General features: G+C 55.5%; 34 protein-coding genes and 1 riboswitch (1 of these 35 running past the window's edge). Of the genes, 12 read left to right on the top strand and 22 right to left on the bottom strand.

Annotated elements, in window-relative coordinates; translation table 11 throughout:
• The 6 genes in view from G6L28_RS17785 to G6L28_RS17810 are tightly spaced (at most 12 nt apart) and all read right to left on the bottom strand, a layout consistent with a single transcriptional unit that may run on beyond the window.
• Window positions 1-693: the 5' portion of a carbohydrate ABC transporter permease gene (locus tag G6L28_RS17785; protein WP_174065151.1), read on the bottom strand. It extends 366 nt beyond the left edge of the window; only the first 693 of its 1059 coding nucleotides appear in the window; its start codon is at window positions 691-693; its stop codon lies beyond the left edge, outside the window.
• 2 nt (window positions 694-695) lie between these two features.
• Window positions 696-1691 carry a carbohydrate ABC transporter permease gene (locus G6L28_RS17790; protein ID WP_174065152.1) on the bottom strand — a complete coding sequence of 332 codons (996 nt, stop codon included), beginning with the start codon at window positions 1689-1691 and terminating at the stop codon, window positions 696-698.
• A gap of 2 nt (window positions 1692-1693) precedes the next feature.
• Window positions 1694-2800, bottom strand: coding sequence for an ABC transporter ATP-binding protein (locus tag G6L28_RS17795; protein WP_174065153.1), 1107 nt, complete (start codon window positions 2798-2800; stop codon window positions 1694-1696).
• Window positions 2800-4152, bottom strand: a complete 1353-nt coding sequence (locus tag G6L28_RS17800) for a glycoside hydrolase family 28 protein (RefSeq protein WP_174065154.1) — start codon at window positions 4150-4152, stop codon at window positions 2800-2802. The genes G6L28_RS17795 and G6L28_RS17800 overlap by 1 nt, the downstream gene beginning before the upstream one ends.
• On the bottom strand, window positions 4149-5243 hold the full coding sequence (locus tag G6L28_RS17805) for a glycoside hydrolase family 88/105 protein (RefSeq protein WP_174065155.1): 1095 nt from the start codon (window positions 5241-5243) through the stop codon (window positions 4149-4151). The genes G6L28_RS17800 and G6L28_RS17805 overlap by 4 nt, the downstream gene beginning before the upstream one ends.
• Before the next feature lie 12 nt (window positions 5244-5255).
• On the bottom strand, window positions 5256-7781 hold the full coding sequence (locus G6L28_RS17810; protein ID WP_174065156.1) for a hypothetical protein: 2526 nt from the start codon (window positions 7779-7781) through the stop codon (window positions 5256-5258).
• Between the two features lie 190 nt (window positions 7782-7971).
• On the opposite strand from G6L28_RS17810, the gene G6L28_RS17815 reads away from it, so the two are divergent.
• From G6L28_RS17815 to G6L28_RS17840, 6 genes are all read left to right on the top strand, one after another.
• The gene (locus tag G6L28_RS17815; RefSeq protein WP_174065157.1) at window positions 7972-9252 is read left to right on the top strand and encodes an ABC transporter substrate-binding protein; all 1281 of its coding nucleotides are present in this window, start codon (window positions 7972-7974) and stop codon (window positions 9250-9252) included.
• 175 nt (window positions 9253-9427) lie between these two features.
• Window positions 9428-11404, top strand: a complete 1977-nt coding sequence (locus G6L28_RS17820) for an acid phosphatase (RefSeq protein WP_174065158.1) — start codon at window positions 9428-9430, stop codon at window positions 11402-11404.
• Between the two features lie 578 nt (window positions 11405-11982).
• Window positions 11983-13485 carry an ABC transporter substrate-binding protein gene (locus tag G6L28_RS17825; protein ID WP_202033700.1) on the top strand — a complete coding sequence of 501 codons (1503 nt, stop codon included), beginning with the start codon at window positions 11983-11985 and terminating at the stop codon, window positions 13483-13485.
• Window positions 13486-13564: 79 nt separating this feature from the next.
• The gene (locus G6L28_RS17830; RefSeq protein WP_174065195.1) at window positions 13565-14479 is read left to right on the top strand and encodes an ABC transporter permease; all 915 of its coding nucleotides are present in this window, start codon (window positions 13565-13567) and stop codon (window positions 14477-14479) included.
• A 4-nt stretch (window positions 14480-14483) separates the two neighbouring features.
• Window positions 14484-15407: an ABC transporter permease gene (locus G6L28_RS17835; protein WP_425292685.1), complete on the top strand. Its 924-nt coding sequence runs from the start codon at window positions 14484-14486 to the stop codon at window positions 15405-15407.
• A complete protein-coding gene (locus G6L28_RS17840; RefSeq protein ID WP_174065161.1) occupies window positions 15404-17038 on the top strand; it encodes an ABC transporter ATP-binding protein in 1635 nt (544 codons plus the stop codon). Before G6L28_RS17835 ends, G6L28_RS17840 begins: the two co-directional genes overlap by 4 nt.
• 51 nt (window positions 17039-17089) lie before the next feature.
• Here the strand turns inward: G6L28_RS17840 and G6L28_RS17845 are convergent, their stop codons facing one another.
• From G6L28_RS17845 to G6L28_RS17865, 5 genes are all read right to left on the bottom strand, one after another.
• Window positions 17090-19093: an acetyl-CoA carboxylase biotin carboxylase subunit gene (locus tag G6L28_RS17845; RefSeq protein WP_174065162.1), complete on the bottom strand. Its 2004-nt coding sequence runs from the start codon at window positions 19091-19093 to the stop codon at window positions 17090-17092.
• Between the two features lie 11 nt (window positions 19094-19104).
• On the bottom strand, window positions 19105-20637 hold the full coding sequence (locus G6L28_RS17850) for an acyl-CoA carboxylase subunit beta (protein WP_174065163.1): 1533 nt from the start codon (window positions 20635-20637) through the stop codon (window positions 19105-19107).
• Between the two features lie 84 nt (window positions 20638-20721).
• Entirely contained in the window at window positions 20722-22365 is a 1644-nt protein-coding gene (locus G6L28_RS17855) for a GNAT family N-acetyltransferase (protein WP_174065164.1), read from the bottom strand.
• A 109-nt stretch (window positions 22366-22474) separates the two neighbouring features.
• Window positions 22475-22912, bottom strand: a complete 438-nt coding sequence (locus G6L28_RS17860) for an EamA family transporter (protein WP_174065165.1) — start codon at window positions 22910-22912, stop codon at window positions 22475-22477.
• A 145-nt stretch (window positions 22913-23057) separates the two neighbouring features.
• A complete protein-coding gene (locus G6L28_RS17865; RefSeq protein ID WP_174065166.1) occupies window positions 23058-24398 on the bottom strand; it encodes a dicarboxylate/amino acid:cation symporter in 1341 nt (446 codons plus the stop codon).
• 261 nt (window positions 24399-24659) lie between these two features.
• On the opposite strand from G6L28_RS17865, the gene G6L28_RS17870 reads away from it, so the two are divergent.
• A complete protein-coding gene (locus G6L28_RS17870) occupies window positions 24660-26480 on the top strand; it encodes a sensor histidine kinase (RefSeq protein ID WP_174065167.1) in 1821 nt (606 codons plus the stop codon).
• Window positions 26477-27838, top strand: coding sequence for a sigma-54-dependent transcriptional regulator (locus G6L28_RS17875; protein WP_174065168.1), 1362 nt, complete (start codon window positions 26477-26479; stop codon window positions 27836-27838). Before G6L28_RS17870 ends, G6L28_RS17875 begins: the two co-directional genes overlap by 4 nt.
• Before the next feature lie 21 nt (window positions 27839-27859).
• Here the strand turns inward: G6L28_RS17875 and G6L28_RS17880 are convergent, their stop codons facing one another.
• From G6L28_RS17880 to G6L28_RS17905, 6 genes are all read right to left on the bottom strand, one after another.
• Window positions 27860-28336, bottom strand: coding sequence for a BA14K family protein (locus G6L28_RS17880; protein WP_174065169.1), 477 nt, complete (start codon window positions 28334-28336; stop codon window positions 27860-27862).
• 110 nt (window positions 28337-28446) lie between these two features.
• Window positions 28447-29193, bottom strand: coding sequence for an aspartate/glutamate racemase family protein (locus tag G6L28_RS17885; protein WP_174065170.1), 747 nt, complete (start codon window positions 29191-29193; stop codon window positions 28447-28449).
• Between the two features lie 8 nt (window positions 29194-29201).
• Complete coding sequence (locus G6L28_RS17890; RefSeq protein ID WP_174065171.1) at window positions 29202-30020, bottom strand: ABC transporter permease; 819 nt, start codon at window positions 30018-30020, stop codon at window positions 29202-29204.
• Window positions 30021-30023: 3 nt separating this feature from the next.
• A complete protein-coding gene (locus tag G6L28_RS17895) occupies window positions 30024-30935 on the bottom strand; it encodes an ABC transporter permease (RefSeq protein ID WP_174065196.1) in 912 nt (303 codons plus the stop codon).
• Window positions 30936-31151: 216 nt separating this feature from the next.
• Window positions 31152-32441: an ABC transporter substrate-binding protein gene (locus G6L28_RS17900; RefSeq protein ID WP_174065172.1), complete on the bottom strand. Its 1290-nt coding sequence runs from the start codon at window positions 32439-32441 to the stop codon at window positions 31152-31154.
• Window positions 32442-32471: 30 nt separating this feature from the next.
• The gene (locus tag G6L28_RS17905; RefSeq protein WP_174065173.1) at window positions 32472-33557 is read right to left on the bottom strand and encodes an ABC transporter ATP-binding protein; all 1086 of its coding nucleotides are present in this window, start codon (window positions 33555-33557) and stop codon (window positions 32472-32474) included.
• A 260-nt stretch (window positions 33558-33817) separates the two neighbouring features.
• Between G6L28_RS17905 and G6L28_RS17910 the strand changes: the two genes are divergently transcribed.
• Entirely contained in the window at window positions 33818-34525 is a 708-nt protein-coding gene (locus G6L28_RS17910) for a GntR family transcriptional regulator (RefSeq protein WP_174065174.1), read from the top strand.
• Window positions 34526-34555: 30 nt separating this feature from the next.
• Here the strand turns inward: G6L28_RS17910 and G6L28_RS17915 are convergent, their stop codons facing one another.
• Window positions 34556-35812, bottom strand: coding sequence for a D-amino acid dehydrogenase (locus G6L28_RS17915; protein WP_174065175.1), 1257 nt, complete (start codon window positions 35810-35812; stop codon window positions 34556-34558).
• A 7-nt stretch (window positions 35813-35819) separates the two neighbouring features.
• A complete protein-coding gene (gene alr, locus G6L28_RS17920; protein ID WP_174065176.1) occupies window positions 35820-36971 on the bottom strand; it encodes an alanine racemase in 1152 nt (383 codons plus the stop codon).
• Between the two features lie 126 nt (window positions 36972-37097).
• On the opposite strand from alr, the gene G6L28_RS17925 reads away from it, so the two are divergent.
• Entirely contained in the window at window positions 37098-37559 is a 462-nt protein-coding gene (locus G6L28_RS17925) for an Lrp/AsnC family transcriptional regulator (protein WP_174065177.1), read from the top strand.
• 4 nt (window positions 37560-37563) lie between these two features.
• Here G6L28_RS17925 and thiD read toward each other — a convergent pair whose 3' ends face one another.
• The 3 genes from thiD to G6L28_RS17940 are packed head-to-tail and all read right to left on the bottom strand — an operon-like array spanning window position 37564 to window position 39744.
• Window positions 37564-38364, bottom strand: a complete 801-nt coding sequence (thiD, locus tag G6L28_RS17930; protein ID WP_174065178.1) for a bifunctional hydroxymethylpyrimidine kinase/phosphomethylpyrimidine kinase — start codon at window positions 38362-38364, stop codon at window positions 37564-37566.
• The gene (gene thiE, locus G6L28_RS17935; RefSeq protein WP_174065179.1) at window positions 38361-39020 is read right to left on the bottom strand and encodes a thiamine phosphate synthase; all 660 of its coding nucleotides are present in this window, start codon (window positions 39018-39020) and stop codon (window positions 38361-38363) included. The genes thiD and thiE overlap by 4 nt, the downstream gene beginning before the upstream one ends.
• The gene (locus G6L28_RS17940) at window positions 39007-39744 is read right to left on the bottom strand and encodes a hydroxyethylthiazole kinase (protein ID WP_174065180.1); all 738 of its coding nucleotides are present in this window, start codon (window positions 39742-39744) and stop codon (window positions 39007-39009) included. The genes thiE and G6L28_RS17940 overlap by 14 nt, the downstream gene beginning before the upstream one ends.
• A 68-nt stretch (window positions 39745-39812) precedes the next feature.
• A riboswitch (TPP riboswitch) is annotated at window positions 39813-39915 on the bottom strand.
• Between the two features lie 315 nt (window positions 39916-40230).
• Between G6L28_RS17940 and G6L28_RS17945 the strand changes: the two genes are divergently transcribed.
• Together G6L28_RS17945 and G6L28_RS17950 are read left to right on the top strand one after the other, a co-directional pair.
• On the top strand, window positions 40231-41547 hold the full coding sequence (locus tag G6L28_RS17945; RefSeq protein WP_174065181.1) for a DUF6538 domain-containing protein: 1317 nt from the start codon (window positions 40231-40233) through the stop codon (window positions 41545-41547).
• Between the two features lie 94 nt (window positions 41548-41641).
• Window positions 41642-41818, top strand: a complete 177-nt coding sequence (locus G6L28_RS17950; protein ID WP_174065182.1) for a hypothetical protein — start codon at window positions 41642-41644, stop codon at window positions 41816-41818.
• The last annotated feature ends 234 nt before the right edge of the window (window positions 41819-42052 follow it).

Genomic DNA, 42052 nt, shown 5'->3' on the forward strand with positions numbered 1-42052 from the left:
TACGCCGGTCGGCGTTGCGACCGTGGGAATAATGACGCCCCAGAGATTGTCGACAAGACCGACGCCGACGATAACGAGATATGCCGGAACCATCACAACTGTCAGAGGGATCATCAGGGTGGAAATGATAAGCACGAAAATCGCCTTGTCGCCCCTGAAACGATATTTCGACAACGCAAATGCCGCCATCGCATTAACGATCAAGGTCAGGATTGTGGCGACGAACGTCACGAATACGGAATTCTTCAAAAAGGTGAAGAAGCTGAACTGGGTCAATGGATCGGTGAAGTTTTGTGTCGCCACGGTCAGTTTCTGAACGGGTGCCATCTCCCTCGTATCGACATTGATCGGAGGACCCGGATTGACGGGATCGACCATCTGCGCACGCAGGCCGACCCTGCGGACCATCGCCATTTCGCGAGTAGAGCCGTCGACGTTTACCGTCCACAAGCTCAAGGGCCGTTCGTATCCGGGAACCACGGTCTGAACGGCGGCACGCGGCAGGAGGCTTGGCGGAAAGCGTGTGATTTCGGCCTCCGGTTTCAGTGATGACATCGCGGCCCAGACCACGGGGATCAGCACGGCAAGCGTTCCGCCGATCAGCCAGACCCATGACAGTATATCTGTCAGCCCGATGCGTCCGGGTCGGCGAGTGCGGGTTAGAAATGCGACTGCATTGATGCTGCTGGACATGATCAGGACTCCATCTTCTTGCCGAGACGCAATTGCAGCAGTGTAAGAACCAGAAGGACCAGTCCCATCAGGACGGAAGCTGCCGATGCCAGTCCGAATAGCCTCAGGTCGCTGCCGAATGCCATCTGGTAGATGTATTGGACGACGAAAGTATTGGCGGTGCCTGGACCGCCACCATTGGTAAGAACCCAGGCTTCATCGAAGATTTGTACCGAGCGGATCATCAATAGGATCAGCACGACGAGCAGGTTTGGCCCAAGCAGGGGCAATGTTATACGAAACAGGACGCGCCTAGGCGATGCGGCATCGATGGCGGCTGCTTCATATAGGTCTTTCGGGATTGCCTGAAGGCCCGCAAGCAGAATGAGGGTGTAAAAGCCCATATGAAACCAGATTGACACCACAACGACGAAGAAGCGTGACCAGCCGACATCGAGCAGGAATATTTCCGGCGGCACACCGAGCATCTGTAGGAAAGCGTTCAGGAGGCCGTTCCGGTCCAGAAACCATTTCCAGATAAGCCCGATGACGACGGGTGAAAGCAGGACTGGATAAAAGAACATGGCGCGGAAAAAACCGCGCGCCGCCATCGCCCGGTTCAGGATCAGCGCTGTGATGAGGGCCACCAGCAGCGTTGCTATAACGTTGAAAGCCACGAACCAAAGTGTATTCCAGATCGCCGTCCAGAAAAGCGATTCCTGACAACTGCCGGGCTCCATGTAGCTTCGGCAATCCAGAAGCTTCGTGAAATTTTCAAACCCGACGAAAGGCCGGTTGGTTATGAGAAGTTCGGTGCCTCCGGTGAAGGCGTAACCCACGGCAATTGCAATAGGAAGGAACGTAAAAATGCCGAATAAAACGAGGTTCGGCGCGAGAAAAACATAGGGCATGCCCCTGTTCCCGATCAGGCTCTCGATGAAATTGATCGGACGCTCGACCACGGCCATAAGGCCGTCGAGCAGTCGATCTGAAAGCTGGCTAAGTTTCGGATCGGCCATCGCTACTGTCTCCCCGCATCGCTCATGCGTGGAATCGCCAGCTCAGTCGCAGGATCGAACATATGTACGCGTCCGTGGGCCGGCGTTATTTTCAGAATTGACCCGGGATGCGGAGCGAAATGACCTGCCTGATGCACGATGATCGGCTCTTTTTGCCCTTCGAGATTTCCATAAATATACGTCTCCGTTCCTAGGCTTTCATGATACTGGACTTCGAATGGCAAACCCCGATCGGTCGAAATTTCGAAGTGGGACGGTCGCACGCCCGCAAGAACCTGCTGTCCCGCTTTTACGGCAGCAGGATCCGCATCGCAGGCGATAGGGATGCCGTAGCCTGCATCTATCGTCAGGCTTCCATCGCCAGCGGTTGCTATTGTGCCTTTCAGGATATTCATGCGTGGGGAACCAAGGAACCCGGCGACAAAGAGATTGCGGGGATTGTCGAACAGCTCGAGCGGCGTGCCGACCTGCTCCACCCGACCGGCCCGCAATACGACGATCTTGTCAGCCATCGTCATGGCCTCCACCTGATCATGCGTGACATAGATCATCGTCGTCTTGATGTCGCGGTGAAGCCGGGTGATTTCCGCGCGGGTCTGGACACGCAGCGCAGCATCGAGGTTGGAGAGTGGTTCGTCGAACAGGAAGATATCGGGTTCACGCACGATGGCGCGGCCAATCGCAACCCGCTGACGCTGGCCACCGGATAGCTGTTTTGGCTTTCGGTCCAGATAGGGTTCCAAGGCAAGCATCCTTGCTGCCTCGTTGATACGGCTTTCAATCTCCGCCCGTTTGAACCGCAGGTTCTCAAGGCCGAACGCAAGGTTCTTCCTCACGCTCATGTGCGGATAAAGAGCATAGGATTGGAAAACCATAGCGATCTTGCGCTCGGCGGGCGATAATGCGCTTACGTCCTTGTCGCCAATGGCTATGATGCCGGATGAAACATCCTCCAGCCCTGCGATAATTCGTAGAAGTGTCGACTTTCCACATCCGGAAGGGCCGACAAAAACGACGAATTCCCCGTCTTTGATATCGAGGTCGATCTCGTGCAATACATGAACGGCACCGAACGCCTTGTTGACGTTCTCTAGTTTAAGGCTTCCCATTACCTGCTCCCTTCAGGCAAGGTCGTCATCGCGACGATCTCCTGCTCATTCCATCCCTTCGCCAGGGGGTTAATTCTTTCGATGATGACATCGCGAGCCGAAAAGCCATCGACACCGGCCAGAAAAATTGCAGGCATTCCGCCGGGATAGTCATGCAGACCCACGATTTTGCCCGCACTGTCACAGGTCCAAGCATTGGCTCTACCAGCACTCGTCGAACTCGGAGCGATGTCGGCATTGGTTGGCCGCATGTCGAATTGCTGGCCCGTGCCGAGTTGGCCCTCACGTTGCTCCAGTGAAATACGCTCGAGTGCGATATTGTGAATGCCAGCTTGAGAGGCGGAGATAAGGTTGATCGCGCCCTCCATAGAGCCGGTCAGGCCTTCAACGATGAGATTCTCAATTCGCTGAGCCGGTCGCTCGGGCCGCCGGTCCACTTGCGTCACCGTCAAGGCCTCACCTGATCCCCAAAAGCCGCCAGGAGTTTCGCGGCAACGGACGTCGATGCGGGAAAATCGGATATTCCGCATTACCCCTCCGTCTCGCGAAAAGAGGCCAAGTCCGCGGTTGGATTCGTAAATGGTACAATCTTCGAAAGCGATATTGGTGAAATCTCCAAAAGATTCAGTGCCAAGTTTTAGCGCGCAGCTCAAGCTAGAGACATGGCAGCCGCGAACCATGATGTCCTGGCACGCCCCGACCGCTTGCTGATCTGGTCCCGCGCTCGTCTTCAGGCAAATCCCGTCATCCGCCGTCGATATGTGGCATTCTTCGATACGTGCACGGCGACAAGCGTCGAGGACGATGCCGTCGGTATTGGGCAGAAGCCTGTCGTTGGATATGCGAACCCTGCTGACGATCACGTCTTCACAGTTCACAAGGTGAAGTGTCCACATTGGGGAATCGTCTACGGTGAAGTCCTCGAGCTTCACATTTTGGCAAGCTTCCAGCACCACGACGCGCGGACGCCGCGCTGCGGGAACGTATGTGCCCATGACCTCATCATTTCCGTCGATGAAATATTTTCCGCCAGCCTCGATTTTGCCTGTACCGGTAATGGCGATCTGGTCGGCATTTCGGGCGATAATCATGGCGCGATCAGAGTTCTCGGCGATCACCGAAACGCGATTATCGTCATAGGCCATGTAGTCGGGAACAGGGGCAATCGTTGAGCCCTGCGCGAGATGAAGTTCGACGTGACTCGCAAGCCGCAATCCCCTGCAAAGATGGCGACCGTTCCGTAACGACACCCTGCCGCCACCCATAGCGGTAAGACTGTCTATCGCTGCCTGTATCTCAAGCGTCGCGTCTCTTCCCGTTGCAGAAATTTGGATATCATGAGCCTGCCTCATGCCGTTTTCTGTCCTTCAAGCAGAAGGTCTGTAAGGAGCAACATCGTCAATGCTTGGCCGTATGGGGTCGGGAGATTTGGTATTTTCCTGTAAAAATCAAGGTCATGACCCATCGGTGTGCCGTCTGAAACACCATGGACGACGCCCTCGGCATCGATGTTGGACATAACCGCCCTAAACGCGCTCTCGGCATGGTTTCGGTCATCAGGAGCAAGCACTCCAGCCTTGATGCCACGCAAGATGCCATAGGCTATGCCCGATGTTGCTGACGTTTCGACAGGGGACGCGGGGTCATCCAGCAGCGTATGAAACATGCCGTCATCTCGCTGGTAGCGCTTGAGTGAACTGACCTGGCTCGCAAGAACATTCGCGAGGAAACGCTTGTCCTTGACCTCGATATCTGGAACCAGTTCGAATAGCTCGGGGATAGCAACCGTGATCCAGGAATTTCCACGCGCCCAAAAAGCGTTGGCAAAGTTGTGCCGTCCATTGAATGTCCAGCCATGATACCAAAGACCAGTCACCGGATCCGAAAGGTAGCGGGCGTGAACCATGAACTGATAGACAGCTTCATCGATCCAGTCCTTCCGGTCGCAAACCACCCCCGCACGCGCAAGAAACAGGCAGGCCATAAAAAGGGTATCATCCCACAACTCGCCGTCATTCAGTCTCTCTTTAACGACATGTTGAAAGCCGCCATCTTCCGTCTTCGGTAATTTGTGAACGAGCCAGTCCGCCCAGTCCTCGACGAGAGCCCGAAAATCGGGCCGGCCGACATGCTCCGTCAAGATCACAAGCGGCAGCATCGGCGCAGAGCTGTTGATCTGGCGAGGCGGCAGGCCGCGCTCGATTTGCCAGGCATACCAGTCCACCAGACTGTTCAGCGCTTTTTTGTCGTTTGCCGCCAGTGCACGGCGCAGGAAGCCGTAAAGACCGACACCGACTTCCCAGTCCCATTCATCGAACTGAATTTGTCCCTCAAGATTTTCGTGCGCAAGCCCTTCCTGTATGCCTTTGAGGCGACTGAAGGCGGCCGCAACGCGATCTATCGTCTCGCGGAGGGCGTCGTGGTCTACAGCTATCTGGTTCATGCGATATTCCATTCACGAGTAAAAGAGTTGAAAAGCTGCGCTCTCGCCAGAGGCAGCGCCGCTATTGAATGTGATTTCAGGAGCCGGTTGGTCGTGGTCGAAAACCAGAAGCTCTCCGCCTACGAGAAAATCGCCGTCCCACGAGAGGCTGAGGGTCGGACGTGATGGCGGCTTGACTGTCAGAACCAGATTTTCTGCATCGAAGGATATTTCGGTCGCGACGATTTTCTTACGAAAACGCTGGAATGCATCCTCGTCGCCACAGCTCACAGCGCTAATCCAGCCGCATCTTTGCCCAGGCGATCTGATTTCCCGTCCTGCCGTTGGACCCGCCAAGACCGGCTGAAGACCGTTCGTCGCATAAAGGGCAGCAAATCCTGCGCCGGAACGGGTGATTACCCAATTCTGGTCGATGGTGACTTCGTCCAGTCCGTCGCGCCCGAGATAGGCATGGGTCCAGTCGTTGCGATGGTTTTGCGTGTCGAAGATCAACATTGCCAGATCGCGATGTTGGGCCACGCGGGGAAGAATTCCACTTCCAGCCCAATAGGAGGGACGCTGGGTGCCCCATGGATCGTCTTCACCGGGGTGGTTGATCCAAAGTCGAGCCATGGGATGACCTGCCAGTTTGACGTCGAGCACATGCTGCTGATGACCCTTGCGCCCCGTCTTATGATCGACAACGGTCGAGAGTTGAGCAGCTTCGTTCTTGAAGAGGATCAGCTTTCCCGGCTCCAGACCTTGGCCGTATCGGGCCTCGATTGCCCTTCCCGGCCCAAGCTGGGAGAAGCCCGTCAAGCGGGTTGGCGGCACGTAATCGCTGCAGCAGAACATGGGTAGGGAAGCGACACCATTATTGAGCCAGCCTGTACCAAAAGCGACCTGCGCAAAGGGAGCGAGTTCGGTAAGCGGTCCTGCGCGTAGTTCCTTATCGTAAGCTCTGCCTTGCGAGCCTGATGGCACACCGCCCAGACTGTGAAGCGCGATCATTTCGAAAATCAGGTCAAGCTGATGGCGTGCGCGCGATGCCAATGACGGCTGGGCAAAATGTTCAATCGCCAGCAGGCCTATGAAATCGACTGGATAATAAGCAGCGGAGTTCCATTCCGCCAGTCCATGGGCCTCAACACTGTCGAACCATTTTTCGAGCCGCTTCTCGGCCAGTTCAGCTTGCTGTCTTCCAGTGCGGCCAGACGCGGTGAAAATCGTGTCTGGTAGATAGGCACCAGCCAGCAACTGGCTAGTATGAAAGCACAGGACATGGTTTTCGCTCCAGAACCACATTACGTCATTTCCGGGTTCGTCCACCCAGTAGCGATAGTTGACGATGGAGTTCTTTATGCGGTCCACCAGCTCTTCCGGGAGCCGATGCTCGTAACTGCTTACGAGCCAAAGCAGCGGAACGAGAACGAAGTCGGAGCAATCTTCCCGCCGGTCTATGGATTGCAGTGTTGTTTCGATGATCGCCTTTATCGTTTGCGCGTCATCGCTATTGGTGGCAACCAGAGCAAGTGCGCGTCCTATCCGCCAGGCACCGAAACGCGCGCTGAACGAGAGGGCTGCTTTTTTCCTTTCGAGAATATTCTCCGAAATTTGGGACGGTTGCAGGTTGCGCATGAAAGCGGCATCTACAACCCCGGTTACGGTTGTGTTTCCTGACCCTATGGCGACGCTGATGCCGTGATATCCGTCAGGGATTTCCTCTGTTTCTGGCACGCTCAACGAAATCTCGCCGGTATGCAGAACGCAGGACACGTCTGTCAGGACAGTGTGGTCATGTCCGTGGCTTTTTACGGTGACACGGACCGGCAAATCTTCTTCGGGGGGCGTATCGAAAAGAAGCTCTAGGCGCTCACCGACGAATACATCCCGGGCTGGCCTGATATCTCTAACAAGTGCGGCAAGCCGTTGCGTTTCCTCCTGATCCAGCGGGACAGGCAGGACAATCGTCAACGGTTGGTCATCAACAACTTCAAGTTCGAAGAACCAGATGATGTCTCGCTCGGCAAGGTCTTCGCACAAAAGCACGATGTCGTTGTCGCCAGCCTGAAGAGAAATCGTGATGTCTGCGCTGCTCTCAACGTTGCGGATGAAGGGTTCGAACCTGCATTGTTCAACTCCGTTCACCCAGATCCTGACGCCGCCGCATGTGCTTAATCGTAGTTGAAGCTGACGCGGTGCTTCGCACCAGAACGTGCTTTTCAGCCAACGCTGCACATGCGTCGGGATATGCCAAAATCCGGTGAACTCCACGCGGCGGTTCGAACCTGGCAGATTGAGATGCGTTGTGCTCCACTGCCGCAGCGGTTCGATTTTCCGCCCGACCATCTCGTTTTGAAACGCCTTGCGGCAGGGCAAGTCGCCGACATCGACGAAGCCGTTGATAAACCTGTAATTCACTCTGTCTTCCGCTGGGGACGGAATTCCTGGAAAATGTGAAGAGACAAGTTCCGAAACGAACCAGGCCGTTACAGTCTGCCCCTTGGCCACGCTATAAGTCGGACGTGCCGCAATCGGCGTGGTTAGCACATCTGTCATACTGCCCGCCTCCCGTCGGGTTTATGAAAATATTTGCATAAATCGTAAGCCTGCAAATCAGGCTCAATGTGATCTCTGCCGCGAACAAACAGCTTGACCTTTGCTGTGTCAAGTCGCAAAACAATGAAAGTCGGATTAAGACGAGGAGCTTCAATCCGGTTTATGAAAATAATTTCATTTGGAGGACATTATGCTGAAATTGTTTTCGGGCGTTGGCGCCCTGATGTTCGCTTCCGTGGCCGGTCTGACCATCGCTCATGCTGAAACACGGACCATTACTTTTCTTTTCACGGATGATGATCAGGGATATGTTCAGCGAATGGCTGAACTCAGCAAGGAATTCGAGGCAGCCAATCCCGGGGTTAAAATCAATTTTGTCTCGTCGGGTTACGACGCCGTTTCCAAGCAATTGCCCGTTCAACTTGCTGTAGGCGAAGGTCCAGACGTCGCCAAGATAACGGACTGGCAGCTCGCGCCCTATTTTCTTGATATGCGGCCGCTGATGAAAGACCCGGATGCTTTTGCCAAGCTTCACGGAACGAGCCTCGGACAGCTTCGCTTGCCCGGCGTCAATGATCCGAACTCTATAAACGGCTATATGGCTTCGCAGACGCTGAACCTGCCTTTCGTCAATAAAACGCTGTTCGAACAGGCGGGTGAACCTTTGCCTGGCCCGACGGCAAAATTCGGTGAGATCGTCGAGGCTTCAGCCAGGGTTGCGAAAGCGACCGGCGTTCAAATTCCCTTCACAATGGACCGTTCCGGCCACAGGTTTTCCGGTGGTGCGTTTTCCTATGGTTCGACCTATGTAAAAGATGGAAAGTTCAACTTCCCTGACGATGCGGCCCAGAAGTACATCGCAGATGTTTATGCGTGGACGCAGAACGGTAGCTTCCCCAAAGAAATGTGGGGCGCAGCTGGTGGTTCGCAATACAAGAACATGGGCGATGAGTTCGTCAACGGAAACGTCGTCACCTATCTTGCCGGCAATTGGATGGTTAATCCCTTCCAGAACAAGATCGGCGACGCTTTTGACTGGACCGCGATCAATGCGCCATGCGGCGACGCAGGTTGTTACGCGATGCCGGGCGGTACAGCTGTGGTGGGCTTCAAGCGCACGAAGCATCCAGAGGATGTGGCGCACTTCATCGAGTTTCTAGGATCGGAAAAAGTTCAGCGCGAAATCGCTGAAACCTACGTCGTTTTGACGGGCGCCGAAATCCAGAACCCGCAATACAAGCTGAAGAGCGAAAACGCCAAGGCTGCAATGCAGGTCTTTCTCGACAACAGGAAAAATGTGCCCGAAGCTGCGAGAGAGTTCGAGCACTCGAAGGGCGGTACGGCAATGTACCAGCAAATCGTCCAGCGCATGAGCCAGTTGATCGTTGGAGAATTGACCCTGGAGCAGACCTATAAGGTTCTGGCGGACGATGTTGCCAAGATCAATGAAGCTGTGGCTGTGAAGAAGTAGTTCTCGCTTCGCTATGGGGTTGGTCATGCTTCTGGTATCGGGAGTGGCCAACCCTCCCTCGATTTTGTCCTTCAAAAAACAAAACATAAAAAGTGTAGATCCGCACTGTGAGCAGGGGGCGGCGCAACTGTCTCCCGCCATGCGCGCATGCGCTTTAAAATGACGGGAATTTATCATGACCCATTTCAACGCTTCCTCTCGTTTGTTCATCAGGGTCGTCTTGCTCGGCTCCGCTGCGCTTTCGATTGCGATTCCTCAACTTCATGCATCCGAACCATATGCGCCTCATGGTGTCGGTTATTCCGTCGATGTGCCTGCGCCCAAAGTTCGTTTCCCGCTTCCTGTTGTAGAGAACTACCGGAACCAGACGGGCAAGAATGCCAAGGGAGAAAATGTCCGCGCCTATGACGCTCGGGATAATCCTGTCATTCAAATCCTGTCCGGCTTCAATCGCATCTGGACAGTTGGTGACGAGGTATGGGCCAATGGGGGCGCCAATGGCGATGGGCCGACGAATTTTGATCACGTAAAGATCGTTGACCCGCAGATATGGCGTGAAAACATGCGTTATGTTCTGTCAGTAACGGGGCCTAACCGCACGAAGGAGGCTGCTTTTCAAGCCTACCTGAATGATCGCCGTTCGCAGGGATACAGCGTTATTGACGGGATGGGACCGCTTGCGCCGTGGTATCGGCAAGGTGCTGGTGCAACGACAACGATTAACCACACCCTTGCGGATTTCGATCCAAACGCAGTCATCGAGCGAAAGGAGGACGACAAGGGAACCGAAGCGGGGTCACCGGATTCGGAACTCAAGAATTTCGTGGCTTTCATGAAGATCATGCGCGGACCCGAAGGTACGACATCACCCTCGAAGTATTTTTATTCCTCGCCCCGACCCTGGCGCATAAACGATCAGGGCGAGGTTATCGAAACCGGCAAGGAAACCATCGCAGACAAGACTTTCGAAACCTATGAATCTAATCCCGGCGTCATCGTTCCGGCTCTGAAATACGTCCGTGAAACGCGTGGCCGACAAAAGGATGGCGGATTTCCCAGCGGCCACACCAATGCGGCCTATCTGGCCGCCATCGCCTACGCCTATGCGGTTCCGGAACGCTTTTCTGAACTGCTGACGAGTGCGTCAGAGCTTGGTGAGAGCCGCATCGTTGCCGGTATGCATTCCCCGCTTGACGTCATCGGTGGTCGTATCAGCGCAACTGCCATGGCAGCGTCGATCCTGAGCGACCGCAAGAACCAGGATGCTAAAAAGGCAGCCTATGTCGAGCTTCAGGACTACTTCACAAAGCGATTGCCGCAGGGGCAGACACTGCAGGAATTTGCGCATGGCGAGGACAAGGACGTTGATCGTTTCGCGGATGACGCTGCCAACAAAGCAAATTACCGAAAGCGAATGACTTATTCATTTGCCCGTAAATCCATCAGCGATGCGCCGATGGTCGTACCGGTCGGCGCCGAGGTTCTGCTCGAAACCAGGCTGCCTTACCTCGATGCAGCACAGCGACGCGCTGTACTGTTTTCCACGGGCATCCAGTCCGGTTACCCACTTCTCGATGACAGCAATGGCTGGGGGCGGATCAACCTTGTGGCAGCCGCTGCGGGATATGCTTCGTTCGACGGCGATGTCGCGGTGACGATGGATGCTTCGGCTGGCGGGTTTAGTGTGGCTGATCGCTGGACGAACGATATTTCCGGGGCCGGCCGGCTGGCGAAATCCGGAACGGGCGCGCTCACTTTGAGCGGTAGCAATAGCTACAGCGGCGGCACACTCCTAACGCAAGGCAACTTGAAGGCTGCCAGCTCGAAAGCGCTGGGGACAGGCGATGTGCTGGTCTCCGGAGGCGTGCTGGATATTGAGGCCTCTGGCGGCTTGTTACTCAATGGTAGTTTTCGCCAATCTGGCGGTGAGCTTGCGATAAGACCTGAAGTCGGCGGGGTTCAGGTGGGCAAGGATGTGACGTTGGAAGGCGGTGTCCTAAGGCTTGTTTTTGAGACAGCACCTGTCGAGGGCAGTCGGTTTGATATTGTATCAGGCAGTTCCCTGACTGGTGAGTTCTCCAGAATAGATGCGGGGAGCGTGAAGGTGAAACCTCTTTACACAGGCACGACTCTCACAGTTGTTGTTCAATAATCTAAAAAATGCTCGCAGAAGCACGGCGCGACAGCAATCGCGCCGTGCTTGCGCTTGTTGTGTCCGTGAAAAATTTCACGGACGGAAAAATGCAACTCAAGTTATTCATTCTGCAACATATTATAAGTTTTAAAATCTGTTGTGATGACCGTGTAATGGCATCACATCTTCACTTGTGAATAACGCCTTTACGGACAATTCGAGACAGTTTCCGAACGCGGTAACTCGCTGCGTTTGTCGTGTTCATGGAAAATTTGGCGCAACAATTGACTTGTAATACGAGTCATCATATGAATTCTTCACCATAAGTTTGGAGGGGGACTTGATATCGCGGTCGGATAGCCGTGTTTCGGGTCTTCCTCAAATTCATGTTTCGCAAAAGCGAGCCAGATCTCGAACAGCAACGACGGTATCGGTCCGGCGGTTAATCCCGCTGTGGAGCGAACATGTTTGGAATTTAGTCTTGAGTGCCTCGCATTGGGTACTCAGTCTTCAGAGAAATATCTGGGTTGGTCGAATTTGGAAGTATTTCCAAATCACCAGACCAAGAGCGGCAAATTCACTTGGGAGGAGTGTCAATGAAATCGATATCTTTAATTGCGGGCGCTTTGGCTATGCTGGGATCGACAAGTCATGTAGCTGCGCAGAACACATCCGAAATTCGGATCGTCCTGCCAGAGCAACCCGCAAACCTTGAGCCTTGCGGAACCATCATCACCAATGTCGGGCAGATTTTGAGCCGCAATGTGGTAGAGCCGTTGACCGTCATCGATGCCGCAACGGGTCAGCCGACGCCTGTGCTTGCAACCGAATGGACACAGAAAGATCCGAATACCTGGCAGCTGAAAATCCGTGAAGGCGTGAAGTTTCAGGATGGTGAAGCGTTGAACGCCGAGGCTGTGAAATACTCCATCGAACGCATGACGGGCGGCAAGGTCACATGCAGCAACATCGCCAAGTTCGGTAGCGCGAAGCTGACCGTTTCTGTGGTTGATGATCACACGGTAGAGATCAAATCCGATACCCCGCAGCCGATCTTACCGACACTCTTGAGCGTCGTGATGGTTGTCTCTCCAAAAACGCCTGCTGATAAGGCGGTCAATGATCCTGTCGGTACCGGTCCTTTCAAGTTGAACACCTTCAACCAGCAGACAGTCGTTCTGGACGCTTTCGACGGATATTGGGGCGACAAGCCAGCCTTCACCAAAGCCACCTATGTCTGGCGTCCAGAATCCTCGATCCGTGCAGCGATGGTCGAAACGGGCGAGGCCGATCTGACGCCGTCCATTGCCATCCAGGATGCTACCAATCAGGACACCGATTTTGCCTATTTGAATTCGGAAACTACAGCTATCCGTATCGATACGGGCTTTGCGCCACTGGATGATGTTCGCGTTCGCAAGGCGCTCAATCTTGCCATCGATTGGGATGGTTTGGCCCAACTCTTTGGGGATGACATCAAGCGTGCGTCGCAGATGGTGGTCACGGGTATCAACGGGCACGACGATCAACTTGCGCCGTGGTCTTACGATGCCGAGCAAGCGAAGGTACTCGTTGAAGAAGCAAAGGCTGCGGGCGTGCGGGTCGATACGGAAATCGAGATGATCGGTCGTAACGGCATCTATCCGAACGGCTCCGAGGCAATGGAGGCCATGACTGCCATGTGGCAGGAAGCAGGTCTCAACGTAAAGCTGACCATGCTCGATGTGAACGACTGGCTCCGTTACCTGCAAAAGCCATTTCCGGAAGGCCGTGGTCCGAACATGCTGCAGATGATGCATGACAACAATAAGGGCGACGCCGCTTTCACGATCCCGATTTTCTACACCTCCGCGGGTAGCTATTCGACAGTGAACGATCCTGCGCTCGACAAGGAAATCGCAGACGCTCTTGCAGCGACTGGCGAAGACCGCACGGCGAAATTCAAGGCGATTTTCGGTAAGGCTCGCAACGAAAAAGTTCTGGATATCCCGATGTTCCACATGATCGGCTACACCCGTGTCGGCCCGCGTCTCGACTGGAAGCCGGACATCACAACAAATAGCGAGATTCCGCTCGCCAATATCAGCCTGAAGAACTGACGTTTCATTTCAGGAAGCTGCAGGTGCCGGGGCTTTGTCCAGGCACCTGCCTGCCACTCAAGACCAGAGGTTCTGCATGATGTTCGGCTATATCGGCCGGCGGGCCTATCACAGTATCATTTCGGTGCTAGGCCTGCTGACGCTCGTCTTCTTTCTCACGCGCATGACGGGCGATCCGTCGGCGCTCTATCTGCCTCTCGACTCCAGCCTCGAAGCCCGTCAGGATTTTGCGCGGCTGAATGGTTTGGATCAGCCGATCTATGTGCAGTTTGTCCAATATCTGCAAAGCCTCATGTCGCTGGATTTCGGCCAGTCGCTACGCCAGAATCGCTCCGCAATCGAGGTTGCACTGGAGGCATTTCCGGCAACGCTGAAGCTCGCGTTCGTCGCTATGTCGCTTGCGATTACGCTTGCGATCATCGTCGGCGCGCTGGCTGCTGCCCGTCCCGGCAGTCTGTTCGATCGTATCGCAGGCGTCGTTTCGCTTGCAGGCGCAAGTACGCCGGATTTCTGGATTGCAATCGTCGGCATTCTCGTTTTTGCCGTGGGCTTCGGAATGCTGCCAACATCGGGAACCGGGACTGCGCTGCATTGGATCATGCCGATAACCGTCCTGATGCTACGCCCTTTCGGATTGCTGGTGCAGGTGGTACGTGGCACGATGATTTCGGCGCTCGCCTCACCCTATATCAAGACCGCTCATGCCAAGGGTATGAAGCGGCGCAAGATCATCTTCGGTCATGCGTTGCGCAACTCACTCCTGCCAGTCATCACGGTCGCGGGCGATCTGATGACGGGTCTTATCAACGGTGCCGTAGTGGTTGAAACCATCTTTGGCTGGCCGGGCATCGGTAAACTGATGATCGACAGTATCATCCAGCGAGACTTTGCCGTGGTGCAATCCACCATCCTCGTAACGGCAATCGCCATTTTCATCGTCAACATCGCAATCGACCTGCTCTACGTAGCGCTCGATCCGCGTATCCGGTATTGAGGAGATGACAATGGCCGTCGTAACATCGCCATCCGTAAAATCTCCCGGCAACGTCAAACAGTTGTTGATCTATCTCACCCGCGACAAGCTTGCGCTTTGTGCGGCGATCTTCCTGCTTATCCTCATCGGCTGTGTGCTTCTCGGGCCGTTGCTGGTGGGAGATCTGGCGGGAAAGCTCGGTCTTCGACAGCGCAATCTGGCACCATTCTCGTTTGACAACGGGTTTATCTATTTCCTCGGGGCCGACACCTTGGGTCGTCCCATTCTGGCTCGTTTGATAGTTGGCGCGCAGACTACGCTTGGCATCGCTGCGGCAGCCGTCTGCACGTCCATGATCGTCGGCGGAACGCTGGGTTTGGTGGCGGGATATTCCGAGCGCTGGTATAGCCATGCGATCCTGCGCTTTGCAGACATTATCATGAGCTTTCCGTCACTGCTTCTGGCGCTGATCGTGCTCTACACGCTTGGTCCCAGCGTCATGAATCTCGTGATCGTTCTCGCAATCACGCGCCTGCCGGTGTTCATCCGTACTGCACGTGCAGAAGTGCTGGAACTGCGCGAACGCATGTTCGTCAGCGCCGCTCTTTCCATGGGAGCGAGCACGGGGCGTATTCTGTTCAAGCACATCGCACCGCTCGTTGTCCCGACGCTCGTTACCATTGCAGCCATCGATTTCGCGACGGTCATTCTGGCGGAGTCTGCGCTCAGCTTCCTTGGTCTCGGCATCCAGCCCCCGGACTTTACGTGGGGGGCAATGGTCGCCAATGGCAGAGGCTACCTCGCATCCGCATGGTGGATCGCGTTCTGGCCGGGCTTGGCGATCCTCCTCACCACCCTGTCGCTTAATATCATTGCGAGCTGGGCGCGAACGGTTGCCGATCCGTTGCAGCGCTGGCGTTTGCAGTCTCTCAGAAAGGCGGCTCGATGACCCAGTCGAACACTCCTATCCTGTCGATCAATAACCTGACAGTGGACTTTCTGTCCGAAGGCGATCCTGTGCGTGCGGTGGACAATGTCTCCTTCAACGTTTGCCCCGGTGAAACGCTGGTTATTCTGGGCGAAAGCGGTTCCGGCAAAAGCGTCAGCACCGGCACGGTGATGAGCCTGATCGATTGCCCGCCAGGCGATATTGTTTCCGGTTCACTCGTCTTCGATGGCTCGGATCTTCTCGGGCTGGATGCCGAGCGCCGACGCGAGCTGAACGGTCGGCGCATTGCGATGATCTTTCAGGACCCGCTTGCCTATCTAAACCCCGTGTACACAGTCGGGCGGCAGATCGCCGAGGTGTTCGAAAGTCACGGCGATACCACCGATGGGCCGGTCAAGGACAAGGTCATCAAGCTTTTGGAGCGCGTGGGCATTCCCGAAGCTGCAAGCCGCGTCGACTATTACCCGCATCAGTTCTCTGGCGGACAGCGCCAGCGCGTTATGATCGCCATGGCGATTGCCTTGAAGCCCGATATCCTGATTGCGGATGAACCGACGACGGCGCTCGACGTCAGTGTGCAGGCGCAAATCCTTGAGCTTCTCAGCGACTTGCAGCGGGAAACCGGCATGGCGCTGATCATGATCACCCACGATCTGGAAGTGGCTGCGGCCATGGCAGACCGGATCATCGTCATGAACGGTGGCAAGGTTGTTGAGAGCGGCAACGCGCAGGAGGTGTTTACAAATCCGGCGCATGCCTACACACGCAAACTGATGTCTGCCGTACCTCATGCTGGAGCTGAAGGAAAGCGGGTGCGAGATCCGGTTACCAGCGAGATTTTGCTGAAGGTGGAGAACCTTTCCAAGCATTATTCACTAGGGTCTGGACCTTTTGCCGCAAAACAGGAATTCCGCGCTGTCGATGATGTCAGTTTTGATGTTCGCCGCGGGGAGACCGTCGGTATCGTGGGCGAGTCGGGCTCTGGAAAGTCCAGTATTGCCAGAATGCTGTTGAGGCTCAACGAACCGACTTTGGGACGTGCGCTGTTTGCGGGCGATGATATCTTCAAGCTCGAAGGCAAAGGGCTGAATGGGTTTCGCCGCCGAGTGCAAATGGTGTTTCAAGACCCGTTCGGCTCCATGAATCCGCGCATGAATGTTCGCCAGATCGTTTCCGAACCCTGGGATATCCATAAGGATATATTGCCCAAAGCGAAGTGGAATGACCGTGTTGTCGAGCTTCTCGAAATGGTTGGGCTCAAGGCTGAGCATGCGGAGCGCCATCCGCACCAGTTTTCCGGCGGTCAGCGTCAGCGTATTGCCATCGCGCGGGCACTGGCGAGCGAACCGGAACTGATCGTCTGCGACGAGGCTGTGTCCGCACTGGATGTTTCGATCCAGATGCAGGTGATAGCGCTTTTGGCTGAGCTTCGCCGTTCACTAGGGCTCTCCTACATCTTCATCACCCATGATCTGCCAATCGTCCGGGAGTTCGCAGACCGTATTCTGGTCATGCAGCGCGGCAAGGTGGTAGAAGAGAATGAGACGGAAAAGCTGTTCTCCGAACCGCAGCACGACTATACGCGCTCGCTGCTGAACGCCGTACCCCAGCCAAAGTGGATGGTTGCTTGATGGATTGGCCGAAGGCCCGCAATTGGCCTTCGGCTTAATTTGTTACACCGGCTACTCGAACTCAAGAATGACTTCATCGACGGCAAGGCTCTGGCCTTGGCTGACCGCAATTCTGCTCACCGTCCCTTTCCGCTCCGCGCGCAGAATATTCTCCATCTTCATCGCCTCGACTGTTGCCAGTGCTTGTCCGGCTTCCACCTGATCACCTTCGGAAACCGAGACGGAAGTGATGACGCCGGGCATGGGGCAGAGCAACATTTTCGATGTGTCGGGCGCCTGTTTCTCCGGCATCAGGCGAGCGAGTTCGGCCATGCGGGGGGAGCGAACCCGCGCCGTCACATCTGCTCCACGCCATCTCAGGCGAATGGCTGATGGTGAGAGATCGATCTTGATCGCCAGAGTTTCGTCGCCGATTGTGAAGAGCCCCAGCGTCTGGCCCGGCGTCCAGTTCGTCTTGACGGGCACGGTTTCTCCGCTTTCAAAGCGTATCGCACCATTACCGTTTTCCAGCTCAACGGTAACTTTTTGCTCTGTCTTTCCAAAGGAAACGACCCAATCCCTGCCGACAATACGACGGTGATTGCCTATCGTTCCGGAAATTTCCGCTGCACGGTTCTGGGCACGAAAGTTCACGAACGCGGCGATAGCGGAAAGCTTCATTCCGGCCTCTTCGTCCAGCGTAACGCCAGAAAACCCATCTGGAAATTCTTCCGCAATGAAGCCCGTCGTCAGGTTTCCGTCTCGAAACCGCGAATGCTGCATGACGGCTGAGAGGAAGGGCAGGTTGTGGCCGATACCCTCGACCTCGAAGCGATCCAGTGCTTCTCCCATCGCGCCTATTGCTTTGGCCCTATCCTTGCCCCAGGTGCAGAGTTTGGCGATCATTGGGTCGTAATACATCGAGATTTCGCCGCCCTCGTATACGCCGGTGTCATTGCGGACGATTGCCCCATCCGCTTGTCGGCCCTCAGCTGGCGGGCGATAGCGTGTCAGGCGACCGATAGACGGCAGGAAATTACGGTATGGGTCTTCGGCGTAGAGGCGGCTCTCTATAGCCCAGCCGTTGAGCATTATGTCATCCTGTCCGAAAGTGAGGCTCTCACCCGCGGCAACACGGATCATCTGTTCTACAAGATCGATGCCGGTGACGAATTCGGTAACCGGATGCTCGACCTGAAGCCTCGTATTCATTTCAAGGAAATAGAAGTTGCGGTCTCCATCGACGATGAACTCAACCGTTCCGGCGGAAAAATACCCAACTGCCCTAGCCAGCGCGACGGCCTGCTCGCCCATCGCCTTGCGTGTCGCCTCATCCAGAAAGGGGGAGGGCGCTTCTTCTATCACCTTCTGGTTTCGGCGCTGGATGGAGCATTCGCGCTCACCCAGATAGAGGATGGTGCCGTGACGATCCCCCAGAACCTGAATCTCAATATGGCGCGGCTGATCCACGAATTTTTCTATAAAGATGCGGTCGTCACCGAATGAAGCTTTGGCTTCGTTGCGGGAGGACTTGAAGCCTTCGCGTGCCTCGGTGTCGTTCCACGCGATCCGCATACCCTTGCCGCCGCCGCCCGCTGATGCCTTGATCATCACCGGATAACCGATGGATGAGGCGATGCGCACCGCTTCATCTGCCGTCTCGATCAATTCCATATGTCCCGGAACGGTGGATACGCCTGCCTGCGCCGCCAGCTTCTTCGACGTTATCTTGTCACCCATCGCTTCGATGGCGTTTACCGGTGGGCCGATAAAAGTCACGCCTTCCTTTTCCAGCGCTGCGGCGAAGGCGGGATTTTCCGAAAGAAAGCCGTAACCGGGATGCACTGCATCCGCACCCGTTTGACGGATTGCGTCAAGGATTTTCTCGATGACGATATAGGACTGGCTTGAGGGGGCAGGGCCGATGTGAACGGCTTCATCCGCTTCGCGCACATGCAGCGCATTGGCATCGGCGTCGGAATAGACGGCAACCGTCTTGATACCCATTTTCTTTGCCGTGCGAATGACGCGGCAGGCAATTTCACCCCGGTTGGCAATGAGGATTTTCTTGAACATGGCTTTTACCCTCAAAGCGGAATCGTATCGTGCTTTTTCCAATGCGTCGTCACCTGCTTGTTGCGAAGCGAAGCAAACGCGCGGGCGATGCGGCGGCGGGAGGAATGCGGCATGATTACTTCATCGATGAAACCGCGTTCGGCTGCGACGAAAGGATTGGCGAAGCGCTCTTCATATTCCCGCGTTCGTTCCGCGATCTTGTCCGGGTCTGAAAGCTCTGAGCGATAGAGGATTTCAGATGCACCCTTGGCTCCCATCACCGCAATTTCCGCCGTTGGCCAGGCATAGTTCACGTCGGCGCCGATGTGTTTCGAGGCCATCACGTCATAGGCCCCGCCGTAAGCTTTGCGGGTAATGAGCGTGACCATAGGGACCGTTGCCTCGGAATAAGCAAAAAGCAGCTTTGCGCCATGCTTGATGACACCGCCATATTCCTGCGCCACACCCGGCAGAAACCCTGGCACATCCACCAGCGTCAAAATCGGTATGTTGAAAGCGTCACAGAAACGCACGAAGCGCGCGGCTTTTCTGGAACTGTCGATATCCAGGCACCCCGCCAGCACCATGGGCTGGTTTGCAACCACGCCCACCGTTTCTCCTTCGATACGAAGGAAACCGGTTATGATGTTCCTGGCAAAAGCCTCCTGCAACTCAAAGAAGTCGCCCTCGTCGGCAAGCGCCAGTATCAGCTCCTTCATGTCGTAAGGCTTGTTGGAGCTATCCGGGATCAGCGTGTCGAGCCGGGCCTCAAGTCGCGCTGGATCGTCATGAAACTTGCGGGTAGGAAGCTTGCTGCGGTTATTGAGCGGCAGAAAATCGAACAGCGCTCGCACCGCCTCCAGCGCCTCTATGTCGTTTTCGAAAGCGCCGTCAGCGACTGAGGATTTTTTTGTGTGGGTTACAGCCCCGCCCAATTCCTCTGCCGTGACGATCTCGTTTGTGACGGTCTTTACCACGTCCGGGCCGGTCACGAACATATAGGAACTATCGCGCACCATGAAGATGAAGTCGGTCATGGCGGGGGAATAGACCGCGCCGCCTGCGCATGGTCCCATGATGACAGAGATTTGCGGGATGACGCCGGATACCTCGGCATTGCGGCGAAATACCTCGGCATAGCCAGCGAGCGAGGCAACGCCTTCCTGAATGCGCGCGCCGCCTGAATCATTCAGACCGATCACTGGCGCACCGACGCGCACCGCCATATCCATGATCTTGCAGATTTTCTGCGCATGGGTTTCAGAGAGTGAGCCGCCGAGTACGGTGAAGTCCTGGCTGAAAACGTAGACCTGTCGTCCGTTGATCGTGCCCCAGCCGGTCACGACGCCATCACCTGCGATCTTCTGGCCCGCCATGCCGAAATCCACCGCGCGGTGGGTGACATACATGTCGTATTCTTCGAAGGAGCCTTCATCCAGAAGAACGTCTATGCGTTCCCGCGCCGTAAGCTTACCCTTGGCGTGCTGTGCATCGATACGCTTTTGCCCGCCACCAAGGCGGGCCTCGGTGCGCCGGCTTTCGAGTTCATTCAGGACTGAGCGCATAAGACCTCCCTACTCGCAATCGGGATCAAGTCTTAGCAGACGGAGTGAGTTCATAAAACCATCATTACTGGTAGTGGTATGAAATCAATGAAGAACTTTGGGTGGCACCCATCGCCGGTGCGGCTGCGCCTCGCTGGCAAGCAACATGGCAGAAGGTTCTGTCTCGCTGCTGGACGCCGTGGCTCTGAGCCTCGCGAGTGCATTTCTCGCCTTTTCCGCATATTCCATGTTGACCCCATCGTCGGAGTGGTAGCCCTGAAGCTTCTCGAAAATGGCGGCAGCTTCCGCGCGTCTGCCTGCCGCCACCATGGCAATCCCACACTTGTAAAGTCCTTCACGATGGAACGGTGCGCGGTGAGAAACCTCCTGAAATGCCCGAACGGCACCATTGTAATTCTGCTGCGCCAGCCGGGTTTCGCCAAGACGAAGCAATATGGGTAGCGGGTCTTCGACAGTGCGGCTCAATGCGGCATATGCGTCTTCAGCCTCCTTGAATGCGCCTTTCTCGAACATGAGGTTGGCAAGTCCGAAGGCTGCGCCGCTATGTTCCGGCGCTGTTTCCAGCACCTGCCGGAACGCGATCTCGGACTGCGCCTTCGCTCCGCGTTTGTAGAGTTTCAGCGCCTCGTCATAGACGAAGCGAATGCTACACGGGTGTAGTTTGCCCTCCAGGTTCTCGCCGCTGCGCGTTCTGAAAAGCGTACAAGTAATGGGGCGCTCGACAGGGCCGAACATGTATTTGTAAGGCTCGTTGCCGCGCAGAAAATCGTAATGCGTGAAGCCCATTTCAATGGCACGGCGGATGCAATATCCATGCAGCACGAGACCGGGCGACGGTGTGGTCCAGGTTTCGTCGCGTCCGGTAATATAAAAGAGTACGGCCTTCTTCTGCCGGTCCAGGATGTTGGCGAGAGCGCCCAGCGGACGGTCTTCGTGCCACAGAACCGGAACGTCCATATTCCCATCGATAAAGCTGTCCATCAGCATTTCGCGGGTGGCGAATATAAGTTTTTCCGTTTTTTCCTTGCCCTTGTATGGCGTCCATTTGATGCGCCAGAGATCGAACAGAATGTCGAGGTCGCGATCAATCGTGTCGGGGGTGGCAAATGTAATGCGATATGCGTCGTCGCCTTCGACCTTGCGTAAGAAACGGCGAAGCTTCTGCCGGGTCTGGCTGCTCATTGACGTGTCCAGATATTGATCGAAAGTTTCCGGAAGCGTTACGACCGGGCAGACGCAGTTGTTGATGTTGTTGAGCGCTGGCGGCGTGCTGTCGCGAAACATCACCAGGGGCCCTTGCAGTGCTTGGATCATGGCGTCGCGGCGTGTTGGTGGGCCGGAGAGGTAATCCATCTTGAAATGAGTCCAGCGCTGTTCTTTTATAAACGTGCAGAAACCGGCAACGGCGTGATCTTCATACTCCGGTAGCGTGATAAAGCCCGTATAGTCGGCGGCAAAATTGCCGGCCATGATAATCTCATCGTAAAATCGACCAGTCTTTTGATCCTGCTGCGTTACGACGCGTAGCGCGAAGAAGGCAACGTAGGGCGATCCTGCGGGCTTTTCCCGCAGCGCCAGTATGAACCAGCGTCCGCGCCGCCACAGATAGGCTCTTAGCCAAACCCATGAGAGAAAATGCTGGGCGTGCGGATCGGCCATGAAGACTTGATCCCAACGGTCTTTCAAGGCGTCGTATCCCGCCCGCGTGTCGATGACGTCGATGCGCATGTCCCCTCCCAATACGATTTACTGCTTCTTGGGAGGTGTCATTCTAGGCAGAAACTGTTCGCCTGATATTCTCCGTTTGGGTGAGCCTGGCGTATCAAATGGAGTTAGATCACCCGCGATAGGCAACCAGAACCGCACCGCAGGCGATGAGAATCACACCGAACCAGTTCGGAAGCGACAGCTTTTCTCCGAGAAACAGCACGGCGAAAACCGCTACGAACACCACGCTCAGCTTATCGATGGGAGCGACGCGTGCGGCATCGCCGATCTTCAGGGCACGGAAATAGCATATCCAGGATGCGCCCGTGGCGAGGCCCGAGAGCGTAAGGAAAATCCACGTTCGACCGGAAATGGACGATGGCTGCTGCCAGTGTCCGGTAATGTAAACCATGAAGCCGGCGGCCAACAGAATAACGATGGTTCGGATGAAGGTTGCGAAGTCGGAGTTGACGTTTTCCACACCGATTTTTGCGAAGATCGCGGTCAGCGCGGCAAAAGCGGCAGAAAGCAAAGCCCAGAATTGCCAGGAAATGAGAAGATTTTTCATGGTGGGACCACCAGTTCAACGTGAAAGGATGAATGCTGTTCGAATTTGTATCCCGTTGACCCAATGATGAAAAGATTTCGGATGAGACAAGGCCCGCGCCGGGGGACGACACGGACCTTGCTCATCAGGTCTTCCTTGGGAGGACTTATTCTGCTGGCTGCGGCATCGGTGTCGCCGCTGGTTCGCCAATGCTTACGGGTTGCTCACCCTTCAGCACGGCTGCCAGTTGTTCCTGGTCCAGTTCGCCTTCCCAGCGGGCGACGACAATGGTTGCGACCGCGTTGCCAACGAAGTTGGTCAGCGCGCGGCACTCGGACATGAAGCGGTCAATGCCGAGGATCAATGCCATACCGGCAACCGGCACGGACGGCACGACGGAGAGCGTCGCTGCCAGCGTGATGAAGCCAGCGCCGGTGATGCCTGCGGCGCCCTTTGAACTCAGCATTGCAACGAGAAGCAGCAGGATCTGTTCACCGAAGGACAAATGAATGCCGGTTGCCTGCGCGATGAAGAGGGCTGCCAGCGTCATGTAGATGTTGGTACCGTCGAGATTGAACGAATAACCGGTCGGAATGACGAGACCAACGACAGAGCGCTTGCATCCAGCCTTTTCCATCTTGCTCATCAGACCCGGAAGCGCTGCTTCGGAAGAAGATGTGCCGAGAACCAGCAACAGTTCTTCCTTGATGTAACGGATCAGCGCCAGAATGGAGAAGCCGTTATAGCGGCAGACGGCGCCCAGTATGACGAGCACGAAGAAGATCGACGTGAAGTAAAATGTGCCAATCAACATTGCGAGATTGGTGACGGACGAAATGCCATATTTACCGATGGTGAACGCCATTGCACCGAAAGCGCCGATAGGGGCGGCCTTCATCAGAATAGCGACCAGCTTGAAGATCGGATACATCAGCGCGTGCATGAAATCGACGACTGGCTTGCCGCGTTCACCAACTATGCCCAGCGAAATGCCGAACAGTACGGAGAAGAACAGGACCTGAAGGATATCGCCTTCCGCGAACGCACCGACAATGGTCGTCGGAATGATGTTCATCAGGAAGCCCGTGATGGACTGCTCATGCGCCTTGGCGGCGTAGGTCGCGACTGCCTTGCCGTCCAGCGAGGCCGGGTCGATGTTCATGCCAGCGCCGGGCTGAACGACGTTAGCGACGATCATGCCCACGAGCAGCGCCAACGTGGAGAAGGTCAAAAAGTAGATCATCGCCTTGCCGGCAACGCGGCCAACCTTCTTCATGTCGTTCATACCGGCGATGCCGGTCGCGACAGTCAGGAAGATTACAGGTGCGATGATCATCTTGACGAGGCGGATGAAGCCGTCACCAAGCGGCTTCAATTGTTCGCCGAGTGCAGGGTAGAAGTGACCGAGCGCAATACCTGCGACAATGGCCACAATGACCTGGAAATAGAGGTGCCGGTAGAACGGCAGTTTAGCATGGCTTTCGGCCACGGCAGTGCTGTCAATCATGTTAGTTCCTCCTCGGTCCAAACCCTGCCCTGAATGGCCTCCCGGGTTCGCCGTAACATTTTCGCGGTCCTCAAACCGTTCGTTGGCAGCTTTTGCAAGCGCTGTGCCAGATTGTGAAGAGAATATTAAGTAAATGAAATCGTTTGTTTAATTAGATTATTAGGTTTTCGAAGGTTGGAGTTTGTGCGGATTTTCGCCCTCCTTACCTTGCGAATTGTGTAGAAATCCGCACAATAATCGCGGGAGTTTCGTGAGAGTTCGATGGCAGGTTTTCTTGACAGTAGCCGTTTCCGCTGGATGGCATTTGTCGTCACGTGGATCATTATTGCCGCCGGGACTTTCTTTGCCGCTGATAAGCTGGGGCGCATTCAGGCGATGCGGACTTTGCTTGCCGACGCGTCGACCGATGCTGAACTGAAGTCGGCTTTGTTGAATGTCGCGCTGGAACGACCTCGCGTCTTACCGCTCGTTCTATCTCGTGACCGCGATCTCATAGACGCTCTCGAAGGTGGTGCGCCCGCAGTAGAGCGCCTCAACGCAAAGCTGGAGGGCCTTATCGAAGGCACGCAAGCGTCAGTCATCTACGTCACAAACATGTCGGGCGTGACAGTCGCTTCCAGTAACTGGCGCACACCCGAAAGCTTCGTCGGTTCGAACTACGCCTTCCGCGATTATTTCAGGCGCGCATTGGGAACCGGCAGCGCCGAACATTATGCGCTTGGCAATGTCAGTCGCAGACCGGGGCTTTATATTTCTCGCCGTATCGACGGGCTGAATGGAAGCCCTTTGGGTGTGGTGATTGCGAAGGTCGAGTTCAATCGCCTCGAAGCGGATTGGAATATTGGTGGACGACCTGTCTACATCGTTGACAAGAACGGTGTGGTGTTGATGACCAGCATTCCCGAATGGCGGTTCAAGACGGTTGCGCCGATTGATGATGCGCGTCGCAAGACGATTGCCGAAAGCCTTCAGTTCGGGGACGAAACGCTTGATCCAATGCCGGTAAAAGAGCTTGCCACGCCCGGGACGCAGGTCGCGATCGTGGAAGTCGATGCTCCTGCAGCGCTGCGTGGGGAGTATCTACGACTGGAATTATCAGTTTCGATGACGGAGTGGTCGCTACATTATCTCCAGCCGGTGGCGGCGACGATGAATTCGGCAATTCGAGAAAGCAGGACCATCGCGGCGGCCGGCCTCATGCCATTACTGGCGATCTCCGGCATTTGGCTTCGGCGTCGGCAAAAGGCAGACCAGGTACGGGCCGCGGCCGAACGGGATCGCGCCGAGCTTGAACGGCGCGTGCAGGAGCGTACGCGCGACCTCACGATGGCACGGGACCGGCTCGAGGCTGAAATTCTGCTTCACGAGCAGACCGGCAAGGAACTGCAAAGCGTTCAGCACGAACTGGTGCAGGCAAACCGCCTGTCGATTCTCGGTCAGGTGGCGGCAGGGGTCGCACACGAGATCAACCAGCCGGTAGCGACAATCCGCGCTTTTGCGGACAACGCTCGTGTCTTCCTTAAGCGTAAACGCACGAGTGAGGCGGATGAGAACCTTGAGAGCATCGCCGCGCTCACCGAGCGTATCGGTGTTATCACCAGCGACCTCAAAATATTGGCGCGTAAAGGGCGCACGGCGGCGGAGCCTGTCAGTATCCGGTTCGTGATCGAAGGTGGCGTGGTGCTTTTGCGCAGCCGCTTTGCGGGCCGCATGGACATGCTGGATATCGAGCTTCCAGATGAAAGTTGGAAGGTTTTGGGAAGCCGCATCAGGCTCGAGCAGATTGTCATCAACCTGTTGCAGAACGCACTGGAAGCAGTGGAGGAAAAGCCAGATGGGCGTGTCGAGGTTCGCGTGATTGAGGTTGGCGAAGACGTGATGTTGACTGTCAAGGACAACGGACCCGGCATCGCACCGGATATCCATGAACAGCTTTTCTCACCGTTCAATACCTCAAAGGAGGGCGGGTTGGGACTTGGTCTCGTCATCTCCAGCGATATCGCGTCCGATTATGGCGGTCGCATCGAGGTCGATACAGGTGAAAGCGGCACCTGCTTTTCTGTTTATTTGAAACGGGCATGACTATGAGTGGAACGATCTTTCTGGTGGATGACGACACCCAATTGCGCAAGGCCATGCGGCAAACGCTGGAGTTGGAGGGAATGACCGTGACGCCGTTCCCAAAGGCAGAGCTGGCGCTTGAGGCGCTTACTAGCGATTTCGAAGGCATCGTCATTACCGATGTGCGCATGCCTGGCATGGACGGTCTCCAGTTTTTCGAGCGGGTGCGCAGGATCGATACCGATCTGCCTGTCATCCTCATCACCGGCCACGGCGACGTGCCGATGGCGGTCGCGGCGCTTCAGAATGGCGCCTATGACTTTATCGCCAAACCTTTCCCTGCGGAACGAATGGTGGAAAGCGCGCGTCGCGCCCTGGAAAAACGGCAACTTATTATGGAAAATCGTGCCCTGCGGCGTGCCGCGGAGCAGGCGCAGGACGATTTACCCTTGCTTGGTCAAACCCCGGCAATGGAGCGGCTGCGCAACACCCTGCGCCACATTGCCGATACCGATGTGGACGTGTTGGTGGCTGGTGAAACCGGCAGCGGTAAGGAAGTGGTGGCGACCGCATTGCATAGATGGAGCAAGCGCCGGTCCAAGGGTAATTTCGTGGCTCTGAATTGCGGCGCGCTTCCAGAGACGGTGATTGAGAGCGAGTTGTTCGGGCATGAGGCAGGAGCCTTCACCGGCGCACAGAAAAAGCGCATCGGACGCATCGAGCATTCGAGCGGCGGTACTCTGTTTCTGGATGAGATCGAAAGCATGCCGCCTGCCGTACAGGTGAAAATGCTGCGTGTTCTCGAGATGCGGGAGGTGTCTCCTGTTGGTTCGAACGAGGAGCGCCCGGTCGATATCCGTGTGGTGGCAGCGGCAAAGGTGGACCTTGGCGATCCAGAGCAGCGCAAGGATTTTCGTGAAGATCTCTATTACCGACTGAATGTCGTGACGCTCTCCATCCCTCCTTTGCGCGAGCGGCGAGCGGATATTCCGATGCTATTTTCTCACTTCGTCAGCAAAGCGTCGGGGCGTTTCGGCCTGCCGGTGCCACAGATTAGCGCTGCCGTTTCACGCCATCTCAACGACCATGAATGGCCAGGCAACGTGCGCGAGCTTGGACATTTCGCCGAAAGGGTTGTCCTCGGACTTGAGGGAGCGCCGTCATCATCGATCACCGCTGCCGAAAGCAATAATCCGTCGGGCACGCTCGCAGAGCGAATTGACCGTCAGGAAGCGGAAATCATTCGGGAAACGCTTGAGAAATGTGAGGGAGATGTGGGCGCGACGATTGCCGCACTCGGTATTGCCCGCAAGACCTTTTACGACAAGCTGCAACGCCACAATATCAACCGCTCGGACTATGTTTCTAAGCTGACATAATCCGAGCGATTTGTTTCAAGCTCAGCCTGCGACGCAGAAGTGGGTCTGGCCATCATAGCCCATGTAGGTGCCGGAGCGTGGGTTGAAGCTGCCATAACGCTGCGAGCAGTAATCATACCAGGCTTCGGACCAGGGCTCGATGGTGCGGTAGGTGGCACGCTGCTGATAGACAGGGCGAGCTTCGTAGACTGGCTGGGCGCGATAGACCGGGCGCGGTGCCGGGCGGTAATCGCGATAGTCCTGATCGTCGTAGCTGTAGCTTGGCTGGTAGGCCGGGTAGCGGCGAACTGGTGGCTCATCATAGACGCGCTCGTCGGAATAGCTCGGCTGCGAAAGGGCTGAGCCGACTGCAACGCCTGCTGCGAGGCCTAGCACACCACCGATCAGCGCTGCATCGCGATTGCGGTGACGCCAGTCACCCGCAGATGCGGAAAATGGGACGAGGACGGTTGCAGAGACTGCAAGAGCCAGAAGAGATTTTGCTGCAATCGAAGCCATGTTCGTAATCCATCAAAAACGGCAGGTCGCTGCCAGTTGTTATTCGATGGTTAAGAAAATAGTTGGCCTTGGCTGAACCGCCGCTGAATGAATTGTGGCAGGCCTTCGCCTCAATTGAGCAGAATATTCGACGGCGAAAAGGCCTCCATCGAACCCAGATAGGGTTTATGAATTGGAGAGGCATAAGCCCCACGCTTTGCAGTGGAAAGGCCGAGTGTCACCAGCGTCTCGGCATGCTTGACCGCCGCCGAGACACCATCGATCACCGGCACGCCGAACTCTTTCGAAAGCTCGGCAGCAAGGTCCGCCATGCCGGCGCAGCCAAGAACGATGGCTTCCGCCTTATCCTGCGATATAGCTGCGGCAATCTCGCTGCGCAAACGCGGCAGAGCATCGGAAGATGGGTCTTCCAGCGAAAGAACGGGAATATCGGCAGCGCGGACCTTGGCCCGCGCGCCCATGCCATAGCGGTGAACCAGATGCTCCAGCGGCAGGCGGGAGCGCTCCATGGTCGTGATAACGGTAAACCGTTGCGCGATGAAAGACGCGGTAGCGACCGCCGCTTCACAAATGCCGATGACGGGAATGTTTGCGAGCGCGCGTGCAGCATCCAGCCCTGTATCGTCGAAGCAGGCGATGACGGCAGCCTGCGCTCCAGCCTTTTCGCCTTTTGCGATTTCCACCAGCAACCCCGGAACGGCAAATACCTCATCGTAATAACCTTCGATGGACACCGGGCCCATGGCGGAGGTGACGGCAATCACTTCAGTCTCACGCCCTGCAACGCTTCTTGCTGCGGCTTCGATGGTCTCCGTCATGGATCGAGTGGTGTTCGGATTGACGACGAGAATGCGCATGATTTCACTCAGTCCTTCAAACGACGGCGATTGAGATAGACGATTATGCCAAGGGTGCCAGCGATAACTAGGAAGGAGAACAGCGTCGTCACTGCGCCCAAGGCGTAAAGCACTGGCGTCGTGACATTCGTGGTCATGCCGTAGATTTCCAGCGGCAGCGTGTTGTATGTACCGGAGGTCATCAGGGTACGGGCAAATTCGTCGTAAGAAAGCGTAAAGCCGAACAGGCCAACACCGATGAGGCTGGGTGCGATCATCGGCAGCACGACATTGCTGAAGGTCTGCCAGGAGCTTGCCCCCAGATCTCGTGCCGCTTCTTCGTAAGAGGGAGAGAAACGGTTGAAAATTGCAAGCATGATGAGGACGCCGAAGGGCAGGGTCCATGTCAGATGGGCACCAAAGGCCGATGTGTTCCAGGCTGGTTCCAGGCCAAGCTGCTGGAACAGCACTCCGATACCCAGCGAAATGATGATGGACGGCACGACGAGGCTCGCGACAGACAGATAGAAAAGCGGTGTCGCGCCGATGAACTTCCGCCGGAATGCCAGACCGGCCAGCAGCGAAACCAGCACCGTAACCACCATTACCATAATGCCGAGCCCGAGTGAGCGGCGGAACGCGCCGCCGAAGTCACCAACAGCCTGCTGTTCGAAGAGATTGCCGAACCAGTGTAGAGACAAGCCGTTCAGCGGGAAGGTAAGTCCGCCATTCGGCCCCTGAAAGGCGAGGATCAGAATGGCCGAGAGCGGGCCGTAGAGGAATAGGACGAACAGGGCGAAGAAGATGGCAAGAAGGTAGAATTCGCGGCCGCGTTTTTCCGAGTGCATGGCTCAAAGCTCCTTACGGATATCGACGACACGCAGGATGCCCGCGACCATCAGAAGAACGAGTGCCAGAAGGATCACGGCATTCGCGGCGGCAGCGGGATATTGCAGAAGTGACATCTGGTTCTTCATCATCAGCGCGACAGAGGCGCTTTGCCCGCCGGACATGACCTGCACCGTCGAAAAATCAGCCATCACCAGCGTCACCACGAATATGGTGCCGATGGCAATTCCCGGTTTCGCCAGCGGAATGATCACGTTCCACAGCACCTGCCAGCTGGATGCCCCAGCATCTCGTGCAGCCTCCACCAGTGATTTGTCGATCCGCATCAGTGTGTTGAAGATCGGAGTGACCATGAACAGCGTGTAAAGATGCACCATGGCGAGTACCACCGCGAAATCGGAATAGAGCAGCCACTCGATGGGCGCGGGAATAATGCCCATATTGACCAGCGCGCTGTTCACCAGCCCGTTTCGCCCAAGCACGGGTATCCACGAAATCATGCGAATGATGTTGGACGTCAGGAATGGCACGGTGCAGACAAGGAAGAGAACCATCTGCATCGTGGTGGTGCGGATGTGAAAGGCCAGGAAGTAAGCAACCCAAAAGCCGAAGAACAGGGTGATCGCCCAGACGATGAAGGCAAATTTCAGAGTATTGAGATAGGTCTGCCACGTCACCCAAGAGCCGAGCGTTTCGGTATAGTTGAATGTGACGAAGTCCGGGTACATCTGGGCGAAATCGTAGTCCCAGAAGCTCACGACTGCGATCATCAGGATCGGCAGCAGCAGAAAAAAGCCGAGGATGAGCGCCAGCGGCGCTGCCTGGATGTAGCTGACGAGTTTCTGCGGCAACGCGAAAGACTTGCGCGTCTTTTCCTTTTTATCGCTTACGCCGATGAACCTGACTGTCGCCATCATGGGGCCTTTCAATGACTTTTTGGAGCAACCGGCAACGGAGGTTGCCGGTTGGGATGTCGAACGTTCCATTTACTCCGTCATCCTCGCCCTTGAGGCGAGGATCCAGGCTCCGCCGCAGTGGTGGAACCTCGGGTCAAGCCCGAGGATGACGTCGAGAGTGAGGGCAGTTCATCATGGAACCGGCGGCAAGCGCCGCCGGTCCTTACGAACTCATCAAGCGGCGATGAACTCGTTCCAGCGACGAACCATGTAGCGGTCTTCGTCCATGACGGAGTTCCAGCAGGCGACCTTGCCCATGCGCTCCTCGAAGGAGCCACCATCACGGACAGCGCCCGCCTTTTCCATGATCTTGCCGTCTGGAGCGATGATATCGCCCTGGGCTGCCTTGCCCTCGACCCAGTAACCCCACTCGTCCGCGGACATGTGCTCTTTCGCCGTTTCCATGGCGGCGGAGTAGTAGCCCTGACGGTTTAGGTACGCGCCGACCCAGCCAGAGGTATACCAGTTGATATACTCATAGGCTGCATCGAGCTTCGCGCCGTTGAGGTGCTTGGCAAGGCCGAGACCGCCGCCCCACGAACGATATCCTTCCTTGAGCGGCTGGTATTTGCAGGCGATGCCCTTTGAGCGGACGGCTGCAACGGCAGGCGACCACATGGACTGGATGACCACTTCGCCGGACGACATCAGGTTGACGCTTTCATCGAAGCTCTTCCAGAAGGCACGGAACTGACCGTCTTTCTTGGCCTTGATGAGGAAGTCGATCGTCTTGTCGATCTCCTCCTTCGTCATGTTGCCCTTGTCGGCATATTTGAGGTTGCCCATGGCTTCCATGATCATGGCCGCATCCATGATGCCGATGGAAGGAATGTTGATGATTGACGTCTTGCCCTTGAAGGCTGGGTCCATGATGTCGGCCCAGGTGGTGATCTCGCGACCTACGAGATCCGGGCGGATGCCGAGCGTATCAGCGTTGTAGATGGTCGGAACCATGGTGAAAAGTTCGGTTTCGCCCTTTGCGAACGTCTTGTCGCCGGCCTTTTCAACGAAGCCGACCGTGTGGGGTGCGGTGCCCTGCGCAATGACGCTGTCAGGCGTAAGCTTGCCGGTTTTGAACAGCGGCACAATCTTGTCGTAATATTTCAGCTTCTTGATTTCCATCGGCTGGATCACGCCTGCCGGATACACCTTCTTCAAAATCCAGTATTCGATATCGGCGATATCGTAGGAATTCGGCTGGGTCACGGCGCGCTGTGCGGCAGCATCCGAGTCCGTTGCCGTCATTTCAAGGGTGATGCCAAGGTCCGCCTTGCACTTTTCGGCAATCGCATTGAGATTGGAAACGCCCGTGCCGAACTGGCGAAGCGTGATCGGGTTTTGCGCCCAGATGGTGGGGAAGCCGGTGATCAGGCCGGAGCCGACTGCGGCACCCGTCGCTGCTGCACCCGCCTTCAGGAGACCGCGGCGGGTCAGACCCTTTTTCGTCTTGGAAGTATCGCTCATTTCAAAGTTCTCCTCTGGTTATTTTTGTCGTCATTTCTCTACCCGGCCGAGCACGATGGCATCGGCCGCATTCCAGGAAAGCGGCACGGCATCGCCAACCCTGATCGGGTTTTCGAAGAAAGCCGCGTCGCTCAAAATCATGTTGAAATCCTCGATGCCCGCGCCGGTGACGGCGAGCTTCACGCTGGCGCCCCTATATTCGACATTCGAGACGATGCCTGTGAAACCGAGCCCGGCTCCTGTGGCTTCGCCTATTCGTACGCGGTCCGTGCGTACCGCAATATCGACGGCACCGTCATCCGGTGCCGTTCCGCTGGCCTTGAAAGTACCGCCACCGGCGATCTCCATCGTGACGACACTGCCATCCGCGTCTTTCAGGCGACCGGAAATGACATTGTGATCGCCCATGAAACGGGCGACGAAGGCCGTCGCCGGTCGCTCGAACACTTCGCGCGGCGTTGCCGCCTGCTCGATGCGCCCATCATTCATGACCACGATGATATCGGCCAGGGCCATAGCCTCTTCCTGGCTGTGGGTGACGTGGACAAATGTGATGCCGAGCGAGGTCTGAAGCTTTTTCAATTCGGCGCGCATACGGATTTTCAGGAACGGATCGAGCGCCGATAGCGGCTCGTCCAGTAGGAGCGCTTCAGGGTCGGTAATGAGCGCGCGGGCCAGTGCAACTCGCTGCTGCTGGCCGCCGGAGAGCTGTGCCGGGCGGCGGCTGGCATAGGGCTCCAACTGCATCAGCTTCAGCATTTCGAGCGCTTTTGCGCGACGGGTTTCCTTGGTTGTGCCTTTCATCTTCAGGCTGAAGGCAACATTGTCAACAAGGTCGAGATGTGGAAACAGCGCGTAGGACTGGAACATCATGGCCGTTCCGCGTTGTGCTGGCGGCAGATCGGTCACGACCGTATTGCCTAGCCGCACATCCCCGCTTGAAATCGTCTCATGGCCTGCGATCATGCGCAAAGTAGAAGTCTTGCCGCAGCCGGAGGGACCAAGCAGGCAGCAATAGCTTCCAGCCGGTATCTTCAGGCTGATGGCGTGAACCGCAGTGGTGCTCCCATAGACTTTGGTAACGGAGGCAATATCTATTTCAGCGGCTTTGCTCATGCATGTCCCCTCAGGTTCGGAACTTCTCTTGCATGTGCCGTGCCAGTTCCACATTCGCGCCGTTAAGCTTTTGAATGGGCAAAGATTTATTTGCAGGTGATCTCTTTAAAGGCAGGTAATTTTATTCGCATGCACAAAAAACATGCGATTGTTTATGATTCTGCGGAAAATTGTATACGATTATTTGCGCAGAAGAATGCGATTGGCTCTTCAACGCCATTGATTATCCGGTTAGAAACGAATGACACTTGGATACAGCAATGACTCTCGCCCATCTCACCCCGCAGGATATTGTTCAGGAGGACCGCGCTCTTGCGATCCGCGATACTTTGCGTGATGCGATTGCAGACCGGCGGTTGATACCGGGTACCAAGCTTTCCGAGGCGGAGGTCGGCACACTTTTCGATGTCAGCCGGACGGTAGTGCGAGCCGCATTGCAGATGCTGGCATTCGAGGGCCTTGTAAAGATGGAGCGAAATCGGGGTGCTTTTGTATCCAGTCCAACGCCCGACGAGGCACGGCAGGTCTTTGCATCGCGCCGGTTGATAGAACAAGGGATCGTTGCTGCCGTCATCGAACGGTTGACGCCGGAGGGTGTTGCGAGCCTTCGCGCGCATCTGGAGGACGAGGCGCGCCATCAGCACGAAAGGGGGCCATCTGCCCGCCGCGCAGAAATAAAGGCTTCGGGCGACTTTCACCTCATGTTGGCGGGACTTGCCGGAAATGCGATCCTTGAGAAATTCATGAGTGAACTCGTCGCACGTTCATCGCTCGTCATTGCGCTTTACGGTCGCTCAGGTGTTTCCAGCTGCGGTCACGGCGACCATGCGGATATTCTGGATGCACTGGAGGCGGGCAATGTCGAAAAGGCCAATCATCTGATGATGCACCACCTCGGCCATATAGAAGCCGATCTCGATCTGCGTGTTAAGGAAGGCCTGGCCCTAAAGGATGCTTTGGCGCTCTGAGGGTAACGGGCTGTTGCAGGCCAACACGTCTCAAGATGAATAGCGACTGATGGCCAGATCGGACGTTTCGATGTCTGGCTTGTTGCCGGAAACCATATCAGCCAGCACCTTTGCTGAACCGCAAGCCATCGTCCAGCCAAGTGTGCCGTGGCCTGTGTTCAGATAAAGGTTGCTGTATCGTGTTGCGCCGATAACCGGCGTGCCATCCGGCGTCATCGGGCGCAAACCGCACCAGAACTTCGCCTGTGACTGGTCGCCCGCGCCACCGAAAAGATCTTCGACGGTGTGCGTCAATGTCGCCTGCCGTTTTGCCGGTAAGTCCTTGTTGAAGCCAGCGATTTCCGCCATGCCGCCGACGCGGATACGATCTCCCAGCCGCGTGATGGCGACTTTGTGCGCTTCGTCCATAACAGTCGACACCGGAGCTTTACTTGCGTCGACGATGGGGACGGTGATGGAATAGCCTTTTACGGGATAAACCGGCAGATCGATGCCGAGGCGCTTCAAAAATTGCGGTGTGTAGCTGCCAAGCGCGCCTACGAAGATATCTGCTTCCACCAAACCCCCGCTTGTCTCGATTGCCTTGATGCGGTTGCCTTCAGTGACAGGGCGCATGATGCCGGTGTCGTAGACAAACTTCACGCCCGCCTTCTCGGCAAGGTTTGCCAGCTCCGAGGTGAACATGAAGCAATCGCCTGTCTCGTCACCAGGCAGGCGCAGACCGCCCACGATCTTGTCGCGGGAGGCTGCAAGGCCCGGTTCCGCGGCCACGCATCCATCTCTATCCAGAATCTCATAGCGGACGCCACCGGCTTTCAGCACTTCGACATCCTTGCCGATGCCATCGAACTGCTTTTGCGTGCGAAACACTTCCAGCGTGCCCTGCGTGCGCTGGTCGTACTGGATGCCTGTTTCATCACGCAGCGCGATCAGGCAATCGCGGCTATATTCGGCTACACGCACCATTCGGCTCTTGTTGACATTGTAGCGAGCGGCGGTGCAGTTGCGCAGCATTTGCGCCATCCAGCGCCATGCGGCGGGATCGGCTGTCGGTCGAATGATGAGAGGCGCGTGCTGCATGAAAAGCCACTTCATCGCCTTCACCGGAATGCCCGGCGCAGCCCATGGAGATGCATAGCCGGGAGAAACTTCCCCCGCATTGGCGAAGCTGGTCTCCAGTGCTGCGGCTGGTTGCCGGTCTATAACCGTTACATTGTGGCCAGCTTTGGCGAGGTACCACGCCGAGGTAACGCCAACGACACCTGCCCCGAGAATTGTAATATTCATGCTGGTTCTACCTGTCTGAATTGGCAGTGTGCTGCGCTGACTTGATATAGGTACGTCGATAGCGATGTCCGAGGCCGGTCAGGATTTCATAGGCAATGGTGCCCGCATCCGCTGCAATGTCCTCAAGCGACTGTTGGCAACCGATGAGCTGAACAAGGCTGCCGTGCTTTAATGTGCCTTCCGGCAAGGCTGAAATATCAAGGCACATACTGTCCATCGAAACTCGCCCGGCGATAGGCAGGCGAACGCCTTCGTAATAAGCTGCTCCACGGTTGCTTAATGAGCGAGGTAATCCGTCAGCATATCCGGCAGCTATCGTCGCAAGTCTTGTCTCTATAGTGGTGCGAAGCGTTCCACCGTAACCTACGATGCTGCCCGCAGGTATAGTTCTTGTTTGGATGACGGCTACATCCAGGCGAATGACGGATTTCATCTGTTTCATGTGACCGGCGGATGGTTCACCGCCATAGAGCGCGATTCCAGGCCGCATCAATGCATTGTGGTAGTCAGCGCCAAGGAAAATCCCTCCGGAATTGGCGAAGGAAACCGGCACGTCTGGAAACATCTCTGCCGCGTGGCGCATGGCCGCAAGCTGCAAGCCGTTGACCTCGTGTTCCGCCTCATCTGCGCAGGCGAGGTGGCTCATGATGAATTTTAGCTCGATGCCACTCAACAGATCCGGTGTGGCTCTCAATTCCTGCACTTCAGACGGGGAAAGTCCAAGCCGCGACATGCCGGTATCGATCTGCAAGGCGGCAGGCAGTGCTTTGCCCTGTGCTGCTGCTTGTGCCGACCATTGGGCGACTTGGTCGAGCGAGTTGAGAACGGGAATGATATTGAGCGCCGCGCAGGAGGTTTCGTTGCCTGGCTGAAGTCCGTTCAAGACAAAAATATCCGCGTCAGACGCTACATTAAAGCGGAGCGCGATGGCTTCATCGATGTGCGCAACAAAAAAGTGACGGCAACCGGCGTTGTAAAGAACGGGCGCGACTGCGTCCACTCCGAGACCGTAGGCATCTGCCTTCACCACCGCGCCGGTGATCGCACTTGGTGCCATGCCCCGCAGCATTAGATAGTTATACCGCAACGCGCCGAGGTCTATCGTCAGATAGCCGCTTGCGCCGCCCGTCGCCTTCTGATGGCTGATCGTCATGTCCATCGCAGTTCCCTTATTCTTATTCGAACAGAGTATTGCAACGATCCTTGAATTTTCGCAGATTGAGCAGATGATCGTGCGATCTTATATGAATTGGCGCAATAATGTTCGAAGAAATGGAATGATTTGATGTCGGCATTGGATGCGACGGACCGCCATATCATAAGGCAACTCAGGCTGAATGCTCGTATCAGCAATGCGAGGCTTGCGGCGGAGGTTGGGCTGTCGCCATCCGCCTGTCTGCGGCGCGTCGAAATTCTGGAGCGGGAAGGGGTCATTCGCGGCTACACAGCCATCGTTGCGAGCGCCGCTGGCGGCGAAGTTATCTCGGTCATCGTGCAGATTACGCTTGAGAGACAGACCGAAGATTTCCTCAACCGTTTCGAAAGCGCGGTTCGCAGATACCCCGAAGTGCGTGAATGCTATCTCATGACCGGCGGCTCGGATTATCACCTCCGTGTCGAGGTCGAAAGCGCCGGTGATTTCGAACGGGTGCATAAGGACATCTTGTCGAAACTGCCCGGTGTTTCGCGCATTCACTCCAGTTTCGCGATCCGCAATGCCCTTTCTGGGCCAAAGCCGAGGTCTTGATGGATCAGGCGCTCCACCATCGATAAAAATGGTGAACAGGCCCGTGTCCCTGTCCGACCTGTAAATTCCGCCCGGCGGCAAGTGCGCCATGCAGGTAATCTTTCGCAAGGCCGATTGCATCTGATAGCGGAAAGCCGAGCGCAAGATTTGCGGTGATTGCGGCAGCAAGCGTGCAACCGGTGCCATGATCATTGCTGGTGTCGATGCGCTGCATCGCAAACTCCTGAAGCGTCTCGCCATCCAGCAGTAGATCCACGCTTTCCGGTCCCGATCCGTGACCGCCTTTGATGAGGACGCAGCGAGCGCCTAGCGCGAGAATTTTCTCCGCTTGCATGATTATTTCCCCTCTGTGGGTAGCAACTGCGCTTCCAGCCAAGAGGGCTGCCTCAGGTAGATTCGGGGTTGCAAGATATGCCAATGGTAAAAGCTCGGAGCGCAATGTTTCCACCGCATCCTCCCGCAACAGCCGGTCGCCTGACGTCGCCACCATCACTGGGTCGAGAACGACGGGCTGTTGCTGGTTGCGCAAACGGTTTGCAATGGTCTGAATGGTGTCGATGCGTGACACCATCCCGATTTTGACAGCCTTGATATCGAGATCGGAAAACACTGCATCCATCTGCGCTGCAATCATACTCGAAGAAATATCCTCGACTGCTGTAACGCCCTTGGTGTTTTGTGCGGTAATCGCCGTAATGACGCTCGACGCATAGACGCCGAGCGCCGAGAATGTTTTGATGTCGGCCTGTATCCCGGCGCCGCCGCTGCTGTCTGAACCTGCGATTGTCAACGCGATGGCCGTCATGAGCGCGCCTCCAGGCTTACGTTCACTGCCTGCCGGAACTGCTGGGTTGCTGCTGCAATATCCACCGCGCGGAAAAGCGCGGAAATGAGCGCAACGCCATCGGCACCGGCGGCAATAATCTCTGGAACGCGTTCCAGAGTAATCCCGGCGATAGCGCCGACCGGCATATTCGGACGCTCCTGCCAGAGAAAATTTCTCAATTCTTTCAGGCCTGCCAATCCCACTGGAGCGTCGGGATTGACCTTCGAAACCGTCTCGAAAACACCGCCAATGCAGGCGTAGTCGGCAGCGGCTTGCGCAACGCGCTTCGCATCGGTCATCGATTTCACCGTAAGGCCAATGATCGCGCTCGACCCTAAAAGCTGCCGCGCAGTCTCGGCATCCATATCGTCAGCGCCAAGATGAACGCCGTCGGCACCGGAGGCCAGCGCGACATCGACGCGATCATTAATGACCAGTGGCACGCCGGTTCCCTGTAATGCTTCAATGATCAGCCTCGCCTGCTCAATCATGTGCCTTGTGGGCGAATGCTTGTCACGGTACTGGATGATCGTCGCGCCATGGCGTGCTGCAACCGCCGCCAGTTCGGGCAAAGGGGCAATATCGCTTAGAGAGGAGTCGACAATAGCATTGAGCCGGTAATCAATCTTCGTCATGTTCGATCCTCGCATGGGAGATAACGTCGCTGCCGTTGATGTTGAACAAGGCGTCAAGGAAAGCGGCCTCGAAAGTGCCCGGTCCTTTTGCATGTCTCGCTGCGATCTCAGCCGAGACCCCTGTAACGGAAAGCGCTGCAGCAGCAGCGAGCATTGGGTCCGGCTCGACCGCCATGAACGCGGCGATCACTCCGCCAGACAGGCAACCGGTCCCTGTTACCTTCGCCATCAGAGAATGACCGTTGACGATGCGGACTTTGCGAGTGTCGTCTTTAAGCCTGTCGACCGGTCCTGTCTGAATTCGTAAAGCCGCGCCGGTATCATTAATAACGGCCATTTCCGCATCATTGCCCCGCAAGATGGAAGGCCGAAGCTGGCTGAGTTCGTAAGCAAACTCCAGGCGCGAGGGAGAGTAGTCGCAATGGACTGGGTCAACGATCCAAGGCTTACCTTCGCGGTTGGCGATTTCGACAGCGATGCGAATGACATTGCGGCGAGTTGCATCCAGCGTGCCGAGATTAATGGTCAGTGCGTCAGTCTTGGCAACGAAGCTTTCGATCTCCTCTTCCGAAGAGGTCATGGAGGGTATGCCACCCACAGCCGTTATGCCATCCGCTGTGAATTTCTGCACAACCGTATTCATCAAGCAGTGCACACGCGGTCTTCGCTCTCGCACCCGAGCCAGAATTTCTGCTGCGTTATGCGCGGTGGGAAAGCTCGACATGCTGCCAATCTCCAGATTCGATCATAGCGGAGATCCGGGCATGGAAGAGCGGAGAAGAGAAAAGCGTGCGTTAACGACTGTTCCGTTCCTACGCCGGCATGACCCGGATCAGGTAAATAAGGGTTTGACCAAGTCATCTCAGCGCTGGAAAGCGCACCCCTCGAACTAACTGATTTCGTAGGAGAATTCGAAACTCATGTCAATAATCACTCAGCTGAATGCTGCTTCTGTAGTCCAAAATGTCATAATTGCTAGTAGATTTGCTAATAAGTCACTTAATCCAGCAATGGACGCCTTTAGTCTATTTTCATGTTGGTATAAGTTGTTTTCAAAACAATCCGAAAGTAATAACTTATTTTTGAAGCGAAATAACATAAAAATTCTATGTTTAAGCAAAAATATATTTACCAATACGCGAGTAATGATTTACGTTGCTGGAAATTACGCGGAATTTTTTTAGCAAACTTATTACAAAGGAGATTTTAAATGCAGGGTCAACAAAACCTCATGAAGCGCGGGAACGGGATCTATTACTTTGTCCTCAACGTTCCCGCGCGGCTAAAGTCGGGAAGCAAAAGCAAGCAAATCTGGCGCTCACTTAGAATGAGAGACGAAGCCACAGCGCGGAAGAGGCTGCCAATCGAACAGGTGAAATTTGCTGTTCCAATGGACAACGATACTCTTCCTGATGAAATCCGTATTGATTACGACGAGGTGAGGACCAAGGCAGCAAGTCTGAACGTGACCTACACGCAGCATTCGGATTTGGTCAGTCGAGAAGTGCCTAAGTTGATCGAACTCTACGCTGACATAAAGAACGTCAAAACCATCAAGCCCAAGCTAACCTCTCTTGAGGTTGCCGCGATAGCTGGAGCAATAGAGACGCCAGCCCTATCATGGAAAAAAGCATTCGAAATCTTCAAAGACTTATCGCCTGAGAAGGTGACTGGTTTGGGGGAAGTTGAGACGAAGCGGAAGTGGCGTCGCTTTGAACAAGCTACGGAAGATTTTATGCGTCGTATGCCAACCCATAAAGATGTGCTGAAAATTGAAAAGCGTCACGTCGCTGAGTATCGCGTAAAGCTGATTAAAGCATCGAATGACGGTGAATTCAAAAGCGATGAAGCCAACAAAAAGCTTATGTGGCTTCGGATAATCTTGGATGTTGTGATTGGTTCTCATTATCCAGAGCGCACCAACGTTTTTGAAAACTTCAAGCCAATCAATCTTGAGGATGCCGCTAAACGTAAGCCTTTCACTGAAGCTGAAGTGAAAGTTGTAAGAGCTGCGCTAGAGAAGTCTACGATGAAGGAAGAGGGCAAGGCTATTGCAATCCTCGGTGAGATGACCGGCTGCGGAGTGAGAGAGTTGATTTGGATGGCACCAGAAGACATCCATCTTGACGGTCCCGTTCAGTACATCAGCATTCGCCCTAATTCCCTACGCAAGAAAGTTAAAAAGGGCGGGGTGCGGCATAGGGACATTGTTCTGACAAGTGATGCACTAGAAGTCATGAAGAGGTTTCCGAAGGGATTTCGATCATTCCATGACGGGCAGGGGCCCACCCGCATGAACGCCTGCATGTCTGATTTCTTCAAGACAGTAATTCCGGGCAAAGGTCACTACTCCTACCGCCACAGACTGGACGATTTATTGAAAAGGTCAGGCTGCGATCTTGGTTTGAAGTCCGCCATCATGGGGCATTCTCTCAAAGGTCATGCTGGATATTACGGGGAGGGGTACTCTCTTCAGAACCAAAAGGAAGCGCTGGAGAAAGCATTCGAATACGCACGGAAAATTTGAATTACCAAACCTGATAATCAACCAATATGCTGCGAAGTGAAAATGAACTTTTATATTATGGATACCGGCATGTTCCTACAACGGAATGTGGAAATTGGACTACACACTCGAAAATCTTGCAAGGAGCGAGACACTTAGGACGGAATTTTTTGAAGTCATCAATTGGGTGATCACCAGCGCAAAAGAAAAAGGATTCACGGAGGCTGCGATCAGCCATGCGAAGGCGAAAAAGCGCATCCAAGACGAACTAGACCTCATTATCAACTACTAAGGGAGAATACATCGACCGAAACGCACTGAAAGTCGTGATGGAAATAGCAGTCACTATGATCCAACATAAAACAAATTGAGAAACTACTTGATGGGCGGTTTTGCCGTCCATAATCAGAACGGATTGAGAACAAACAGAGGTGGCTCAGTTTGTTTGAACAGTTTCGGGCGTTTCGCTAAGTGGATTTCCGCCTCGATTATGCCGCCACCATCATTGGCGTCAGCGCGTTGAAGT

The sequence above is a fragment of the Agrobacterium larrymoorei genome (assembly GCF_013322225.1).
GTDB classification, from domain to species: Bacteria; Pseudomonadota; Alphaproteobacteria; order Rhizobiales; family Rhizobiaceae; genus Agrobacterium; species Agrobacterium larrymoorei_A.

Bases quoted from the DNA above. Each gene is read 5' to 3' on its own strand.
- G6L28_RS17825 (WP_202033700.1), top strand. From the start codon at position 11,983: ATGAAATCGATATCTTTAATTGCGGGCGCTTTGGCTATGCTGGGATCG.
- G6L28_RS17810 (WP_174065156.1), bottom strand. From the start codon at position 7,781: ATGACAGATGTGCTAACCACGCCGATTGCGGCACGTCCGACTTATAGC.
- G6L28_RS17885 (WP_174065170.1), bottom strand. From the start codon at position 29,193: ATGCGCATTCTCGTCGTCAATCCGAACACCACTCGATCCATGACGGAG.
- G6L28_RS17815 (WP_174065157.1), top strand. From the start codon at position 7,972: ATGCTGAAATTGTTTTCGGGCGTTGGCGCCCTGATGTTCGCTTCCGTG.
- G6L28_RS17910 (WP_174065174.1), top strand. From the start codon at position 33,818: ATGACTCTCGCCCATCTCACCCCGCAGGATATTGTTCAGGAGGACCGC.
- G6L28_RS17850 (WP_174065163.1), bottom strand. From the start codon at position 20,637: ATGCGCTCAGTCCTGAATGAACTCGAAAGCCGGCGCACCGAGGCCCGC.
- G6L28_RS17915 (WP_174065175.1), bottom strand. From the start codon at position 35,812: ATGAATATTACAATTCTCGGGGCAGGTGTCGTTGGCGTTACCTCGGCG.
- G6L28_RS17890 (WP_174065171.1), bottom strand. From the start codon at position 30,020: ATGCACTCGGAAAAACGCGGCCGCGAATTCTACCTTCTTGCCATCTTC.
- G6L28_RS17795 (WP_174065153.1), bottom strand. From the start codon at position 2,800: ATGGGAAGCCTTAAACTAGAGAACGTCAACAAGGCGTTCGGTGCCGTT.
- G6L28_RS17865 (WP_174065166.1), bottom strand. From the start codon at position 24,398: ATGATTGACAGCACTGCCGTGGCCGAAAGCCATGCTAAACTGCCGTTC.
- G6L28_RS17835 (WP_425292685.1), top strand. From the start codon at position 14,484: ATGACAATGGCCGTCGTAACATCGCCATCCGTAAAATCTCCCGGCAAC.
- G6L28_RS17845 (WP_174065162.1), bottom strand. From the start codon at position 19,093: ATGTTCAAGAAAATCCTCATTGCCAACCGGGGTGAAATTGCCTGCCGC.
- G6L28_RS17820 (WP_174065158.1), top strand. From the start codon at position 9,428: ATGACCCATTTCAACGCTTCCTCTCGTTTGTTCATCAGGGTCGTCTTG.
- thiD (WP_174065178.1), bottom strand. From the start codon at position 38,364: ATGACGGCCATCGCGTTGACAATCGCAGGTTCAGACAGCAGCGGCGGC.
- G6L28_RS17870 (WP_174065167.1), top strand. From the start codon at position 24,660: ATGGCAGGTTTTCTTGACAGTAGCCGTTTCCGCTGGATGGCATTTGTC.
- thiE (WP_174065179.1), bottom strand. From the start codon at position 39,020: ATGACGAAGATTGATTACCGGCTCAATGCTATTGTCGACTCCTCTCTA.
- G6L28_RS17940 (WP_174065180.1), bottom strand. From the start codon at position 39,744: ATGTCGAGCTTTCCCACCGCGCATAACGCAGCAGAAATTCTGGCTCGG.
- G6L28_RS17925 (WP_174065177.1), top strand. From the start codon at position 37,098: ATGTCGGCATTGGATGCGACGGACCGCCATATCATAAGGCAACTCAGG.
- G6L28_RS17840 (WP_174065161.1), top strand. From the start codon at position 15,404: ATGACCCAGTCGAACACTCCTATCCTGTCGATCAATAACCTGACAGTG.
- alr (WP_174065176.1), bottom strand. From the start codon at position 36,971: ATGGACATGACGATCAGCCATCAGAAGGCGACGGGCGGCGCAAGCGGC.
- G6L28_RS17800 (WP_174065154.1), bottom strand. From the start codon at position 4,152: ATGAGGCAGGCTCATGATATCCAAATTTCTGCAACGGGAAGAGACGCG.
- G6L28_RS17790 (WP_174065152.1), bottom strand. From the start codon at position 1,691: ATGGCCGATCCGAAACTTAGCCAGCTTTCAGATCGACTGCTCGACGGC.
- G6L28_RS17880 (WP_174065169.1), bottom strand. From the start codon at position 28,336: ATGGCTTCGATTGCAGCAAAATCTCTTCTGGCTCTTGCAGTCTCTGCA.
- G6L28_RS17860 (WP_174065165.1), bottom strand. From the start codon at position 22,912: ATGAAAAATCTTCTCATTTCCTGGCAATTCTGGGCTTTGCTTTCTGCC.
- G6L28_RS17905 (WP_174065173.1), bottom strand. From the start codon at position 33,557: ATGAGCAAAGCCGCTGAAATAGATATTGCCTCCGTTACCAAAGTCTAT.
- G6L28_RS17945 (WP_174065181.1), top strand. From the start codon at position 40,231: ATGCAGGGTCAACAAAACCTCATGAAGCGCGGGAACGGGATCTATTAC.
- G6L28_RS17805 (WP_174065155.1), bottom strand. From the start codon at position 5,243: ATGAACCAGATAGCTGTAGACCACGACGCCCTCCGCGAGACGATAGAT.
- G6L28_RS17830 (WP_174065195.1), top strand. From the start codon at position 13,565: ATGTTCGGCTATATCGGCCGGCGGGCCTATCACAGTATCATTTCGGTG.
- G6L28_RS17875 (WP_174065168.1), top strand. From the start codon at position 26,477: ATGACTATGAGTGGAACGATCTTTCTGGTGGATGACGACACCCAATTG.
- G6L28_RS17855 (WP_174065164.1), bottom strand. From the start codon at position 22,365: ATGCGCATCGACGTCATCGACACGCGGGCGGGATACGACGCCTTGAAA.
- G6L28_RS17900 (WP_174065172.1), bottom strand. From the start codon at position 32,441: ATGAGCGATACTTCCAAGACGAAAAAGGGTCTGACCCGCCGCGGTCTC.
- G6L28_RS17895 (WP_174065196.1), bottom strand. From the start codon at position 30,935: ATGGCGACAGTCAGGTTCATCGGCGTAAGCGATAAAAAGGAAAAGACG.